40 protein-coding genes (2 of these 40 cut by a window edge) are annotated in these 57671 nt (G+C 41.9%); 10 read left to right on the plus strand and 30 right to left on the minus strand.

Annotated features, from left to right (window positions below):
- Together ALKIM_RS0116635 and gyrA are read right to left on the minus strand one after the other, a co-directional pair.
- Positions 1-697: the 5' portion of a tetratricopeptide repeat protein gene (locus ALKIM_RS0116635; RefSeq protein WP_026475635.1), read on the minus strand. Its footprint begins 467 nt before the window's first position; only the first 697 of its 1164 coding nucleotides appear in the window; its start codon is at positions 695-697; its stop codon lies off the left edge, out of view.
- 64 nt (positions 698-761) lie between these two features.
- Positions 762-3290, minus strand: a complete 2529-nt coding sequence (gene gyrA, locus ALKIM_RS0116640; RefSeq protein WP_026475636.1) for a DNA gyrase subunit A — start codon at positions 3288-3290, stop codon at positions 762-764.
- 267 nt (positions 3291-3557) lie between these two features.
- Between gyrA and ALKIM_RS18965 the strand changes: the two genes are divergently transcribed.
- Entirely contained in the window at positions 3558-6104 is a 2547-nt protein-coding gene (locus ALKIM_RS18965; RefSeq protein ID WP_044118039.1) for an ATP-dependent Clp protease ATP-binding subunit, read from the plus strand.
- 144 nt (positions 6105-6248) lie between these two features.
- Here the strand turns inward: ALKIM_RS18965 and ALKIM_RS0116650 are convergent, their stop codons facing one another.
- The 3 genes from ALKIM_RS0116650 to ALKIM_RS0116660 all read right to left on the minus strand — a co-directional run bounded on the left by ALKIM_RS0116650 (position 6249) and on the right by ALKIM_RS0116660 (position 9635).
- Positions 6249-6899: a tetratricopeptide repeat protein gene (locus ALKIM_RS0116650; RefSeq protein ID WP_026475637.1), complete on the minus strand. Its 651-nt coding sequence runs from the start codon at positions 6897-6899 to the stop codon at positions 6249-6251.
- Between the two features lie 185 nt (positions 6900-7084).
- Positions 7085-8389, minus strand: coding sequence for a threonine synthase (thrC, locus tag ALKIM_RS0116655; RefSeq protein WP_026475638.1), 1305 nt, complete (start codon positions 8387-8389; stop codon positions 7085-7087).
- Positions 8390-8417: 28 nt separating this feature from the next.
- Positions 8418-9635 (minus strand): cofactor-independent phosphoglycerate mutase, encoded by a 1218-nt coding sequence (locus ALKIM_RS0116660; RefSeq protein WP_026475639.1) that lies wholly within the window; start codon positions 9633-9635, stop codon positions 8418-8420.
- A gap of 466 nt (positions 9636-10101) precedes the next feature.
- Here ALKIM_RS0116660 and ALKIM_RS0116665 point away from each other — a divergent pair, with 466 nt between their 5' ends.
- On the plus strand, positions 10102-13383 hold the full coding sequence (locus ALKIM_RS0116665; protein ID WP_026475640.1) for a UvrD-helicase domain-containing protein: 3282 nt from the start codon (positions 10102-10104) through the stop codon (positions 13381-13383).
- A gap of 155 nt (positions 13384-13538) precedes the next feature.
- On the opposite strand, the gene ALKIM_RS0116670 is transcribed toward ALKIM_RS0116665, so the two are convergent.
- The 3 genes from ALKIM_RS0116670 to pyrB are packed head-to-tail and all read right to left on the minus strand — an operon-like array spanning position 13539 to position 15548.
- Positions 13539-14147: a flavin reductase family protein gene (locus ALKIM_RS0116670; RefSeq protein WP_026475641.1), complete on the minus strand. Its 609-nt coding sequence runs from the start codon at positions 14145-14147 to the stop codon at positions 13539-13541.
- A gap of 13 nt (positions 14148-14160) precedes the next feature.
- Entirely contained in the window at positions 14161-14619 is a 459-nt protein-coding gene (gene pyrI, locus ALKIM_RS0116675; RefSeq protein WP_026475642.1) for an aspartate carbamoyltransferase regulatory subunit, read from the minus strand.
- 23 nt (positions 14620-14642) lie between these two features.
- Complete coding sequence (gene pyrB, locus ALKIM_RS0116680) at positions 14643-15548, minus strand: aspartate carbamoyltransferase (protein ID WP_026475643.1); 906 nt, start codon at positions 15546-15548, stop codon at positions 14643-14645.
- 482 nt (positions 15549-16030) lie between these two features.
- Here pyrB and ALKIM_RS0116685 point away from each other — a divergent pair, with 482 nt between their 5' ends.
- The gene (locus tag ALKIM_RS0116685) at positions 16031-17332 is read left to right on the plus strand and encodes a M18 family aminopeptidase (RefSeq protein ID WP_026475644.1); all 1302 of its coding nucleotides are present in this window, start codon (positions 16031-16033) and stop codon (positions 17330-17332) included.
- A gap of 65 nt (positions 17333-17397) precedes the next feature.
- Here the strand turns inward: ALKIM_RS0116685 and ALKIM_RS0116690 are convergent, their stop codons facing one another.
- The 5 genes from ALKIM_RS0116690 to ALKIM_RS0116710 all read right to left on the minus strand — a co-directional run bounded on the left by ALKIM_RS0116690 (position 17398) and on the right by ALKIM_RS0116710 (position 25694).
- Positions 17398-18528, minus strand: coding sequence for a polysaccharide deacetylase family protein (locus ALKIM_RS0116690; RefSeq protein WP_026475645.1), 1131 nt, complete (start codon positions 18526-18528; stop codon positions 17398-17400).
- 78 nt (positions 18529-18606) lie between these two features.
- On the minus strand, positions 18607-19680 hold the full coding sequence (locus ALKIM_RS18970; protein ID WP_052345618.1) for a glycoside hydrolase family 88 protein: 1074 nt from the start codon (positions 19678-19680) through the stop codon (positions 18607-18609).
- A 118-nt stretch (positions 19681-19798) separates the two neighbouring features.
- Positions 19799-20599 carry a hypothetical protein gene (locus ALKIM_RS0116700; RefSeq protein WP_026475646.1) on the minus strand — a complete coding sequence of 267 codons (801 nt, stop codon included), beginning with the start codon at positions 20597-20599 and terminating at the stop codon, positions 19799-19801.
- 32 nt (positions 20600-20631) lie between these two features.
- Positions 20632-22359: a RagB/SusD family nutrient uptake outer membrane protein gene (locus tag ALKIM_RS0116705; RefSeq protein ID WP_026475647.1), complete on the minus strand. Its 1728-nt coding sequence runs from the start codon at positions 22357-22359 to the stop codon at positions 20632-20634.
- Positions 22360-22469: 110 nt separating this feature from the next.
- Positions 22470-25694, minus strand: coding sequence for a SusC/RagA family TonB-linked outer membrane protein (locus ALKIM_RS0116710; protein WP_026475648.1), 3225 nt, complete (start codon positions 25692-25694; stop codon positions 22470-22472).
- A 665-nt stretch (positions 25695-26359) separates the two neighbouring features.
- Between ALKIM_RS0116710 and ALKIM_RS0116715 the strand changes: the two genes are divergently transcribed.
- On the plus strand, positions 26360-28072 hold the full coding sequence (locus tag ALKIM_RS0116715; protein WP_026475649.1) for a glycoside hydrolase family 9 protein: 1713 nt from the start codon (positions 26360-26362) through the stop codon (positions 28070-28072).
- A gap of 99 nt (positions 28073-28171) precedes the next feature.
- The gene (locus tag ALKIM_RS0116720; protein ID WP_026475650.1) at positions 28172-29008 is read left to right on the plus strand and encodes a hypothetical protein; all 837 of its coding nucleotides are present in this window, start codon (positions 28172-28174) and stop codon (positions 29006-29008) included.
- Between the two features lie 276 nt (positions 29009-29284).
- On the opposite strand, the gene nagB is transcribed toward ALKIM_RS0116720, so the two are convergent.
- The 3 genes from nagB to ALKIM_RS19460 all read right to left on the minus strand — a co-directional run bounded on the left by nagB (position 29285) and on the right by ALKIM_RS19460 (position 35273).
- Positions 29285-30070 carry a glucosamine-6-phosphate deaminase gene (nagB, locus tag ALKIM_RS0116725; protein ID WP_026475651.1) on the minus strand — a complete coding sequence of 262 codons (786 nt, stop codon included), beginning with the start codon at positions 30068-30070 and terminating at the stop codon, positions 29285-29287.
- Between the two features lie 254 nt (positions 30071-30324).
- Positions 30325-32313, minus strand: a complete 1989-nt coding sequence (locus tag ALKIM_RS0116730; protein WP_084555930.1) for a glucosamine-6-phosphate deaminase — start codon at positions 32311-32313, stop codon at positions 30325-30327.
- A gap of 245 nt (positions 32314-32558) precedes the next feature.
- A complete protein-coding gene (locus tag ALKIM_RS19460) occupies positions 32559-35273 on the minus strand; it encodes a serine hydrolase domain-containing protein (RefSeq protein ID WP_052345619.1) in 2715 nt (904 codons plus the stop codon).
- A 279-nt stretch (positions 35274-35552) separates the two neighbouring features.
- Between ALKIM_RS19460 and ALKIM_RS0116740 the strand changes: the two genes are divergently transcribed.
- Positions 35553-35954: a response regulator gene (locus tag ALKIM_RS0116740; RefSeq protein WP_026475653.1), complete on the plus strand. Its 402-nt coding sequence runs from the start codon at positions 35553-35555 to the stop codon at positions 35952-35954.
- A gap of 104 nt (positions 35955-36058) precedes the next feature.
- On the opposite strand, the gene ALKIM_RS0116745 is transcribed toward ALKIM_RS0116740, so the two are convergent.
- From ALKIM_RS0116745 to ALKIM_RS0116775, 7 genes are all read right to left on the minus strand, one after another.
- Entirely contained in the window at positions 36059-36871 is an 813-nt protein-coding gene (locus ALKIM_RS0116745) for a glycoside hydrolase family 16 protein (protein ID WP_026475654.1), read from the minus strand.
- A 185-nt stretch (positions 36872-37056) separates the two neighbouring features.
- On the minus strand, positions 37057-38811 hold the full coding sequence (locus tag ALKIM_RS0116750) for a PKD domain-containing protein (RefSeq protein ID WP_026475655.1): 1755 nt from the start codon (positions 38809-38811) through the stop codon (positions 37057-37059).
- Positions 38812-38845: 34 nt separating this feature from the next.
- Positions 38846-40357: a RagB/SusD family nutrient uptake outer membrane protein gene (locus ALKIM_RS0116755; protein WP_026475656.1), complete on the minus strand. Its 1512-nt coding sequence runs from the start codon at positions 40355-40357 to the stop codon at positions 38846-38848.
- 19 nt (positions 40358-40376) lie between these two features.
- Positions 40377-43511 carry a SusC/RagA family TonB-linked outer membrane protein gene (locus ALKIM_RS0116760; RefSeq protein WP_026475657.1) on the minus strand — a complete coding sequence of 1045 codons (3135 nt, stop codon included), beginning with the start codon at positions 43509-43511 and terminating at the stop codon, positions 40377-40379.
- 485 nt (positions 43512-43996) lie between these two features.
- Positions 43997-46909 carry a triple tyrosine motif-containing protein gene (locus tag ALKIM_RS0116765; RefSeq protein ID WP_026475658.1) on the minus strand — a complete coding sequence of 971 codons (2913 nt, stop codon included), beginning with the start codon at positions 46907-46909 and terminating at the stop codon, positions 43997-43999.
- Between the two features lie 66 nt (positions 46910-46975).
- Positions 46976-48943, minus strand: a complete 1968-nt coding sequence (locus tag ALKIM_RS0116770; protein WP_026475659.1) for an OmpA family protein — start codon at positions 48941-48943, stop codon at positions 46976-46978.
- Positions 48944-49002: 59 nt separating this feature from the next.
- Positions 49003-49584, minus strand: a complete 582-nt coding sequence (locus ALKIM_RS0116775) for a lysophospholipid acyltransferase family protein (protein ID WP_235714459.1) — start codon at positions 49582-49584, stop codon at positions 49003-49005.
- On the opposite strand from ALKIM_RS0116775, the gene ALKIM_RS20285 reads away from it, so the two are divergent.
- The gene (locus ALKIM_RS20285) at positions 49490-49696 is read left to right on the plus strand and encodes a hypothetical protein (RefSeq protein WP_235714460.1); all 207 of its coding nucleotides are present in this window, start codon (positions 49490-49492) and stop codon (positions 49694-49696) included. The genes ALKIM_RS0116775 and ALKIM_RS20285 overlap by 95 nt on opposite strands.
- 223 nt (positions 49697-49919) lie before the next feature.
- Here the strand turns inward: ALKIM_RS20285 and ALKIM_RS0116780 are convergent, their stop codons facing one another.
- From ALKIM_RS0116780 to ALKIM_RS0116790, 3 genes are all read right to left on the minus strand, one after another.
- Positions 49920-50819: a DUF3078 domain-containing protein gene (locus ALKIM_RS0116780; RefSeq protein ID WP_026475661.1), complete on the minus strand. Its 900-nt coding sequence runs from the start codon at positions 50817-50819 to the stop codon at positions 49920-49922.
- Positions 50820-50839: 20 nt separating this feature from the next.
- Positions 50840-51664, minus strand: a complete 825-nt coding sequence (locus tag ALKIM_RS0116785; protein ID WP_026475662.1) for a mechanosensitive ion channel family protein — start codon at positions 51662-51664, stop codon at positions 50840-50842.
- 128 nt (positions 51665-51792) lie between these two features.
- Positions 51793-52464, minus strand: a complete 672-nt coding sequence (locus tag ALKIM_RS0116790; protein ID WP_026475663.1) for a NigD1/NigD2 family lipoprotein — start codon at positions 52462-52464, stop codon at positions 51793-51795.
- A 420-nt stretch (positions 52465-52884) separates the two neighbouring features.
- Here ALKIM_RS0116790 and ALKIM_RS0116800 point away from each other — a divergent pair, with 420 nt between their 5' ends.
- From ALKIM_RS0116800 to ALKIM_RS0116810, 3 genes are all read left to right on the plus strand, one after another.
- On the plus strand, positions 52885-53547 hold the full coding sequence (locus tag ALKIM_RS0116800; protein ID WP_026475664.1) for a TorF family putative porin: 663 nt from the start codon (positions 52885-52887) through the stop codon (positions 53545-53547).
- A gap of 83 nt (positions 53548-53630) precedes the next feature.
- Complete coding sequence (locus ALKIM_RS0116805) at positions 53631-53978, plus strand: P-II family nitrogen regulator (protein WP_026475665.1); 348 nt, start codon at positions 53631-53633, stop codon at positions 53976-53978.
- A 33-nt stretch (positions 53979-54011) separates the two neighbouring features.
- Positions 54012-55238 (plus strand): ammonium transporter, encoded by a 1227-nt coding sequence (locus ALKIM_RS0116810; RefSeq protein ID WP_026475666.1) that lies wholly within the window; start codon positions 54012-54014, stop codon positions 55236-55238.
- A gap of 662 nt (positions 55239-55900) precedes the next feature.
- On the opposite strand, the gene ALKIM_RS0116815 is transcribed toward ALKIM_RS0116810, so the two are convergent.
- From ALKIM_RS0116815 to ALKIM_RS0116830, 4 genes are all read right to left on the minus strand, one after another.
- Complete coding sequence (locus tag ALKIM_RS0116815; RefSeq protein WP_026475667.1) at positions 55901-56443, minus strand: FKBP-type peptidyl-prolyl cis-trans isomerase; 543 nt, start codon at positions 56441-56443, stop codon at positions 55901-55903.
- A 20-nt stretch (positions 56444-56463) separates the two neighbouring features.
- The gene (locus ALKIM_RS18980; RefSeq protein WP_052345620.1) at positions 56464-56964 is read right to left on the minus strand and encodes an FKBP-type peptidyl-prolyl cis-trans isomerase; all 501 of its coding nucleotides are present in this window, start codon (positions 56962-56964) and stop codon (positions 56464-56466) included.
- Positions 56965-56979: 15 nt separating this feature from the next.
- Positions 56980-57381: an FKBP-type peptidyl-prolyl cis-trans isomerase gene (locus ALKIM_RS0116825; RefSeq protein ID WP_235714444.1), complete on the minus strand. Its 402-nt coding sequence runs from the start codon at positions 57379-57381 to the stop codon at positions 56980-56982.
- A gap of 178 nt (positions 57382-57559) precedes the next feature.
- Positions 57560-57671: the 3' portion of a DHH family phosphoesterase gene (locus ALKIM_RS0116830; RefSeq protein WP_044118041.1), read on the minus strand. 902 nt of this gene lie beyond the right edge of the window; 112 of the gene's 1014 nt are visible here — the last part of the coding sequence; its start codon lies off the right edge, out of view; the stop codon is at positions 57560-57562.

The raw sequence follows: 57671 nt of genomic DNA on the forward strand, positions 1-57671 counted from the left end.
AAATGCGGTCGTCCTGTGGGAAAAGCTCGTAACCCCTCTTCAGGTTTGGCGTAATCTTAGCGGAATCACCTGACTCGGTGTACACTTCGTGAAGCAATAAGATGGCATCACCCTCGCCATAACGCAAATCGATGGCCTTAAGGAAATAGTTCTCAGCTTTTTTCCAGTTTTGACTTCTGCTGGCAGCCAATCCGGTGTAATAGATAAAAACAGAGTCTGCAGGTAAGTTATCTTTAGCATACAAAGGCAACTTATTCAGATTGATCACACTTTCGAAAGCATTCATAGCAAAGGTGTAATCCTCGTTATTAAACGCCTCGATACCTGCATTTTGCAATTCAGGCATAAAGAACGTAAGTGCAACTTTAATCTCCTTCTCTGAGCGTCCTACATTGCGGCCACGTGCGTCACCCTGCTGATCAAGCTCAGCTGCACGCTTGTAATGACCAGCGGCTTCGAGAACTTTATCCTGACCGCCACCCTTCTTATACTCTTCGGTAGCTAGGCGAGCAGCCACAACATAAGTCCTGGGCCAATCTTTACTTTTATCGTGCTGAAAAGCATCTTCCAGCCGTTGCCTTGCAGCTTTTAAATCGCCGTTATCAATAAAAGCGGATGCTGCAGTCACACGTCCTCTTTGAGCATGAACAGCAGAAATTGCAATCATTGCGATTAATAGAAATAATACTCTTTTCATTGTTGTCTGTTTTTGTGTATTCTGATTTAGCTAATCAAATTTAAAACAATATGTGAATAAAACATTAAGCGTTTTCTTCCTCACTATCATTAACATCCGGAACATCGACATCGGTTGCATCCGGCACAAGCAACTCTTCCTCGAGACGTTCGGCAAGCACTTTGGTAACAGAGGCAATGGCATCCTGCTTTTTGTCCAAATTGATTAACCTCACCCCTTGCGTTGCTCTACCAGTGGTTCGAAGGTCGGCTACCGCCACTCTTAAGGTGATACCTGACTTATTAATAATCATAAGGTCATTGTCGTCGGTCACACTCTTAATGCTGATTAAATCCCCGGTTTTATCTGTGATTTTCATGGTTTTAACACCCTTTCCACCACGGTTTGTCACCCGGTAATCCTCTATCTTTGAGCGTTTTCCATAACCTTTTTCGGATACCACCAGGATGTCCTCTGTCATATTCTTGACACAAACCATGCCAACCACTTCATCATTATCAGATTCAAGAGTTATCCCTTTGACACCCTGACCAGTACGTCCAATACATCTCACAGTGGATTCATTGAAACGGATGGCTCTACCTGAGCGGGTAGCCATCAGAATTTCGTTTCTGCCATTGGTCAAACGAGCCTGAATCAACTCATCATCGTCTTTTATTGTAATGGCATTCACACCATTTTGGCGAGGACGAGAGTAATCAGCAAGAAGAGATTTCTTAATAACCCCTTTCTTTGTGCCCATCACAATGTAATGCGAATTTGTAAACTCCACATCGTCGGCCAGTCTCTTCACGCGCATCACTGCCTTAACGGCATCATCCGGATCTATGTTGAGTAGATTTTGGATGGCTCTACCCTTTGAGTTTTTAGCACCTTCAGGTATCTCATATACTTTGAGCCAGAAACAGCGACCTTTCTTAGTAAAGAACATCAGCGTGTTGTGCATTGAAGCGGGGTAAATATGCTCAATGAAATCCTCATCACGCGTAGAACTTCCCTTCGCTCCTACTCCCCCTCTGTTTTGGGTTTTAAACTCGCTTAAAGGCGTACGTTTGATATATCCAAGATGAGAAATGGTAATAATCATCTCATCGTTGGCATAGAAATCTTCGGGATTAAACTCTTCAGATGCATATACAATTTCGGTACGTCGTCCATCCTTGTATTTAGTCTTAATCTCGAAGAGTTCATTTTTTATGATCTCCATTCTTAAATGCACATGTTCAAGAACATCCTTCAAACGGGCTATCTCTTTTAGTAGCGCCTCATACTCTTCGCGAAGTTTACCTTGCTCGAGACCTGTAAGCTGGCGTAAACGCATCTCAACGATGGCGCGCGCCTGTATGTCGCTCAACTCGAACCGTTTAATCAAGTTTTCCCGAGCCTCATCAGGCGTTTGAGCTGCCCTGATAATTCGGATAACTTCATCGATATTGTCACTGGCAATTATCAGTCCTTCAAGAATGTGTGCCCGCTTTTCAGCCTGATCAAGTTCGAAACGGGTGCGTCTCGTAACCACATCGTGGCGGTGCTCCACAAAGCATGAAATCAGCTCCTTAAGGTTGAGTAACTGAGGACGCCCTTTCACCAAGGCAATGTTGTTTACTCCAAAGGAAGATTGAAGCGCAGTATATTTATAGAGATGATTGAGTACCACATTGGCAATGGCGTCCCTCTTAAGGTCGACCACAATTCGCATACCATCCCTATCTGATTCATCGTTTACATTTGAAATGCCCTCAATTTTCTTCTCATTAACCAAGTCGGCAATCTTCATGATAAGCTCAGCCTTGTTAACGAGATATGGTATTTCGGTAATAACGATTTTCTCGCGACCGTTTTTATCGGTCTCCACATCCGTTTTGGCACGAATAACAACACGTCCGCGTCCGGTGGCATAAGCCTCCTTCACACCCTGGTATCCATAGATTATTCCGCCTGTTGGAAAATCAGGCGCTTTTACGATGGTTACCAGCTCGTCTATTGAGACATCGTTATTATCAATGTAAGTGATGATTGCATCAACAACGTCGGAGAGGTTATGTGGAGCCATGTTAGTTGCCATCCCAACCGCGATACCGGAAGCACCATTTACCAGCAACAGAGGCACACGTGTAGGCAGTACAGTTGGCTCCTTGAGCGAATCGTCAAAGTTAAGCTGAAAATCTACCGTGTCCTTATCAATATCGAGCAGTGTTTCTTCCGATAGTTTATTCAGACGGGCTTCGGTATAACGCATAGCAGCAGGGCTATCACCGTCAACAGAGCCAAAGTTACCTTGACCGTCGACCAGTGGATATCTCATACTCCACACCTGTGCCATACGCACCATCGCGAAATATACTGACGAGTCACCATGCGGGTGATACTTACCAAGTACTTCTCCCACAATACGAGCAGACTTTTTATAAGGCTTACCCGAACTTAAACCAAGGTCGTTCATGCCGTATAACACGCGGCGGTGAACAGGTTTTAAGCCATCGCGCACATCGGGCAATGCTCTGGAAACGATTACCGACATCGAATAATCGATGTAGGCAGATTTCATTTCCTCTTCGATGTTAATCTTTATTATTCTATCTCCTTCAATCATTTAAAACAATCTTTAGATGAGCTGGAACACAAAAAGAGGCCTGCTTTAAGACCCCTTTTTTGATCGCACTAAATTAATCATTATTCCCGTAAGAATAAAATATGCAGCGATTGATTTTATTAACATCTCGAGGAGGTGTGATAATTGTTTAAAATGTACTATTTTTGGGAAAGCTTTCGACGCATTGCACTTCATTTGCGAACAAAGAAAACCCTTAATCCGTTTAACTGAATCTAGACTTATTCCTGAACCGAAGTACAATAGTATATGGATTTAAACTACTCATCCAGGGTAAGAGATGTACTTACCTTTAGCAAAGAAGAAGCACAACGATTGGGCAATCAGTTTGTTGCACCTGAGCATTTAATGCTTGGCCTGTTGCGGCAACCGGAAGGCAAGGCGCTTCGATTACTTGAACGCCTGAAAGTGGATTTTGAACAGCTGCGTGAAACCATTGAGGACAGGATTAAAGGGCCAAAGCCATTAAATCATACTGAAAATCTGCCCCTGCTAAAATCCACTGAACAAGTGCTCAAACTGGTGCACCTGGAAGCGCGTTCGCTTAAAAGTGAAAAGGTTACAACCTTACATTTGTTGCTTGCCCTACTCAGGGATTCACACGGAACAATTGCAAATATCATGGAAGAATTCAACGTAAAATATGATCCGCTTAAACATCAGCTGACCAAACAAAATCCCATCGCCCGGTCGCAGATGCCTGATGATGATGATCAGGATAGTCCGTTTGGTAGCGGAGGAGCCGACAATCCAAAACAAAGTGGGAAAACCACGAGCGAAACGCCAGTGCTCGATAACTTTGGCATTGATATTACCAAGGCAGCCGAAGAGGGTCGTCTGGATCCGATAGTTGGGCGCGAGAGGGAAATTGAACGTCTGGCGCAGATACTTAGCCGCCGAAAAAAGAACAATCCAATTTTGATCGGAGAACCGGGTGTTGGAAAATCAGCAATAGCCGAAGGATTGGCACTGCGCATTGTGGAGCGCAAAGTGTCGCGGGTATTGTTTGGCAAACGCGTTGTTACACTTGATCTTGCCTCGATTGTAGCAGGCACCAAATACCGCGGACAATTTGAAGAGCGGGTGAAAGCCATACTTAATGAACTATCGAAAAATCCTGGCATCATTCTATTTATCGATGAGATACACACCATTGTGGGTGCCGGCGGGGCTACCGGTTCATTGGATGCTGCGAATATGTTAAAACCTGCACTGGCAAGAGGTGAAATTCAGTGTATTGGTGCGACCACACTCGATGAGTACCGGCAACATATCGAAAAAGATGGGGCATTGGAACGTCGTTTCCAGAAAGTGATGGTTGAACCTACCTCTGCCGCTGAGACGTTTGAAATTCTCAACAACATCAAGAGCAAGTATGAAGATCACCACAATGTGTTTTACACACCTGAGGCCATTGATGCGTGCGTTAAACTGACTGAACGATATATTTCGGACAGACACCTGCCGGATAAAGCAATTGATGCCCTTGACGAAGCCGGATCGCGTGTGCACATTTCGAATATTGTTGTACCTGAAACCATATTGGAACTGGAACAGCAAATAGAAGAGATTAAGGAGAATAAAATTAAAGCTGTAAAAGCTCAGAATTTTGAGTTGGCTGCTAGTTTCAGAGACCGTGAGAAGAACCTTATTGAAGATCTGGAACGCAACAAGAGCAAATGGGAAGAGGAACTACAGAAACACCGTGAAACTGTTGATGCCGAGAAGGTAGCAGAAGTGGTGGCAATGATGACCGGCATACCTGTGCAGCGAGTGGCTCAGGCAGAAGGGTCGCGCCTGCTTCAAATGGGCGTACAACTAAAGGGTAAGGTTATTGGTCAGGAAGAAGCCATTCAGAAAATAGTTAAAGCCATTCAACGAAACCGTGCCGGATTAAAAGATCCAAACCGCCCAATAGGCTCATTTGTATTTTTAGGTCCTACAGGTGTTGGAAAAACACATCTCGCTAAAGTCCTCGCACAATATCTTTTTGACACCACAGATGCGCTTATTCGCATTGATATGAGCGAGTATATGGAGAAATTCAGCGTTTCCCGTCTAGTTGGAGCGCCTCCCGGATATATTGGATATGAAGAGGGTGGCCAGTTGACAGAAAAAGTACGTCGACGTCCATATTCAGTTGTATTGTTAGATGAAATTGAAAAAGCGCACCCTGATGTATTCAATCTGATGCTTCAGGTGCTTGACGAAGGACGCCTAACAGACAGCCTTGGCCGACGTGTGGATTTTAAAAATACCATCATCATAATGACATCCAACATTGGCACCCGCGAATTGAAGGACTTTGGACGAGGCGTAGGATTTTCGACACCCACAGCCAAGAGCGACACCGAGTTTGCCAAGGGCGTGATTGAGAAGGCACTCAAAAAAGCATTTGCACCTGAATTCCTAAACCGTATTGATGATGTAATTATCTTCAACAATCTTACAGAAGAAGATATTTACAAGATAATAGAGATAGAGCTTAAAGGTCTGTTTTCACGTGTAGAATCGCTTGGTTACAAGTTGCTTCTTACCGATGAGGCCAAAAACTTTATCGCTACCAAGGGATATGATGTGCAGTATGGCGCACGTCCGCTCAAACGGGCCATTCAAAAGTATCTGGAAGATGAAATGGCTGAAATCATCATCCAGGCATCTATAAGTGAGGGCGATGCGATAGAAGTAGGTTATAATACCGAAACTGAAAAGATTACCACGCGTATTGTTTATAATGCACAAGAGGAAGAGAAAGAGAAACAATCGCAGAAACATGATGACACCTCAAACAACTAGTAAGTTTTTGAAAAACATACAATAACAAAAAATCCCCGAACATCTGTTTTCGGGGATTTTTGTTATGAGATAGTTTGTAAGAATCCAAAAAAAATCCCTGCCATGAACTAATCAGACAGGGATTCTCTATATCTTGACGATTGATTAGTTACCTGACAAGCGACTGTTTACCTCGCGTAAGGAAGCCTGCGCATTCTCATTGTTTGGATCAACAGCCAAAACCTTCTCAAACCAAGGCTTAGCTTCGGCAAATGCAACATTGGCACGGCCAATGATTTCATCATACTGTGACGGATCGGCATTTTGTGCTGAAGCCAAAATTTGTGATGCGCGGTTATAAGGCTCTGCACCCTGACGCATGTAGTATGTAGTGAGCATACGTCTCATGTGTCCAACAACTGAGCTTGACTTGAAATCTTCGAGCGCTTTAAGCAGCACCTCTTCCATCTCAGCTTCGCGTCCAAGGCTATTTAAAGCCTGAGCAACATAAAAAGTAGAAAAGTCGGCACGGTAACCTAAATCCACAGATTTCTGATAATACTCAAGCGCCTTTTCATGATTAGGAGCTTCGGCACGACGAGCACATGTAGCCATGTTAAACACCATCATAGCATCCATATCTTCATCTTCGGGCCATATGGCAAGTGCCTGTTCGTATAATTTAAGTGCCTGGTCAAAATTGTTACTTCTGAGGGCATCATTTCCCTGATTCTTCAATTCGATAAAGCTTGTTTCTTCCTGAGCAAAAAGCCCCAGTGATAAAAACAATAATCCTACAACTGCTAAATACTTCATAATTTCTCTGCTTTTATTAAACTGATTATTCAAATTTATATGTTCCAATTTGATTTGGTCTCTATTCCATTAGAAAAAACCAATGCATATACCTGACATGAATTCTAAAATCCGCGTAAAAATAACAAATTTTAAGAAAGAGGAAAACTTTGCCTCTCTTAAAATTAATTAACATTTATCAAGCATCATGCCATCTTTTCAATTCTGGATTTAAAATCTGAATAATCGGGATTCATAATATCTATACCAGCAGCACCAGACAACTCAAATTCAATACTATAACCACTTTTTTCCAACACACCAGGTAAAAGATCCTCGAGGATTTCACCAAATTTAAAGGGATGCGCAGTTGATACAAAGATTCCAGCTTCATCCTCATCCTTAAGTTGATTGAGTGCAAAATAGGCCGAAGCAGTATGAGGATCCATCAAATAATCCAAGCCATTATACACCTTTTTGATGGTTTCTTGTATCTGGGCATCCGACACAGAAATGGAGATAAGGCTGTTCTTTAAAGTATCGAGATGATTGTTGTACAAATCGTACATACGGCTAAAATTGCTTGGATCACCTACATCCATCGCATTAGCCAAAGTCACAATTGTAGCTTGGGGATCATACTCACCCGATTGGAGAAATCTCGGAACCACATCATTGGCATTGGTTGCAGCAATAAAGCGCTTTACGGGCAATCCCATTTTTGTTGCAAGCATTGCAGCAGTAATATTTCCAAAATTACCACTTGGCACAGCGAATACAGGTAAATCCTGAATGCCAGCCTTACGAAGCTGAGCTGCAGCATAAAAATAGTAAACCATTTGCGGCAATAATCTACCCATGTTAATGGAGTTTGCCGAGGTCATATATATCTTTTGGCGCAGAGCCTCATCGTTAAAGGCATCTTTAACCAATCTCTGGCAATCGTCAAAGCTACCATTCACAGCTATGGCATGTACATTGTCACCAGGTCCGGTAATTTGATACTCCTGGTACGGACTCACCTTTCCGTGCGGGTAAAGCACCACCACTTCGATGCCTTTGACACGATGAAAACCGTGAGCCACTGCCCCACCCGTATCACCGGAAGTAGCTGTGAGCACCATGAGTTTTCTGCTTTCGCCTTGATTAAAGAAACCGAGCAAACGTGAAAGAAAACGCGCACCAACATCTTTGAAAGCCTGTGTGGGGCCATGATACAACTCAAGTGCATACACCCCATCCTCTACCCTTTTAAGAGGAATTTCAAATGAAAAAGTATCTTTCACGATGCGGTTTAGCACATCATCGCTCACATCTTCAGCAACAAAAGGCTTTAGCACATGAAAAGCAATCTCGGAAAGCTCCATGGTATGAAAGTCACGAATAAAGCCCTCGTCCAATGTTGGAATAAATTCTGGCATAAAAAGACTTCCATCAGGGGCCAGTCCTTTAAATAAAACCTCCTTAAGAGAAAAACGCTGGCCTTTGGAGCCCAAACTTATATATTTCATTGTAAGTCAATTAATCAATTAAAAAAAACTATCGAGACACATCATCAAAAAACATATCCAGAATTGAATCCCCTTCGACCTCGCCAAAGGATCCATTTTTCACCGAATCCTCATTAAGTTGCTGCACATCATCGGGCTTAAGATTGGGCTTAATCATCATAAACGGCACCGGCGCATGTGTATGCGTTCGAAGGTTACAAGGAGTTGGATGGTCAGGTAATAGCAAAAATGAGAATGGTGAATCGAGCTTGGAAAGGCCCTCCCAGAGCGGCTTTAACAAACGTCGATCAAAATCTTCGATGACACGCTTTTTCAGCCGAAAATCGCCTTCATGGCCGGCTTCATCCATTGCCTCAACGTGAAGAAAAACAAACGGATGACGGTTAAGTGCATCGAGAGCTGCCGCCGCTTTACCTTCATAATTTGTGTCATGAAGACCTGTAGCCCCTTCCACAAATATGGATTCCAATCCGGCCAGTTTTCCGATGCCATGAATCAAATCCACAGCTGAAATCACACCTCCCGATTCAATTGCGAAACGGTCACGAAACGATGGGAATGCCGGTCTGTAACCTGGAGACCAAGGCCAGATACAATCGGCACACTTCTTTCCAGCAGCTTTGCGTTTTAGGTTTACCGGATGGTTGGCGAGAACAGCAACAGATTGCTCCATCAAGTCGCAAAGTAAAGCCGCCGTTTCATTGCCCTCGGCAGATTCAGCCACAGGGAATAGCGGTTTGGCAGGCTTTCCGGGATGGTCATGTGGCGGAATACATTTTACACCCACATTAGCACCTTTTAAAACAAGGATGTGGCGATAGCTCGTACCGGGATAGAATTTTACTGTGCTGCTACCCAGCACATTGTTAAGCGCAGAGATTAACTCTGCTGCCTCGGCCGAGGTAATGTGGCCGGCAGAGTGATTTATGAGCACATCTTGTTCGAGAGAAACCAAATTGCACCTGAATACCAAATCATCAGGTTCAGACTCTATTCCTAAAGCAGCAGCCTCAAGCACCCCTCTACCCTGAAAATATTTGCCAGGATGGTAACCCAGAATGTTCATGTTTGCAATCTCGCTGCCCGGATGAAAACCCTGAGGCACAGTGTGAACCAATCCGGTGGCGGATTTCCGGCATATTTCGTCCATAACAGGCGTATCCGCAGCCATTACCGGGGTTAGTCCACCAAATTCATCGATGGGCTCATCAGCCATTCCATCAGCCAGAACAACAATATATTTCATCCGTATAGAATTTTATTAATTAGCGGTTGAATGTGACACAAAACCATATAGATTCATGACCGTACCTATCACAATCATGGGTGCTACATCAAATAACTCTTTTAAATTTGAGATGAACGAAACTTACCATAAAAACATCTACTTGTGCAGGTAAAACCTAATCACAGCACGATTCAAGTACTCAAATTTTGATATTTCTCAACAATTCAAATAACACATTATAAAGTATTGTGACTGCATGCTTATAAAACTGCAATTAAACAACCCTACAAAACTAACATTTTATCAGCATATTTAAAACACAATGGTAACCCAATAGCCATCCACAGAAGCCCATCCGGAAAAAGAATACCAAGTAGAATTAGCAAAGCATAAACGAATATTGCCTATTTTTACCAAAAGCACGTATAATTAATCACCATAGTGCATATCCAGATTAAAAAAAGTATCCTCACAAAAGAATACCATGTCAGAATTAAAAGTGTTTCGTGCATCAGCCGGTTCAGGAAAAACCTATACTCTAACGCAAGAGTACATCAGACTACTTTTCAATAACCCAATGGACTATGCACATACACTGGCAGTTACATTTACCAATAAAGCTACGGCTGAAATGCGTTCCCGCATTTTGTCGACGCTGCATGATTTAAGTTGCGATGCGCCAGGAGCTTACAACTTAAAAAAAGAGCTAAAAAATGAGTTTAATAAAAGTGACAAAGAGATAAGCAGTACTGCTTCTGAACTGTTAAGCATGTTGCTTCACGATTTCTCGCGCTTTTCGATAAGCACCATTGATAGTTTTTTTCAGAAGGTGACACGATCATTTGCCAGAGAAATGGGTCTGCCGGCCAGTTTCCGCTTGGAACTGGAAACAAATCACATTATGCTTCAGGCTATAGACCGCTTAATATTGGAAATGGACGAGCCACAACACAAAGAGGTAAAAGAGTGGCTCATACAGTTTGCGCGTGAGCGGATGGAGAACGACAAAGGATGGAATATTGCAACTGAAATCAGCAGATTAAGTAGTGAAATATTTAAAGAGACATATCAGGCCAATGCATTTAGGCTTTCGTCGCGCATTGGCGATAAAAATTTTTTAGTCGCCTATAAAAGAGCTCTGGAGGAGATAATCCGAAACATTGATGATAAAATCAAAACGATTGGTGCCAAAGGGTTGGAGATTATTGCACAATACAACCTCGACCTGAACAATGATTTTAATGGCAGGAGCCGAACGAAAGTTAAAGTATTTGAGCGGTTTGTGAATCTACAAGACCACTTGAATGCCGAAAAGTTTATTAAGTTGCTTGATGGTGCAGATCAATGGACAAGAAAGGACAATCCAACAGAGAAGAACATTGCCATTGAGGCAGCCTATAATAGCGGACTTCATGCGTTGCTGACAGAAGCCCTTGAGACAATAGAAAATGAAAGTCGTGATTACCATACCGCCAGGTTTATATTGCCGGAATTAAATGCATTGGGAGTGGTTAACGATGTGAATAAAAAGATGATGGAAATATGTCGTGAACAGAATGTATTTCTCATATCAGGCACCAACTTTCTACTCACGCAAATCATCAATCAAAACGAGAGTCCGTTTATTTATGAAAAAACCGGAACCCGATATGCCCACTATATGATGGATGAGTTTCAGGACACCTCGTCACTTCAGTACCTTAATTTTTTGCCACTTATAAATGATACACTCGCCTCGGGAAAATACGCCCTAATGGTTGGCGATGTGAAACAAGCCATCTACCGATGGCGAAATTCAGATTGGAATCTCCTGGCCGAAGCGGTAGAAGAAGATTTCAAACGCTTTGGTCTTGAAGCCAAGACCCTTGACACAAACTGGCGAAGCAACGAAGAAGTAATCAGATTTAACAACAGCTTCTTTAAGATGGCAGCCAAGCTACTACAGCAACAGTTTAACAACCTCATTCCTGAAGAGGAGTCGCAAAACCCGATCCTCCAGAAACTACAAAGCAAAATAGAAAATGCCTATCACGACATTGAGCAGCAGGTTCCAGAATCAGGCATTGACAGCGGTGGCGAGGTTTTCATAAAATTCATAGAAGAGAAGAAGAAAGGTGATTTTGTGGATGCCACGCTTTACCAAACCATACTCCGGGTTGATAAACTTGTTGAATCAGGTAACAAACTATCAGATATTTGTATTCTGGTAAGAAAAAACGAAGAAGCAGTGGCTATTACCAACGCACTGCTTTCTGGCCACTACCAATCCAACGGCGTTACCTATCCTGTAATAAGTAACGAATCACTGATTATTGCCAATTCAGAAGCCATACGACTCATTCTGGCTCAACTACGCTATATACGTAACCCTGAGGACAGTGTTACCGAATCGTTTATACGGATGCATTGGTTAAAAAACCAGCAGGAAATAAAACCAGCTGACAATCTGAACCTAACACCCTACTTTCACGATGCGCAAACAGAGGCACTGTGGGTTAAGCACAAATCAACGATTCTTGATTATCGTGAAAAGCCCATTTACCAGCTTGCTGAAGAGTTGATTCGTTTGTTGCCCGATGATTTGTGTAAAGTACATGGCGTTTACATACAATCGTTCATGAGCCTGCTTTTGAAGTTCATCATCCAGGAATCTGCCGACCTCAACAAGTTTCTGGATTATTGGGATAAGAGCGGCCAACGTGTCTCCTTGTCGGTGCCCGATAACCAGAATGCAATAAGGGTGATGACCATCCATAAAAGTAAAGGTCTGGAGTTTAAAACTGTTATAATTCCATTCGCCAACTGGAATATCAATAGCATGAAACACTACAACCTTTTATGGCTTGAACCACCTAGCGAGCCATTTAATGCCCTCCCACTGGTACCAGTAAAAGCGCAAAAAGACTTGGCAAAATCACATTTTGCTCAAGCCTATCTGGATGAAATCATGCATCAGTATGTTGATAACTTAAACTTAGCCTACGTTGCGCTTACCCGTGCACGTGAGAGTCTCAATATTTTATGTCAGATTCAGCCAAGGGATAATGATAGACCTATGAGCGAATATTCTAATATTTCACAAATAATGCACGCATTCGCACAAGGAAATAATGCACTTGAGCAGTTTCCCAAATGTTATGATGATGACGAATTGGTTTTTCACTTTAAGAAAATGGACTTAAGTATAAGGAAAGCAGAGAAATCTCAGGAATCAAATGAAAAGAAGTCCACTAACCGTGAAATAAATAGTATCACTGCCCCTCCATTTTCGTTCACATCAGGGCAGAAAAGTATTGTGAACCATCTTGAAAGTGAAGAATACTTTCAGCACTCAGACGAGACGGGAAAAATCAATTATGGTAAGATAATGCACCGGATTTTTGAACAGATTGTAAGTGCCAAAGATGTAGACAAGGTGCTATCAGAAATGAAGTTCAAAGGACAAATATCTCAGGAAGAGTCTATAAAACTAAAAAAAGAGATTGAAGTATGGCTAAGCCATCCAAAAGTGGCATCATGGTTTGACGGCAGTTACCAAGTAAAAACAGAGGCTGGCATTCTTGCTGGAGAAATACGGCGTCCGGACCGCGTCATGATTAATAACCATGAAGTATTGGTAGTTGACTACAAATTTGGTGAAACACGCAGTTTTTCGCACCATCAACAGGTAGAGCAATACATGAAACTAATCAGGCAAATGGGTTACGGCAATGTGCGAGGCTGTATCTGGTATGTATCTCAAAATGAAATAGAAGAGGTAAAGTAGAGATATCAATAATAGACTACCAAGATGTGCCGAGCCTACGGCTCTCTTAGAAAATAGACTTCAGCAGTTGAATGGACTAAAGTGCATCCTTACAAAACAGGTACGAGACGACGGCTCTGGCATAAAATGAACTATTTTAAAAAGTTGCGGAGGAATCAGGCATCATCTTTAGGTTTTCCCAGCCGCTTTTTGCGTGTTTTCTTCTTTTCCACAGCAAAACCAAATTTCCCTATCTTTTTCCCAACTTCATAATAATATCCATGCGAATAGGTTATTGGTTTAGCCTTGTCGAGCGAAAAAATTCCGGTTTCAGAATCGAGATATCTATCATCGGCCTTAACATTTACCACTTCGGCAAGGAACATGTGATGCGTGCCAAGGGGAACAATTTCTTTTACTCGGCACTCAATGTTTACAGGCGCCTCCTCTATTGTTGGAGCATTAACTACTGAAGCCTTGCCGGGCGTAAGATTCATGGCCTCAAACTTATTATGTTGACGACCAGAACGCACACCGCACCAATCGGTTGCGTAAGCTAAATCACTGGTTGTAAGATTAATGACAAACTCACCGGTTTTCTTCAATATCTCATAGGAGTGCCTTCCCGGCCGGACAGAGATGTAACACATTGGTGGATCAGAACAGATGGTGCCTGTCCAGGCAATGGTAATGATATTATACTCCTCCGGAACTGCCCCTGTAGAAACCATTACAGCAGGCAGCGGATAGAGCATATTTCCGGGTTTCCAATCTACTTTTGCCATAAACCAACTTCCATTAAACCATCTTCAACTCACTTCGCGAGGTAATCTTCTCACAATAATGACATTTTAGCATCAAATCATTTTTATCCTCTACCCTAAAACGTGTTTTAATAAACTCATTGTTAGTGATACACTTAGGATTAAAACATTTGACAATGCCGATAATTTCATCGGGTATTTCCACATCGCGCTTTTCCACCACTTCATAATCTCTTATTATGTTGAGCTTTGCGTGGGGTGCTACCAGTGAAATTTTGTTGATTTCGCTGTCTTCGAAAAACTTATCAGACACTTTAATAATGGCCTTTTTACCCAGTTTTCTGCTATCAAGGTTTGCCCCAAAAGTTATTTGGTTGGGTATGGTATCCAAACCCAATATGTTAATTACAACAAATAACGATTCGGCAGGAATGTGGTCTATTACCGTACCATTTTCGATGGCACTCACCTGCAATTGTTTATGCTGAGTCATAATCTTCAATTAATAGATAAAACTTATTTCAATCCCATTATTGCTGCAATGATAGCCATCCGCGTGTAAACACCATTTTCGGCCTGCTTAAAATAATAAGCCTTAGGACTGGCATCCACATCGGTATGAATTTCATTTACGCGAGGTAGCGGGTGTAAAACCCGAAGATTCTCCTTGGTATTTGCCAACATCGCATTTTTCAGCACATATGCATTCTTTACCCTTTCGTACTCCATAGGATCTGAAAACCGCTCCTTTTGAACCCTTGTCATATACAAAATATCTGCTTTATCAAGGTTATTCATTTCTGTTTGCTCTACAAAAGCGATATTTTTCTTTTCGAGAAAGATTTTATACTCCTTAGGAATGGCAAGTTCTGCCGGAGCCACAAAATGGAAACGGGGATTGAAATGTGACAGAGCCATAAGCAGCGAATGCACAGTTCTTCCATATTTTAAGTCGCCAACCATAAAAACAGTGAGATTCTCGAGTGTTCCCTGCGTTTTTTGAATTGAATAGAGATCCAGCAGGGTTTGAGTGGGATGTTGATTGGCTCCATCGCCAGCATTTATAACCGGTACATCAGCTTGTTCAGAAGCATAACGGGCACTACCTTCAAGAGGATGGCGCATCACAATTAAATCGGCATAGTTGCTCACCATTTTAATTGTATCTTTTACAGTTTCCCCTTTTGAAGTAGATGAAGAAGCTGAATCGGAGAAACCAATCACCCTTGCACCCAACCGGTTTATAGCCGTTTCAAAACTCAACCGGGTGCGTGTTGAAGGCTCAAAGAACAGACTTGCAACAACCTTATCGCGCATAACAGGTTGATTTGGATTTGCTTCAAAATGCGCTGCCAATTCCAGAATGTGTAGGATTTCATCTCTGGAATAGTCACTAATAGATACCAGGCTCTTGTTCTTCATAGGAATACAATTTGGGTAATAGAAGAAAATATACAGACAAAAAAAGACCCAATCGGAATGATCGGGCGAATGCGGCAAAAACGACATCGAAAGAGACAAAAAAATGAGAAAACCAAACGTGGAGAAATGAGTTCTTTCTCTCAAAAATCACCCTGTATGAATCGGGTAACCTCATTGTTCTGATTTGCCTGAAGTTTTGCATTTCAGAAAACAAATGTAACTAAAATCCCAATCACATGTAAAGATAAAAATCAGATTTTACTCAACCAATCATCAGAAAATAGCAACAAACTATTAACCAAACAAAACCATTTGTGCTAAACGGATAATTTTGTCATTCCTCCTCTCTGAATTGCCCAATCGCCCTTTAATTGGTAACTTTGAAATTCACAAAACCAAGACCCAACGTTTCTTATGAGATGTAATCAAGAGTCTTTAAAACAAATTAAATTCTATTATCCAACTTATAATATAAAACTTAAATGGATACTGCACAGAAATTATCACAAGAACTTATCGACTATATACATGATGGTGCATCACCTTTTCATGTGGTAGATAAAACAGCTTTGATGCTTGATCAGGCCGGGTTTCAACCACTGAATTTGAGAGAGAAGTGGCAACTAAAACAGGGCGGAAAATATTATACCACCCGCAATGACTCATCAATATTTGCATTTATTGTAGGCACAGGCGAACCTGAGGAGGAAGGATTCAGGATTATTGCAGCACATAGTGATTCTCCTTCGTTCAAGTTAAAGCCGTCACCGGAGATTGGTGTTGATGGCCATTACATTAAACTCAACACCGAAGTTTATGGCGGCCCTATATTAATGACCTGGCTCGACCGGCCACTCTCTTTGGCCGGACGCGTAAGTCTTAAAGGGGGGCATCCCCTTTGGCCCGACAACAGACTTGTAAACTTTAACCGTCCACTCCTTACCATTCCCAGCCTTGCCATCCACCTGAACCGTTCAGTGAACGAAGGTGTAGAGCTAAAGAGACAAACCCACATGTTACCGCTGTTGGGAATTATGCCTGATGAAACACACAAAAATGGACTTATAAAACATCTGTTGTCAGAAGAGTTGGGCGTGGATAGCGATGAAATTCTGGATTTTGACCTTACTTTAAATGAGTATAACCGTGGATGTCTGATGGGGCTTCACAACGAACTCATTTCCAGCCCAAAGCTTGACAATTTGGCCATGACACACGCCGGGCTGCTAAGTCTTTTGACCAGCAAGCCGGGCAAAGCTACGCAAATGCTATGCATATTTGATAATGAGGAAGTTGGCAGTTTAACCAAACAGGGTGCTGACTCACCTGTATTTAGACACATTTTTGAGCGGATATTGGGTCAGTTTGGTAAATCGGGCGAGCAGTTTTACCGAACTGTGTACAACTCATTCATGATATCGGCGGATATGGCACACAGTGTTCATCCAAACTTTACTGAAAAACATGATCCTGTATTACATCCCCTCATCAACAAAGGTCCGGTCATAAAAATCACTGCCAATCAAAAATACACCAGCGACAGCGACAGTATCGCCGTATTTGAATCCATTTGCCAACGCGCAGATGTTCCATACCAAAAATTTGTGAACCATTCAGATATTGTTGGCGGTTCAACACTCGGTAACGTATCTACCGGTCAGCTGGACATCCGAAGTGTAGATGTTGGCAATCCCATGCTTGCGATGCACTCTGTAAGAGAACTTGCAGGCGTGAAAGATCATGAGTATATCATACGAGCGTTTAGTGAGTTTTATTCTTTATAAATGATTTAGCCGCCAGTCGTTTTTTTTCGGTTGGCGGCTTATACCATTATATGGCTTATTCCTGATTAGAGATCACGTATAAGTAAATCAGGATGAAACTCGCCGCACATTACTGGATTCATCATATACCTAATAACCTGAGCACCTGCAACAAACCATACATTGTCCAATTCCAGTGCAAAATCAATAAACTCTTCGATTACAGCCCTTCTTTCTGCAGCATCAACTATATTTAAAAAACTGCTTTCATTAAATCCATCCACGTAAAACTGGCTGTGCATTCCAATGGTCATTGGCGCCCTGTTTCCATTGTAATTCAGCAAGAGAGTGTGCTTTAGCACCTCCAAAGATTGGCTTCTGTTAAACAGCCATCCTGCGGGAGGCTTTGCCCACATATTATAATCCAGACCCGTTACCAAACCGTTGTTTGCAGACATAATGGAATCCATGTGACCCCTTACAGTATGGGGTGCTTTAAAAGAGTAACAAGGCAATTGCCAAAGGCCTGGATGTGATGTTATATTGGTATTGTGATTGAGAGTCCACCAGCTATTTACTATCCCTGATGCCCCGTTATCCATAGTGAAAGGCCAGATATACTCACCCGGACCAGTTCGAGATTCAGTAATTGAACAATCATATAAAAACCCCATAGAGTTGATTACCGTAAACACTGTATCACTCCAAGCCAAATAAGGTGTTCTAAAACCAACCACATCATCAGCACTCAAACCAATATGTTTGACCAAATCATTGTTCAGCTCTTTAACAACCAGCGAAACAGAATCCAAACCAATCCTTACTTGCCCCTCACCTACCATTCCGCGAACCATGTATGCATGGTTTGATGTATGATTGCCCAACTCATGCCCCAGTTTAAGAGCTTTGATATGGGCATTTACGAGATCTACAGATGAAGAGTCGGACCAATTGACAGAGGCTCGTGAGTTTGAATAAAATGACATCCGTAAAGAGCTCCCGTCCTTATGCTTTCTCGAAGCCAAATAATCCAGAATCCAGTTAAGACCTTCGGCAGAAGTATTGTCGTCAGAACCTAACACAATAAACTGGGGTACCTGACTGTTTGGAAAGTTGCCAGGATTTACAACTGATTCCGGGTGATTGTGTCTGTTTTGAGCAACTAACATAATTGAAAAAACAGATATCAGCACAAGAAAGGAAATTCGTTTATACATTGGCTTCTTATTTTAGTTGATAATAGAACAAAGAATTGAAGTGATAGGGTTTATTAGTTTAGAGTTTAGAGTTGAGGGTTAGGGTTTAGGGTTGAGGGCATCATGTGCAGTTTCCATCATTAAAAAGAATGCTTGCCCTTCGGTGGAATGCGTTGGAACGGAATAGGATGGTGGCCCGGGAACACCATTGACAAAGCCAAAATCATCAATCTGGGTGTTTACTGCTTCGCGCATTCGCAGTGCGGTATTCAAATAACTATTGCTCAGCCATCCCTGTTTAACACCTTTAAAAATGGTGTACGCCACGCGCATCGCCAAACTGGATTCTACACAAGTTGAGTCATCGTCCAAAGTATCGTGAAACAAGTAATCGACTCTCATAACTTTAAAACACCCTTCCAGATGCTCTTTTACGCAATTCACAAGTATTGATTTTTCATTCGCCATAGTCTCAGGCAGATATTCGATTAATTTTGCCATCCCGTGTAATGCATGACCATTGGCCAAACCCCATAATCTGCTACTTGTGATAGATTGAAGCTCCTCATTCCATCTATACGCAAAAAGAGATTTTTCTTTTATCCATAAGCGATTGCGAATGCCTATAATTTGTTTCAGTGCATCGTGCGCGTGACCAGCAAAAGCAAAAAATGGCGGAGCCATATACATTGAGTCTGCCCATAGTTCCGGTCCATGATGCGAATGATAAATCAATCCATCTTTTGATTGCGGTGCATGGTTAATTAAATAGTTAAGCATCTTGTCAGTAGCATTCACCATCTCCTTATTATTCAGCAAAGCAGCCGTTCGCAAAACCGCTTCGCCTGAAGCAGCAGAGTCGGTAATACCATTCGCAACCCCCAATACGGCCAGTCGCCCATCCGAATCCTGCCTCACCACAGCCTCTTTAGCCAGTAACACCATCATCGACACATCGCCAATCTCAACAAATGCCTGCGCGGCAATGCCGTGTTCCCAGTTTTGTTTTTGCATTGAGAGCATGGCAAGCATTACTTTTCGCCTGATGGGGGTGTAAAACGCATCTATACAAGCGCTATCACCAGCTTTGATTTTGGCGGCATTAACAAATGATGGCAGCAGGAAGAGTCCACCAAACCATCCAGATTTAACTATAAAATCCCGTCTAATCATAACAACAATAAATTTAATCAGTTACTTTAAAATTGAATGAAGCATCCGGTTTCATTTACGGAAACCAGATGCTTTTCCCCGATTAATCAGATGTGTTAACCAGCTTTTTTCGGGATTTTTAGTTTTCCAGAGGTTTAAATACCCAAACCCATCCCGGGCTCCATACAACGCCAGGCATAAATAGCACCAAACGGTCGGCCGTAAACTCTTTAATATGGTACTCTTTGCTACCTGTTGAGCTAACTCCGCCACCCTCGACACCTAAGATATTTGCAGGCCCCATAATTCTTAACGTCGAAAAATCGGCATTAAATACCCAAGTACTGCCTGTAACGGGATCAGCGTCGGGCGATGCGTAGTAGGTGAAATTAGGTTTACCTTCCAAATCAAAGACAATCCTTCCATTACCATCGGTAGGATCGCCCGGCGCCCACCAAAAGGCATTCCAGTCGGCATCAGTCATATACCAATATCTGTCAGCAACTGACTTATCAAACACCCAAGTCTTGCTTCCTTCACCAACGAGATAGCCATACTGCGCAGGAACATCCTTATCCAAAACAGCTATGTCCACGTCGATGGTTTTGGTGATGTACTCAACAAGATTCAGATCACCATCTGGGATATATCCGGAAGAAACAACATAAGTAAACGTTTGAGTTCCAGTGATAGGATACAATACTTCAACCTCATTGCTAAACCCTTTACCAATTGTATAATCCCAATATCCTGTCACTCCGGGTGTATTGAGCTTAAGTGTAAACAAGTTGCTTCCAGGCGACGCGTGAACCACACTCAACTCAATCTTATCCGCTTCAAAGGAGTTGCTAAGAAGCTCTCTCTCTTCAATTGGGTCGCAGGAGGTGGATATAACTATAATTGCTGCTATAGCCCAGTTAATTAATTTCAATGATTTCATTTTTCAGTAGTTTAGAATTTGACATAGAAATACTACCAGCCCGGATTTGGCTCATAAACACCATTTGACAAACGAATTTCCGACTCCGGGATTGGAACCAGTCCCTTGATTTCGGGTCTGTAACTCACCGAGTGCGTGGCTTGCACACCCACATTGGTAACAGGTGCTACACGTGAATAATAGTTATTGGCATTGTTCTCCACATCGCCCCACCTAACAAGATCGAACCAGCGAATACCTTCAAAGGCAAACTCGTACATTCTTTCTTTCTTTAAAGCATCGAGTGAATACGCAACAGGCTCAAGTCCGGCTCTGGCGCGAACGGCATTCAAGCCCGAAGCAGTTTCGGTGAGTTCTGAATGCATCAGCAGCACATCCGCATAACGCAGGTAATAGAAATCCTGCGCTGCCCATAACATATAGCTATCACTATTTGAACCAGGTCCATACATATAAAAGAACATACCTTTTACCCCGTCAGGCCCGTTGTGCTGCAACTGAATGTACTTTTTATTTACTAAACCAGTTTGAAGCACACCATTGTTAGCTACCGGATCATAATTTCCAACACCTTCATCGGAAGCAGAAAAATCAAGTACAGAACCTTTTTTGCGTGGATCATTATTTGGCCACTCCCCATAGAAAACAGGGTTAACAGAACCCCATCCCCAACCCTGACCATAAGGTATCAGCCCCTGACCACGAACAGAAAAAAACAATACAGCCCAGTTTCTGTATTTGGTATCGGTTCCCCACTCACCAAAAGAGTATCTTTTGGCAAACATAACCTCTGAGTTACCAGTGCCGATAACAGAGTTGGGTCCATCCTGTCCAACCCACTCCAATCCTTCGCTTGCTGCCCACGGCAACACAGATGCTCCAGCGCTTTTATTCACATGTGCGTACGGCCATAAGTTTCTGAAATCAGATACCAACGCATATCCACTGGAATTGATGACATCTTCAAGGTGCTGGATAACATCGGCTTTGGAAATCACAGTTCCATCAGGCAAAGGAAGTTCACTTGAGGTAACTTTAGAGATGTTTGACATGTATCCGGTATAGTGCAAAAATGTTCGAGCCAAATAAGCTTTTGCAACCCAACGGTTTGCATGACCATAATCGTTTGAAGCGATTGATCCTGCAGTAATTTCGGGCATGAGGGTAGCCGCCTTTAAAAAATCCTCGGCAATTTGACCAAATGTTTCAGTTAATGACGACCTTGGAACATCGCGTGGAGCTTCAGTTGAATTGATTAATGGCATACCACCGAAAAATCTTGCAGCACGAAACATCAAAAATCCCCTCATAAAATAGGCTTCACCCAGAGCATTATTGCGAAAACTCTCTGCCTGTGAAGGGGCAGAAAAATAATCTGCAAACGAAACATTTTCAAGGGCTTCAATTATGCTATTGGCACGATAAACGCCATTATAAGTTTCCTGCCACAGCGGACGAAAAGTATCTTCTGACGGGTCGATGAAATTGGCAAGGTTGGCCGCAAAAAGGTCATCGGCACCACCTCCTGAGAACATCAGATCCCCAAGCAAGCTGGCGGCAATATGCTCATCTGCCAATCCGGTATTTGTGTACACATAAAGTGCATTGTAAACACCTGCCATGGCCTCAGAAATATCAGTAGGCGTGCGGTAAAAATTGCCGGTGCTTTTGTTAAAAAGGTTCGTTGTATCAAGATGATCATCGCAACTGATAAAAAGCAAGCCTATGCAAACAGTTGCCAGATATATTATTTTTTTCATTTTATTGTAATTTAATGGTTTACATGCGCCAATCATTGTAATTTAACTGTGTTCTCTTAATGATTTGGCCATCAGAAAAATCCCAAGTTGGAACCTTGTTCAATCAAGACTTAAAAAGTGACTGTTAGCCCACCCATTACAGTACGAGGTAGAGGATACAGTCCCAAATCGATGCCAGAAGCCCATGAATCAGGCGCATACCCGACTTCAGGATCCATTCCATCGTATTTTGTGAAAGTGTACAAGTTGTTAACCGAGAGATAAATTGCAGCTGATTGTATCCAGTTGACTTTGCCAAGCAACTTATCAAAACGGTAGCCAAAAGTCAGGTTAGTAACTCTTAAATAATCGGCATCGTGCATATAAACATCAGAGATGTATGTACTATTTGCATTGGCAACGGCACTAAGTCTTGGAAGTCTGTTTGATGTGCCCTCCCCGTGCCAGCGATTGAGTACCGATGAGGGATAGTTCTCCATGGGTGATCCGGCGAAATCTCTGTACGACTGCATCACCTGCATACCAGACTTACCCACAAGCGTTGTATTTACATAAAACCCCTTGAATTCAGCATTTAGTTGAAGCCCCATCTCAAAATCGGGATGCGGACTGCCAAGTTTCACCTTGTCATTGTCATCAATAATACCATCGTTGTTCTGATCCACAAATCTTAAATCTCCGGGTCTTCGCGGCACGTCAGCTTCAGAGCCTATAACAATTGGCGATCCATTTGCCGTGACGTAATTATCCACATCCTGCTGATTTTGCAGCACACCATTGGTTTTGAATCCGTAGAAATAGCCTATTGGCTGACCTACCGATACGCGCGACACATAAGCAGTTCCCTGCGACAACGCATTTGGTTCGCCAATGATAATACCTTCAGCATTATCCAGACGGGTAACTTTATTCACGTTTTTGGCGCCACTTATTGAAAACCCATACTTTAAGTCGCCAATGTTATCATTCCATGATATGGCTAACTCAAAGCCTTTATTCTGCACATCGCCACCATTTATATAGGGAGCACCTGCACCACTGGTACCAAGAATAGGTGCCTTTACAAGCCAATCTTTTGTTGTTTTCTTATACCAATCGAGGTTTAATCCCATTCGGGAGTTGAACATTCTGGCATCTAATCCAAAATTTAACTGTTCCGAAGTTTCCCACTTCACATTAGAATTTGGTATATTTTCAGGGATTGCTGTTCCCGATGACACAAGCTTATCAGACCCAAAATAGTAACCTTTGGACAGGTAGCTAATGTTTGAGGCATAGATAAAATTGGGGATTGACTGGTTACCATTCTGTCCCCAGCTGGCACGTATCTTACCAAACGTTAACCAATCGATTCCGGACAAGAACTCCTCTTCGGTAAAATTCCATCCGGTTGACACAGATGGAAAATAACCCCATCGGTTTTCTTTTGTGAAATTTGAAGAACCATCGGCACGAAAAGTCACATCGAGCATGTACTTTTCAGAGTAGTTGTATGACAATCGACTCATATAAGACATTAAACCACCACCCTGAGCAGCCCAATCTCTTCCGGAAGCACTGATATCACCAACACTTTCAACCACCTGCACATTATCCAGATAAGCATACTGCGGTAAACCAAATGCAGTTTTTGCCTTTGAGGCACTTACATTTGTACTCAAAACGTTTTTAAGCATCTCAGTACCTGCCAACACATTAAATTTATGATTCTCGATTCTCCAATCGTAAGTTAACGTAATTGTCCAGGTATAATTCACGCCCTGATACATTGATTGTGTAACCCCATCGTTTGGCCGGCGCGACAAATCGCCGAGTTCATACACCGGATTATATGAGCGGTTATGGCCAAACCATGAATTAACGCCAAACGAAGAGCGATATCTTAAATCCTTCACCGGTTCAAGAACAGCATAAGCATTTCCATTAATGGAGTTTCCTTTTCCCCAGTTATAGTTGCTGTTAAAATACATTCGCGCAACCGGATTATGTTGATTTCTGGAGATGCCTTCGAGTGTCGGACCATATCCATTTGTAAGTCTATTAATTTCGTGCCGGTCGTAATGCAATGGCATAAACGGGTTGGCTACAATGGCATTGTGAAGGTCGTTCCAATATATATCGCCAGTTGCAACGGTTCTGTTTTGCGTGTTAGTATAGGTAAAATTCTCTCCTATGGTAAGCACGTTGTGCCTCTCGTTTTTAAAGAGAATCATTTCAGTATTCAAACGGGCAGTTATACGTCGATATCCAGCATTGGTGATATCACCACCGATGATGCCATCCTGATCAAAATAAGAAAACCCCAGTGCATAGGTTACATCCTCGCTTGCTCCAGTAATATTTACCGAATGACTCTGCATAGGCGCATTTGATTTTGTCATCTCTTTTACCCAATCGGTTCCGGTCCAGCCATTTTGCAGTTTATCCCAAACATGCTGGCCATACTCTGTGCCAATATTCCCAGGAAACGTGCTATTTAAATAAGCATTTCCATTAACAATCATATGCTCCCAATCGAAAGGCGTTGCACCATCGTTGATACGGGCTTCATTAAAAATATACATATACTCCTGAGCGTTAAGCACCGAAGGCTTTTTATAGAGATTTTGAACGCCATAGTATGCATCATAGGTAACTCTTGGTTTAGCACCGGCTCGTCCTTTTCGGGTAGTTACCAATATTACGCCATTTGCGGCCCGTGAGCCATAAATGGCCGCTGAAGCAGCATCTTTGAGCACATCAATTGATTCAATATCTGAAGAGCTTAAGTGATTAATGTTTGAAACCGCTACACCATCAACAATGTATAGAGGTGCAGCATCGCCAATGGTTCCCATTCCACGGATGGTAACTTTAGTTCCAGCACCGGGCGCTCCATGATTTCGGGTGACTTGCACACCGGGCGCAACACCCTGCAAGGCCTCCATTGCAGTGGAAGTATTTAGCTCTGCAATCTGCTCACCTCTAATGTTTACATTTGCACCTGTTACAAGAGCTCTGCGCTGTACCCCGTAGCCAATGACTACTACCTCGTCTAAATCTGACAAAAAATCGCGCATAACGATATTAAGTTGAGAAGCAGTACCAACCAAGACCTCCTGTGTCTCCATTCCAACGAATGAAAACACCAAAACAGAGTGGCCACCATTCACATCAATTGAGTAGCGACCGTCAAAATCAGTAACGACTCCATTTGTCGTACCCTTTTCCATAACGGTTAGTCCGGGCACAGGCTCATTTTTGGTATCCGTTACGATACCACTGACGCGTTGCTGAGCATACGTTGTAAGGCCAAACAAAAGGCTGAGAATCAACAACAGGTTTTTTCTTTTCATAGCATTGCTGTTAGTTAAAATTGTTTGAATCGGTTTGAGAAGACTCATCGTTGAATGAATATTCCATTTAAATCATTGTCATTCAGATGTAAACCCTAGGGTTATTCCAACTTATCCTCGTTAGGAATACTGGTATTGCGCAAACTTCTGTACAAAACTGTTAATTTTTACAATCAAATGCAAGCGATTGCACAATTTATTTTATACATTTGCATTTCCAACATCAGAATCAAACAATTTTAATCGTTCATTAAACCTATTAAGAGGCATCATTTAAACAGCTTTAGAGAAGATTTCAAAAAAATAAACAGTCATAAGTACGCTTTATCTGTGGTTTAAGCAAAACTTATTTAATTGTGAAGCCACATAAATCACACAGCTTATGCAAAACAAAACCAGTGCAATTGCTTGCATTCTTTCAGACAAAATAGAAAATATTACATATTACAACCAGGAATAATGGATAAAATCTGAATGTTGATAAGGAAACTAAGCGCTTGTATTGTTAAAATTCTTTAACAAAAAAACTGGAGTTTTTAAGTCAGTCATTAAAATTGAAAATTGTATAACTTTAATAACAGCGAGGTATGAAAACGAAGATCTATGTTTTAATCATGTTTACATTGATTCTATTTTATCAATGCGTAGAACACAAAACAAATAACATGAATGGCATTTTACTGGTAAACCATATTGGTTATGACACGCATGGTGCAAAAAGACTAATATTTCAAACCAATGAAACAACAAAGCCTGACATATTCAAACTCATCAATCGAAATGGAGATGTTGTTTATTCAGGCGTATTCTCAGAAGGTGGTGTAACAGCCAATTGGTACACCGGGTCGGCCTTTGCCGGCGACTTTTCTGAATTCAACACACCGGGTGACTACAAAGCACAGGTAAAGTACTTGGGGAACACCATCGAGAGTGAGTATTTTTCCATCAACAAAAACATTCTGCCATCTTCTACTTTAGACCTATTGGTTTCAGGGATTAATTCGCAGAGAAATGCAGGCGTATATGAGGAGACAGATAAACAAATGAGCTTTTTTGGAGACAGAACAGACATCGTTGATGTGAGTGGCGGATGGTACGATGCTTCGGGTGACAGAAGCAAGTATTTAAGTCATCTCAGCTATGCCAACTTCATGAATCCCCAACAAGCTCCCATGATTGTTTGGAACTTTCTGGAAGCTGCCCAACAACTTGAAAGAGCTAATTTTAACACATCGGGTAGTGCACGGGCAAAAATGGTAAAGGAAGCGATTCATGGCGCTGACTGGCTTGTAAGAATGCAAGATGCGAGCGGATATTTCTATATTAATGTATTCGACAACTGGTCGTGGGATCCTTTAAAAAGAGAGATTTCTGCCTACATTGGTCAGGAAGGCTACAAAAACGACAATTACCAGGCAGGTTACCGCGAAGGCGGAGCTATGGCCATTGCAGCACTGGCAAGGGCGGCAGCTAATGAATTAAACGGGGAGTTTTCTGCTGAGACTTATCTTTTGGCAGCTAAGAAGGGTTTTCACCACCTCGAAAAAAGCAATTTGCAATACATTGCCAACGGTAAAGAGAATATCATAGATGATTATTGCGCACTTTTGGCAGCAACAGAGCTTTACTATGCCACTTCAGATGAGATTTATTTAAATGCTGCACGCAAACGAATGAACCAGTTGACAAACAGAATTACCGATGATAATAACGTAAAAGGGTATTGGCGAGCGGATGATGACAATATGCGTCCATATTTTCATGCAGCTGAAGCAGGATTGCCAATAATATCTCTGGTAAGGTATCTTGAAATTGAAAAAGACATTCTCAACCGGGACAAAGCAATACAGGCAATTTCAGATGCGGTAAACTTTGAGCTCAGTGTTACCGGGGAGGTTAACAACCCTTTTGGATACGCTCGGCAATATGTGAAAGCCACGAATGAAGCAGAGAAACGTACCGCATTTTTTATCCCTCAAAACAACGAAACAGGCTATTGGTGGCAAGGCGAAAATGCCAGATTGGCCTCATTGGCAGCTGCTCTTTACATGGCACAGCCATACATCAATCAATCAAAAAGAAGTGATGCATCACTCTATGCCTCAAATCAGATAAACTGGATTTTGGGACTAAACCCTTATGATATGTGTATGGTCGATGGCATTGGCCGGAACAATCCGAAGTACACCGAAGGCGATGGCGAATTAAATGTAAAAGGCTGCGTATGTAATGGCATAACAGCTGGTATTGGTGACGAAACAAACATCGCCTTCAGACCCGAACCTTACGGAAACGACCCTTCGCATAAATGGAGATGGGCTGAACAATGGTTACAACATGGCTCATGGCTGATGCTGGCAATTGCCTCATCATTGTGATGGGAAATCAGTACCATGAACTACATCTGTCAAACAACAGGAATTGCATCAATAGTAACAGTTCGTATTATATGAGATTTAACACCTAACAATATTTTCATGAAAAAGCAGAACACTCTAATAATCATCACAATACTTGTCTGGTCAAGTTTCGCAACCATTTCACCAATTAACGGACAAACCAGTAGCTCCAAACTTATATCATTGTGGAACCACGAAACCCATCTTGACATCTCAAGTCTGGTGTCTGAATTGGGATTTAATCTGGTTTGGACACATGACGCGGCATACAACGGACAGCAGTGGGAGGACACGCACATGTACAAATGTCTGCAAGTCCCAGGAGTTGATTATGTTCTTGCTAAAATTGAACGTGCAGCCTGGGGATGGACGCAGGAAGAATCGGTAAGACATGCTAAATGGATTGCCCAGCTATCATTGGAACATAGTGGCATTTTTGGGCTTTACCTAAACGATTTTTACGATGAAATAGAAGATGGAATCAGAACAGAAGAGCAATGGAGGGAGATTATTGAGGCGGCAAAAAGCGTAAACCCAAAACTGAAATTAATTGCACCCCATTATCCGCATCGCAATCAAGGAAGACATGCCTTTGACTTTCCAATTGACGGGATTATTCTAAACATCTGGGGCAACACCCCGGAAATCATGGCAAATGCAGAAGAACATCTTGCGGCAGGATTGGCGCATCACCCAAATCGTTTTGTGATAGCAGGATTATATCTTAAGTCGGGGATGGATGGTGGCAGATGGCTAACTGAAGATGAGTTCAAAAGCGTGCTGAAACACTATGTGACAATGCTCAATAATAATAAAATAGCTGGCGTGCGTATATTTAGTGCAGGCCAGCTTTATGAGCGCCCCGAATATATACACTGGGCAAAAGAGGTGTTTAAGGATATTGATAAGAAATAAAATCTCCCAGAAGTTCTTTAAAATGTATAATAAATGAGCGTTGAAGATTTTTAGACTATTAGATATTTAGACAGATAGACAAGATTATGCAGATTACGAGATCAATCTAATCATTTATTCAACTACCCAATCTGGTAAAAATCTAATAATCATCACATCAATAACGTGTTATTGAAACAAAACACAATTTACTACTTAAACATTTTAGAAAAACTGCGCGGCTGAAATAATCAACCGCGCAGTCTTTTTTTGCGAATTAAAACGGGCCAATGTGCATTAATTCACAACCCTCTCAATGTCCTTGAAATATTTGTATGTTCCAACTCTTAGTTCCGAAACAGCTTCTTCGTCGCACACAATTATGCCTTTGGGGTGCATTTGAAGAACTGTAATTGGCCACATGTGGCTCACAGCGCCTTCCACGGCTTGTTGCAGGGCTCTGGCTTTTCTGTGACCATTCACCATAATAACGACCTCACTGGCCTGCATAATGGTAGCAACCCCAACAGTAATAGCCTTTTTCGGTACCAAACCCGGTTTATCATCAAAAAAACGGGCATTGGCATTGACTGTAGGCTGAGTTAACGTTTTCACACGCGTAACCGACTGAAATGAGGAGCCTGGTTCATTAAAGGCAATGTGCCCATCCTCTCCTACTCCTCCTAAAAACAAGTCGATGCCACCATATTTAGCAATCTGCTCTTCATATCTTAAGCACTCCTCTGAGACATCTTCAGCCAATCCGTTAGGTATGTTTATATTCTCTGGTCGGATGTCAATTGAACTAAAAAAATTATCGTGCATAAAAGTATGATAACTTTGTGGGTGCGAGGAGTGCAAACCAATATACTCGTCCATATTAAAGGTCACTACATTATTAAATGAGACTTTTCCTTCTCTGTACAAGCAAATAAGCTCCTTATAAATACCCAGAGGAGACGATCCGGTGGGCAGACCCAAAACAAAGGGTTTTTCTTTTGTGTGAACATTAATCCGATGTGCAACATATTGTGCAATCCAACTTGCTGCCTGAGCATAAGTATCCTGAATAATCAATCGCATAAGCATACATTTTTTTAGGTTGGGGAATTAAACTCCCCAAACACAATTAGTAATAAAGTGTGATGTTATGCGCGTACCAGTAAAAGAAGTCAGAAAACTTACCTGCCTGTGATGAAGTTCGAGTGCAAATATAGCACATTTTCTTCAACTATAGTCACGCTTTGCGGCATCAATAAAACACTCATGTGAAATATTGATAACCAACTCAATTTTCAACACAAAACCAAGAAACAAACAACTGTATAATTGGCAAATCAGAGAAACTCATATCTGACAAATGCTTCAACGGCCTCGTATTCAGCCATTCCAAGTTCATCATAGAGTTTAGCCGTTCCCCTATTACGCTCTTCTGCTCGTTGCCAAAACTCCCGGTTATCACCGCCCATAAACATGGCTCCATCTTTCTGTGATTGATGCTTAAAAATGGCGTTGCGCTTGCGCATCAACTCATCGGGACTAATTGGAACTGCCATTTCTACCTGATGAATATCCCACTCGTGCCATGCACCGCGGTAAAGCCATACCCAGCACTCCTGCATCCACGCTTCATTTTTAAGCAAGTCGATGGCAGCAAAAATTGCATCAAGACAAACACGGTGCGTGCCATGTGGATCGGACAAATCGCCAGCTGCATATATCTGATGTGGTTTTACCTGACGAATTAAATCCGCAATAATCTTTATGTCTGCATCTCCAATTGGTTGTTTTTCAACTCCGCCGGTTTCATAAAACGGCATATTGAGAAAGTGCACATTATCTGATTTTACATTGGCATACCTACATGCAGCCTTGGCTTCTCCAACTCTAATCAATCCTTTAATTTGCCGTATCTCTTTTAGGTCTACTGCATCATGCCGCTTCTCCGAAAAAAAGGTGCGGATTTTTTTATCCATCGCATCAAAATCATCGGTAATATCAGAGGTCTCAACCCGTTCCTTGAAATCTCTTAAAAAGTCAAGATAACGAAGCACATCGGCATCGCTCACAGCAATGTTTCCCGACACCTGATATGCCACATGCACATCATGCCCTTGATCCACCAATCTAAGCATCGTTCCACCCATAGATATGACATCATCATCGGGATGCGGACTAAAAATAATAACGCGCTTTGGGAAAGGCTCTTTACGTTCGGGACGATTGGTATCATCGGCATTGGGCTTTCCGCCCGGCCAACCGGTGATGGTATGCTGCAAATCATTAAACACTTTGATATTAATACTGTATGATCCGCCTTTCTCCGTAATTAAATCACCCATTCCATTGTCGCTGTAATCTCTGTCCGTAAGCTTCAGAATGGGCTTATTCACCTTAATAGAGAGCCATAAAACAGCCTTTCTGATGAGCCTGTCGGTCCACACCACTGAGTCGAGTAACCAGGGCGTTTGAATACGTGTGAGATCCGCAGCTGCAGCCATGTCGATAACACACTGAACATCGGTGTGGTTCTGGAGAATCGAAGCCGGTACTTCATCCGAGATGTCACCCTCAATAGCTCTGGCCAGAATGGAAGCTTTTCCCTCGCCCCAGGCCAGCAACCTGATTTTGGATGCTTTCATAATTGTTTGAATACCAAGAGTGATAGCCTTTTGCGGTACATTATCCTTGCCAAAGAAGTGTGAGGCAGCCTCGGTGCGTGTCACATCGTCCAACGAAACAAGACGTGTGAGCGAGTTGGCCGACGAACCCGGCTCATTTAATCCTATATGCCCGGTAGTGCCAATTCCCAGCACCTGAATATCAATACCTCCCAACTCTTCAATTTTGCGCTCGATCCACTGACAATGACTGTATATTTGACTCTGCTCCAAGGTGCTATCCAAATAATATATATTTTCATCGCGTAAGTCGACATGCTGAATAAACCGTTCACGAATATTCCGGTTGAAGCTCTGCAAAGCATCGGGACGGATGGGATAATACTCCATCACGCCAAATACAACCACATTGCTAAAACTAAGTCCTTCATTGTGATGCATACGTATCAATTCCGAATACACATCTACCGGAGCTGAACCAACAGCAAGCCCTAGCACACAGATTTCACCTTTCTCTTGCTTCATCCGGATGGTATCAGATATTTCACGTGCCACGGCACAACTTCCCTCTGAGGATGAGTCGTAAATCCAGGTAGGAATACGCTCGTTGCGCGTAATTAAAGCCCTAAGATATGGATCGTTGTGATAGGCATCATTCTTAAACTTGCCAGGATTAGCAAGTTTTTCATCAAAGTTTCTAATCATAAGGCATATTTTTAAAGAATTGATACACTAAAATTAAAAATAAAAACAGAACTATCCTCAGAATATAGTGAATTTATTCGTTGCTATTTCGAATAAAGCTGTCATATGCAGACCCCAGGTACAATTTCAACTTCAACGTTATCAATAAACCATCTATCTGATAATGTTGATTTTAGAATGTTACGATGTGCACAAAACGAAGGTAATTTCTGCAATATCTGATTTGGGAGTCAATTTTCAGATAATTACTTCACAGAAAGCGGATCAATGGCTCGATAAATAACCTCGTGAATTCGGGTTCTTACTTTAAGTTCAGTGAGTTTACGATTAAAAGATTCGGGATGAATCCGGTTTGACAGAAAAACATAAACCAGATCATACTCAGGATCAACCCAAACAAGTGTTCCGGAAAAACCAGTATGACCAAAGGAACGAGGTGTGGCACGTCTGGTAACAGGACTATCTTTAGACGGGTCGGGCTCCGGTTTGTCAAACCCCAAAGCCCTGCGACTCATAGCATGTTGCTGGCGCGTAAAGAATGACACCGTTTCATGATTCAGATACCGCTGTCCACCATAAAGCCCATTATTCAGAAACATCTGCATTAATTTTGCCAAATCATTTGCATTACCAAACAAACCGGCATGGCCGGCGACTCCTCCCATCATGGCAGCAGTTTGATCGTGCACATATCCATGAATCAATTGTCGTCTGAAAGCCCGATCATCTTCGGTAGGCACAATTCGCTCTTTAGGCACTGTGCGCCAAGGATTAAACATCAATGAACCAGCTCCCAAACTGTTATAAAACTGATTGGCACATAAAACATCAAACGATTCATCGGTGAGACTTTCAGCAATTCGTTGCAGTAAGATAAAGTTCAAATCGCTATATCTATAGGTTTGCGATAACAATTTGGCATTGAGCATTGTCAGATGCATAGAGTCACGATAGGCAATATCCAGATAGATGTTTTGCGCTACCGGTACCGAGAAACGTAAATCAGGTATACTCCTGTAAAGATCGTCTCTATACGTCACCGAACGGTTCATAAAAAGGGTATTGTCAACACGTGTGGGATGAGATGCTGTGCGTCGGCGACTAAAGAGTGAGCCATTAAGTTTTTCCTGATCGATGGTTTCAAGATAAAAAGGAATAAAGGCTGGCAGGCCAGACTCATGCAGTAGCAATTGGCGCATGGTAATGGTGCGCTTGTCGGTTTGTCCGGCTTCGGGTACAAAACTGCTCATGAGGTCTGAAAGTCGCCATCGTCCCATGTCATATAACTTCATCATCACAGGCATTGTGGCAGCAACTTTTGTTACCGAGGCTAAATCGTAAATATCATCGAGCAAAACCGGCTGTGCGCGATCATACGTGTGATGGCCAAAAGCTTTATCATAAATAACAACACCTTTTCGGGCCACCAGCACGCGTGCACCTGGAGTGGCTTTCATTTTGATGGCATCCTCCACAATCCTATCAATCAACTGAATGGTGTCCGGATCCACACCTACTTCCAACGGGATGCCATATTTCAAGCGGGTCGCCGCCAATTTGCGGGACAGCCTGGTCATCGAATCTGAGAACAAAGTGGTATTGGATAGAGCGCTAACCTCAATTCCATTAAAAGCAGCCTGTGCGAGCAACTCCCATGAAAAAGCGGTATTTGCAGGGGTAATTAGCAAAGCATCCAATAGCAATGGCAACTCGCGAAACGGCAATAAATCAGGGTCCCCTCCCCACACCATAACAATTTTGGCTTTTGGAAACCGTCCTTTTATTTCTTGCGCCTGTTCTGTAAAATCGGGTTGAAAATTTGTTGCTTCATCGGCAAGCCAAAAAATGAGATCATAATCCCACTGCGCCAAATCATTGTAATCGATTGAGAGATATTTGGAAGCAAACTGCTTAAAAGTTTCCGAATATCGAGCCTGGTGGTAAAAGCCAACCTTAACATCCAAATTAGTAAGCGGTAACGGCTTTGCTACTTCATGCTGAAACAGTTTAATACTGCTTTCGTAAGCATACCGCAAATCAAGTTCTTTTTGAGCATGGGCATAGCGGGGCACTTCCTGCCTTGCGCGTGAATATAGTTCATACTTAAACGCCAGAACAAACTTGCAACTCTTTTCCAGACTCTCGGCCATTAACCAGCGATCCTGAAACGCACCGACCAGACGCCGCAAATCATTCTCATAGTCATTTGAAATAAAAACGGAGCCAGCACCCAATAACTGTTCTACAGACACATCCCGAATGGCAAACTCACGTGTATCGGCAATGGAGATTACTTTTTTACCAAATTGCTGATTGAGAATCAACATCGGCTGCGGGAGACGCACTGGCATCAAGTTAATCATCTGGTTTGGCATTTGATAAACGTTCAGCCCCAATGGTTTGGTAGCATGAGTTGATGCAGCAGTATTATTCGAGGCCCAAAGAAGCGCAGCAGGGGGCTGCCGTTTGTTGTCAGGCAAAACGCCGTTTACCCAATCCGAGTAATTGCTAGAAGAGATAAACGCACCCATGTGCCTACTGACGAGCCACTGCGATAATATACCATATAATTTCACCTGATAGGCTTCATCCATCACCGTGAGCGTTTTTCCTTCAGGAAATGGTAGATATCCCATTCCGACATCAAAACTTTTTCGTACATCGGGCACAAACGCAGCATTTAAAGGCGACGATGGCAATACGGCTGCCGAAGCCAAAATTGATGGGTCCCCTGAAAAGAATCCCGGTTGTGGCAACTGTCTGGACTGACGTTTCAGAAAATTCACATCGTGCGCCTCAACCATCAAAATTTGTGCAACCCGCTGTTCAAGCGTCAATGTATGATAAACCGAGTCGGCCCAACGATAAGCATCATTGGAAAACAGATGCCTGTTAAGTGCGCTGGCGTCATAGCAAATGAGAAATAAAAAAGGAATGATAAAAAATCCAAAAGCCTTCATAACCGCAGTTTCCTGTCCATGTGATATCCAAAGGCAATAATCACAAAACAGAATGAAATGCGCAAGTAAAATAGAATAATTCTGTGTTTAAATAACAAATTAATATTTTCTGTTGATTTTGCTGCAACCTGCTATGCTTTGGGGTACCCGTCAACTGCTGAACCGAATAAAATATTTTCAACTCTTCAATCTTTTAACCGGCAGCACATCTTTTTTAAAATAAAAGTTATATTTTTGATGACAGCCAAAAGTCAATCAATAACATTGAATCTATTTGCAATGACTGACAACCTAAGTAACGCACTTAACCAAAATTGGGAAGATAAAAACATCCTCGTTGTTGAAGATGTTGACACAAATAAGATATTTTTTGATGCAGCTCTGCGCCGCACAAAAGCCAAAATATATTGGGCAAAAGATGGCCAGGAAGCAATAAATATGTTCAAAGAGAACCACATTGATTTGGTTTTAATGGACTTACAACTACCTGTGATGGATGGTTATACGGCCACGCGTGAAATCAAGAAGATTAATGCGGATGTGCCCATTATAGCACAAACCGCCCATGTTATGTCGGGAGAGCGCGAAAAATGTCTGGAGGCAGGTTGTAACGATTATCTTGCCAAACCAATACGTTTGCAGATTTTAATCGATACACTTTCGAAATATCTGAACGATTAGTTACGTTTATCGTTTTAAAGCAAAAAGCAGCCGGGATAATTAATATTCGCGGCTGCTTTGTTTTTTATTGAAATCTGACAAAGATTGTTTTAACATAGATTACATCATCTTTTTTGATACACTCTGACATAATCCACCAGCATAGATGCCGGAAAAATGGAATCATCAACACCATGAAGCCCTCCCCAATTGCCCCCAACCGCTACATTTAGCAGCAAATGGAAGCGTTTGTCGAATGGCCACTCTTCAGAGCCATTACCACTGTTGTTGAAAGTAAATACATGCTCATTGTCCAGAAAAAAGTCAATTCGATCCTCATGCCACTCAATGGCATAAACATGAAACTCACTTTCACTGGAAGGCAAATAGATTGATTCACCCACCTGCGTACCAATGGCATGATTAAAAGCACCGGTGTGGACGGTTACAAAAACCGAATCAGGGTTATAACCCACATGTTCCATGATGTCGATTTCGCCGCTATTGGGCCAACCGCCATACTCCCAATCGGTAGGCAGCATCCATACCGCAGGCCAGATACCCCTTCCACCGGGCACTTTTGCGCGCACTTCCACCCTTCCATAGAGCCAATCACCTTTACCTTTGGTGGTTAGCCGCACCGACGTGTAGTCAAATCCTTGAAATCTTTCCTTTAGTGCAATGATATGCAGGTAATTGCCGTCTGCAAACACATTCTGTTTGCGACCGGTAGTATAAAACTGTAATTCCCTATTACCCCAGCCAAATGCATTACCAACAGTGTCATAATTCCATTTTGCTGGGTCAGGCAATCCTTCGTAACTGAATTCGTCACTCCAAACAAGTCGCCATTCAGTGTCATTTCTTCCACATCCACTGCTCAATGACAAGATGATGACCATGACAAAACAGCACATTGTCTTTATTAATAGATACATAATGTCACGTATTAATAGTTCTCTTCGCTTCAAAAATCAACACCAAAAAATATCCATAGACATCAAATCCACCCCTGAAAAATGAGCTTCCCTGCCAACAGGCAAGTGAAAATACCTGACGACAGGGAAGCAGTTGTCTTTCAATACAAATCAATATTAATCAAACAGATATCTTAAGACTTAAATTACCTTGCAGACTTGATACCTTCCACGTGAGGACCGGCAAGTTCATCAAAGTAAAATGCATGAGAACCACTACCAACTCCGGGATTACACATGATTCTGATTATGTTATAGTAGTTGTTACTATATCTCGGATCGGTAGACACATCAGTAGCATGCAGAGCGGCGTGTAATCCTGGATCCCATGAAAGGTCAGCACTTGGAGCACCTGCAAAGTTATACTCTACAATTTCCCAGGTATCATCCTTTTTAATGGTATATTTTAACTCAACACCAGTTTGCCAGGCATTTCCGCCCATGTCAGTATTTTCAAGTTTCAGAAGAATTTCCTGACCGGCTTTTCCATAAACCATCATTTTGAAAGTTGATATATTCCGCAAATCGAATCTGTAACCAACCGGTAACTGAAGGTATGCGTTTGCCCATTCACTATTGTTTTTGGCATAATGCATTACTTTCATGGTGCGGTTAGGAAATACTCTGGAAGGATTATCAACAATATTCAATACGGCACCATCACCAGAACCCATTGGGGCTAGCACAACATCGCTAAAATTGTTATACATTATAATGTCATTAATAAGGAACTCCTCATAATCAGGATGATTATTAATTACATCAATCACAGTAGTATGCTCAAATTGTCCGATAGAAGTAACAATTGTTACCTTAACAGTATAAGGAGATTTTCTCATGTAGGTGTTAGAAAGTTTCGCATTTCTGTCAGTGGATTCTTTCACTACACCATTGCCAAAATCAACCATAAACTTATTAAAAGTAGCACCTGCGGGAACAACCAAATTGTCTAAACCAACCAGGTAAGTATTTGCACCTGTACCAGATTCGAGCGCTATATCAAAAGTAGCCACCGGAAGAACATATCCTTGAGGGATAAACTTGTAGTGCCATGCATTTCCGTCGCTACCCGTAGCAACAAGTTCCAGTTTATTTTCTTCGAGGGTTATCACGCGGTATCTGTTATTCACAGCACCCACATCAAAAATTGGGAAGATAGGACCTTCACTAGGCACCAGATACAGGTACCAGGTATCTCCTTCTTTATCCAAATTCCATTGTGCTGGTTTGGGTGAGAAGTCAACTTTGTAGTCTGAATCACGCTGCTCCGCATTGCTGAAAGCAGCATCTCCGGCACGGAAATCCTTCACATAACTCGATCCATTATTCACATAGTTGAATGTAAATCCGATAAGTTTGAAAGTCATCACGTCATCATAAAGCACATTTACAGCAGCTTTATTAAGCGGGCCAGCACCCCACCATTCCAGACCATTACCACCGGCAGGACCTACACCAAGGTGTCCCCATGCAAGACTGTCAAGCACCCACGATTTACCATTTGCAGCATCTGCACCTCCCGAAAGAAGTGTCATTTCAGGGCTGGCAAGGAAATCCCAATCGGTTTTATCAGTGGTAACATCTCCTTGAATAGTAGATGCACCACCTCTATTTGAAAGCGTCAAGGTAAAAGTGTATTCGCCTGGCAGAGGGAAACGATGCGTAACCCTGTTGCCTGATTTGCGACTGCCTGCAATCTCCCATGTGGCAATGCCTACAGCAGTAGATTTATTCTCGAAAATATACAGAAACTCGTCATTTTGATCAACAGAAACAGTATATGACATTTGGCTTTCAGCGGGCGCATTACCCATCGAAGGCTTATCGTCCTCCTGAGGCTCACACGCGGTGAACGAGAGGGCGAACAACAGCGCTAAACCTATTAATATTTTATTTTTCATAATCATAAAATTAAATCTGAATGTTTAACAAAGCTTACAAAGGATTTTGCACCAATTTAAACTCGCCTTCGGTACGATCTATTTCGGACTGAGGAATTGGCAAATACTTTTTATTGGCAGTCCATGTTCTCACAGATGAATATTCGGGTAAATTTTCAGTAAGCAGATCTGCATCACCCCAGCGAACCAAATCCCAGAAACGCATACCTTCACCCAAAAACTCGCGACGGCGCTCTAGTTTTATGTTTGCAGCATTCGCGGTAATTGAGCCAACACCTGCTCTTGAACGTATGGCATCCAATGCTGCTTGAGCACTCATACCACTTCCAGCAGGTACGCCGTGGATGGCAATTAGTTCAGCTATATTTAAATAAGCTTCGGCCAAACGGAATATGCGCAGATTGTTTTCATAGTTCAAATCAACATCACCGGGAGGCTCATTGTAGCCAATGCGTGCTGCATATTTTGCCATAAACAGTCCGGTATTTTGAAATCGGGCAACATAATCGCCATCTTCAAACTTATTGATGGATGCATCACGACGTACATCACCCTCTTCATAAATCTCATAAGCCGAAGTACGCACTGGTCCAAAACCCCAGCCACCTTTAAACACCTCATTGGGATCATTCAAATCGTTAGGCGAAATAAATGCAGGAAGGTTTGTTCCGAAACCAGCCCATCCGTTACCCCATGTTTTTCCGCCATACTCACCTGGCAAATGGTTTACTTCAAAAATTGACTCGTTGTTAAACTCACCTTCACGTGGCCAGATACTTGCAAAGTCAACCAAAGCATAACGTCCACTTGAAACAATTGAATTCATATCCTCCAACACTTCGGCATAACGGCTCTGATCTTTCTGATACATTACCACACGTGCTTTAAGCATCTTAGCAGCGGCCTGAGTTGCACGTCCGTCATTCCCAACAGTTGTGCGCATTGGCAGTGCATTGCTTTCAATAGCAGCATCAATGTCGGCCATAATGAAACCGTAGATTTGGTCTGCCGTGTATTGCGGTGCCATATATGGCGCTGGAATATCGTTGGTGAAATAAGGTATATTCCCCCAGAACTTCCATAACCAATGCGTGTAGTATGCTCTTAAAAACAGCGCTTCGGCTCTTAGTTCAGCAACTCGCGCTTCGGTAACACCTATTGCATTTTCACATGCTAGAAGCGCATTGTTGCAACGACTAATACCGCTATAGTAGATCTGCCAAAGACCGATAGGCAATTCTGTTGGTGTGGCATCAAGCAATGAAAGACGATATAACATTGCCTGGTCACCGGCATCACCACCTCCTTTAAATACATCATCAGAGCGGAGATCCGACATAAAAACCACACTGTTGTAGTTTTGAGCAGCATAGCTGTCAAAAAGAAGTATTTGATAGGCTGATGCCAGGTTAGCCATGATAGCGCCTTCGGTGGCATCACCACCTGCCTCTTGAGACTCAGTTGGGCTTATGGTAAGGAAATCTTCGCCACACGCAGTAAAGCCAAGAAGCAAAACGAATGACAATATTCTAATATATTTTTTCATAATGTTGTCCTTTTAAGAATTAAAAAGTAATGTTGGCACCCAGAGAAATGGTTCTGGCTTGCGGATAAATACCGCGGTCGATACCAATTGTGGTATAACCTCCTGAGGCAATTTCAGGATCAAAACCGTCATAGCTGGTAAATGTCAGCAAGTTTTCGGCTGCCACATACACTCTGAACTTTTGAATAGACACTGAACGGCTAATGGCGTTTGGCAGCGTGTATCCCAACTGGATATTTTTCAGGCGCAGGTATGAACCATCTTTAATATATAGGTCTGAAGACGCCCAGTTACCATTGGGGTTTGCGTTAGTCATTCGAGGTAAGCGATTGCTTGTTCCTTCGCCAGTCCAACGATCAAGTATCCATGCCGGACGATTCATGGCAGGAATATCACCACGCATCGAATAATCAAAAATATCATTGCCAATAGCTCCCTGGAAGAACATACTTAAGTCGAAATTCTTCCATTCAGCACCCAGATTTATACCATAAGTCCAATCGGGCATACCTTTACCAATTTTGGTACGGTCATCATCGTCAATTTTTCCATCGTTGTTGTAATCCACAAAACGAACGTCGCCGGGACGGGCATTTTTGCTATAAGTCGCATTGTAGGCATCGGCTTCGGCCTGATTCTGAAGAATTCCATCTGTTTTAAAGCCATAGAAGAATGGGAAAACTTCACCATTTTTACCCTTAACATAGGGGCCAAGACCTGTAGCTCCGGCATTTTCATAGATTGCTTCACCTGATTCATTACCAAGCTTAATCAATTTATTGGTAAGGTATGACGCATTACCATTGATGAAATAGGTGAATTCACCTGCACGACCTCTGTAACCCAATTCAAATTCCAAACCAGAGTTTTCCATATCTCCTGCGTTTGCAATTGGAGCACCTTTTCCAACGTACATCGGAATGGGTTGATCCATCAACATACCTGTTGTGGTTTTCTTGAAATAATCGAAGCCAAATGTCAGTGCACTTCTGAACAAACGAGCTTCAAAACCAAAGTTGATCTGCTCAGTTTCTTCCCATTTTACATCCGGATTGGATAGTTGTGAAGGACTGGCACCATATTGCATGGCCATGTAATCTCCAGAACCATAGTAGTAGTTTTGGCCACCACTCATCAAGCTGGTGTAGCGGAATTGACCAATGCGCTCGTTACCGTTGATACCCCAACTTGCACGTACTCTTAAATTATCAATAAACTCTGGGCGTGCATCCATGAATGATTCATTGGTAATATTCCAACCCAATGAGAAAGATGGGAATACGGCCCATTTGTTATTGGCACCAAAGTTAGAGGAACCATCACGACGCACAGTAGCCTGGAAGATATACTTCTCATCATAGTTATAATCCAAACGACCAAAGTAAGATGCAAGTGTTAAGGAAGAGAAACCTCCTGTACCGCCCGCAGTGCGCTCTAATGATCTGTCTGCAATAGCTGAATTGATGTTGGCTTTACGTGGGTCGTTTTCAAGCAGATCATAATCATCGCCATAAAGATTGCGATAAGTATATTCCATGGCCGACTGACCTGCAAGCAACGTGAAGTTATGCTTTTCACTAAATGATTTTTGATAAGTAAGGGTGTTTTCTGCCTGCCATCTAAATCCGCGGTGCATATTTGAATACACATGGCTTTGGGTGAAGTTTTTTCCCTGAGTAGCAAGAAAATGCTCAAAAGTATAGCCATCGGTACCCCAAAAAGCTAGATCCACACCGTAACTGCTACGGAACTTTAAGCCATCAACCACATCCAGTTCACCCCAAAAAGTAGAAACAAATTTATCTTCATTGCCTTGTCCGTGTTGGGGAGCATTCAACATTGCCACTGGGTTTGCAATTTCCTGAAAACCAGAAGGTGGTAATGAGAAAACTCTTCCATTTCTATCGGTTACGGCTGTTGGACGCGCTGCAAGCACAGCTGCAGGGTCTTCGGCATAAACAGGAATCAATGGATTAAACACAACCGCACTACCAAGAATAGAACCATACTCAGAGTTGGCATCAATTGATGAAGAGAGTACTCTTGAATAACCAGCATTTACACCAACTCTAACCTTATTAAGAAAGCTCCGATCATTGGCTTCGAAAATGGTGTAGTTGTTATTGCTACGAAGACTCCAACGCTCGTAGTTTGATTTTCCATAGTTTCCGCCTACAATACCTTCCTGATTGAAATAACCAAAAGAAAGGAAGTAGCTACCTTGGTCTGTTCCACCTTGAATGCTTACCTGATGATTTTGTATGGGCGCATCATAATTGAAGGTCTCATCCTGCCAGTCGGTTCCTTTACCGGCTGCTGCAATTTGATCATTTGTGTAACGAGGTGCATTACCATCGTTTCTCAAACCTTCGTTCATAATAATCATGTACTCAGTAGCATCAAGAACTGACTTCTTTTTCCATGGATTTTGCCATCCGTAAGAAAAATCGTAGTTTACTGTAGCTTTACCGCTAGCACCCGATTTGGTGGTCACAAGAATAACGCCGTTGGCAGCACGCGCTCCGTAAACTGCGGCAGAGGCGGCATCTTTCAAAATCTCAACAGATTGAATATCGGTAGGGTTCAGATACCGGATACCACCGTCTACTGCCATACCATCAACAATATAAAGAGGCTCACTGTTGTTAACCGTACCAATACCTCTAATCCTAACCTTTGAATCAGAACCAGGCTGACCAGAACTCTGAGTAATTTGAACTCCGGAAACTTTTCCTTTTAACACATCCTCAATACGTGATGGTTTAGAGTTACTCAAATCTTCAGCACTTACCCGGCTTATAGCAGCAGTTACAACGCTCCTTTTTTGTACGCCGTAACCTACCACAATCACCTCGTCCAAATCAGTAAAGGCATCTGTCAATTCTACATTGATAACTGTAGATGTTACCAAAACTTCGCGGGTAGTCATACCAATAAACGAATATAATAAGGTACTTCCCTGTTCGGTTACCAAACTATAATTACCATTAATGTCGGTAATTGTACCTCTGGCAGTTCCTTTCTGCATCACACTGACTCCCGGTATTGGGAGACCATCTGCTTTACCTGTCACACGCCCTGTAACGGTGACTTCCTGAGCGACCAGCATGGTGGTCAGCATCATCAGAAATAATAGTCCTAGCGTTTTTTTCATAAATTAGAGATTTGATTTTAGTTGTTTGTGAATGTTCATGTTTATTACCATTCGACATGTAATGCTTTTCGAAATCATAATTGTTTAAAAAACTTAAATCACGAAGCAAATCTACAATCAACTGTTAATAAGAACTAATTAATAAGTTCACAAAAACATCACAACATCCCTCTAAACACATCACAAAAAACTCACCACAAAAAACGCATACTCTTAAATTACAACAACTTAATGATACACGTTTTTTATAACGGCAACTCATCTTGCACCTCTCACGAACCATTTTATCCCCATACCAATATTCATTATTTTTTAACACTCATCCTTTCTAAAACATTCTGCCATTTTTCATTTTGTGCATTATACCCTAACAACAAGATGACAACAGAGATGCAGATATCTTAAAGAAAAAAAGCCCACTGCAAATACTTGCAATGAGCTCTTCCATTCTTAATACAGCTATTAAGGTCTGTATACTTCTTTGTTTATATACTCATAATAAAATCTGAAAGATTATCTCCCCCATCCAAACCAAGCTTTTTACGCAGTTTATAACGATTGTTTTCAACCGCGCGAACACTTATATTCATAAGTGATGAAATCTCTTTAGATGGCATATCCATTCTCAAATAGGCGCATAATTTCTGTTCTTTGGATGTCAGATCCGGAAACATCTCCCTGAGTCGTTTCAGAAAGTCTTCGTGCACCTGCTCCAAATGAAGTTCAAACACCTCCCAATGTGATTCATTATCGATATCACGATCAATTTTCCTCACAATGTCATTTATCTTCTTCTCTACACCCGAATAGTCACGATATCGTAAAATCTTGAGAAGTTCCTCTTTAATTTTAACCAAAAACTCATTCTTTTGAATGATGTTCATGGTTGAGTTGGCCAACTCTTTCTCCTTAAAGAGCATTTCATTGCGCAATTTCTCGTTTCTGAGTCGAATCATCTCCTTTTCATTTTCGAGGGCTTCATTCCTGAGTTTCTCCTCAGTAATCCGGAATTTTTCTTCTTGTTTTTGCAGTTCAAGCGTCTTGCTTCGCTCAAGCAGCCACATCAACAGATACCAGGAGCCGATGAGTAGGATAAAAACAAACACACCATAAATAATATGCGCAGCAGCGGTTCGATACCAGGGTGGTAATACAGTGAACTTAAATCCAACGGGCTCTGTTTCTACGCCAAAAATATTACTGGCTTTAACCCAGAACACATAGTCGCCCTCCCGAATATTTGTAAACTGTCTTTGATTTGAAAGAGAAAAATCACTCCAATCTTCATCCAGTCCCTCCAGATAGGTTGCATACCTAACCAAATCAGTTTCAAAATGAGTAGCGGAATAATGTACTTCAAAAGCGTTGTTTTTAAACGGCCATTGCGGAACAAAAGATTGTTCGGGTTCCATGGTGGAAAGGAAGTAAGCCATTTGCTCTCCCTGGTGCTTGAATCCGCGTATGTGTGCACGGAAAGGCTTTAAAAAGTTTTTTGTCTCATTTACTGAGTAATGGGCAAACCCATCCTCCACCCCAATTAACACATTCTTCTCGTCAATCTCTTTTAAGAACTCAAATCCATTCACCAGTCTGCCCTGAATCGGCAGAAATGGTATTGTAACACGTGAGTAGCTGCCATCTTCTAACCGGCGCATTACGCCAACACTTGTTTGGGTAAAGTACCAGATATTCATATAGCGATCGCTTTGCATCTTAACAGGATATCCATCCTGAAAAAAATAGCTGTTTAACCCATGACGGTAGAAACTTTCAGAAGCATTGTCGTAACCAAAAATTCCCTCTGTAGAACTAAATACAACTTCCTGGTTCACTAAGGTTACAGTTAATTCGGCACCCTCTTTTAACCCTCTGGCTTCTTTGAAGCGATCTACTTTAGTGATTTCACCATAATTCTTGTCAAAGAAGATACGAAATACGCCCAGCGCACCATGCGTAACCCAAAGTGAGCCATTCGTATCCCACTCCATAAATCTGGCCGACTCTTTAAATCCTTCCAGCATCTTTCTATATACCCATCGGTTATTTACTTTCTCGAGCAGAAGTATGCCATTATATGAACCTACAAGTAATATATCATCTCGTCCCGGAGGATAACGAAATATCCAGGCTCCAACTATATTTGTTGGCGTTATCTGGCGAACGTCATCGCCATTGATTTGAAACACGCCGGAATTATGACCACAAAGGAGAATTCCATCCTTATCGGTAAATAATGACCAAACCTGTCCGCTGGTGCCAGTTATCCGTCTGAAGTTATTCTTATCCTTTATAGGCTTCTTAAACAACTCATAATCTATGCTATACAACGCCTGATTTGTACCCAGATAAATTCTATTGTTATGTAATTCAAATGTATAACCTGTTCCTATGTCGTAATAGCCTTGTATAAAACTGACGGTTGAATTATAGGCAATTCGCGCAATTCCATTATCCAGGCCAGCCCAGATATTTCCTTCTTTATCATACGAAATTCCAAGAACGGTATTGTTTTGCAATCCCCTCTCTTTATTCACCATCATATTAATTTGACCATTTTTATCGGTCACAACTACACCCGATTGAATGGTTCCAAAAGCCAATTCATTCTCACCATACTCTATTCCACAAAAAACATTTGCTGTACGTAGGAATTCGGCAGCCGGAACATTCCATTTGGTAAAAGTTCGGTAATCCCAAACATAGAGGCCGTGCGTAATGGTTGCGATGAGCACCTCCCTGCTGTTTAGCGGAAGAATGGCTCCAATGCTCTTACCAGCGAAATAGTCGCCACCAGGCACCTCAAAAAGGTTGTTTTGGCGAAGCTCCAATAAACCGGCAACTTCATCATACATTAAAAGCAACCCATTTGCAACAAAAGCACTGGAAATGCGGCTTCGTGCCTTAACCAAGGTTTTTTCGCGATTTGGATGATAAAGAACCAACCCCCTGTCGGCCTGAAAAACCATAATATCTCCATAAGGAATGACATTCCAGATATCCCCCAAACCAGAAAGCTCCTCCGTATCAGCCAGTGATTTGTATTCAAGGTCATTCTCACCATTATACTCAAAATATCCAAAATCATTATATGCACCTACATACACCTTATCTTTATAGGCTAATACTGCACGGACAATATTGTTATTGATTCGGGGGAGCAAACGCCATCTAGTGCCGTCAAATTCAAGAATTCCATCGTTGTTTGCAGAATAAATAAGGCCATTATCTGCCTGTGAAATGCTCCAATTCTGGGTGCCTGCATGATAATTTCTACGATTAAAGTACTGTATCTCGGGAATACCAAAAATTGGCACATCGGCCAACATCTGCACACTGGATGAAACCAATGCCAATAGTACAATCCAAAAACTGATGATGAGTCTTCTGTATTTATTCATACAATTTTAAATTCCGTAACAATTTAAACGCTATAACAAGAAATATCGGAACTAACACTTCTTGTTTTACAATATGGTAATTTCGGTTCTTCGGTTTTTAGCACGTCCTGCCTCAGTAGCATTATCTGCAACCGGTTGATTCATGCCAAAGCCTTGAAATTGCAGTCTATCCTTGCTTATACCGCTCAACACAAGATAATTTAAAACAGACTCTGCCCTGTTCTCCGAGAGCCTTTGATTATAAGCAGCCTGCCCAACATTATCTGTATGTCCGCCAATCAATATGCGTACACCTTTGTTGTCCTTCAAAAATTTCACAAGTCCGTCCAGTTCAATTTTTGACTGAGCCTGTAGTTCGAACGAATTGGTTTCGAAGAAGATATTCTCCAATGTCATTTTAACACCCTGGCGTATGGGTTGTAGTCCAATATCCAACTGGTATGGCTTATCCAATGAGTGATCTTTGTGAAGGTCGAAGTGTCCGGAATAAAACATGTATCCTGGGTGGTCTGCTTTAAACGCATAACGTCCTCCTAAGGGCAAACAAACGAGAAACTCTCCAGAGAACTTATTGCTCTGGGTGGTAACAACTACCCTGCCCGAAGCAAGATCTTTCAGTTCAAAATCAGCAGGTAAGGTTTCGCCGGTTTCGGCATCAAACACACGTCCCTTCACATATAGAACCGGAGCCGGTTGCAATGGTGCGGGAAGGTTAAAACTGTAGATATTCTTGCTCTTATTATCTGCCTCCCGGCCATCGCTCGAGAAGTAGGCTCTGTTTCCACGAGCGTTTATCACCAGCCCGATTTCATCTCCGGGTGTATTAATTGGATACCCTAGATTAACCGGAGTGCGCCACTCACCATTAAGGCTGCGGCGGCTAAAAAAGAGATCCATCCCACCCATACCGGGCCATCCTTCGGAGGCAAAATAGAGTGTGTTGTTATCGTGATGCAGAAATGGAGAGTTCTCATCTTTTGGCGTGTTAATATTTTGCCCAAGGTTTACCACATCGCCAAAAACAGGTGTTCCATCGCTCTTAAAACTTTGCAGCGTAGCCTGCCAAATATCTTTTCCGCCTCTACCTCCTGGACGGTTGCTTACAAAGAGGAGAGTTCGTCCATCGGATGAAAAGGAAGGTTGACTTTCCCAGTAAGGTGTATTTACCGGAGAGCCTAAATTAACCGCCTCGCTCCAGCCGCGATCGGTTTTATAGGAGAAGTAGATATCGCAACTCCCTCGACCATCCGGACGACCACAAGCAGTGAAGAACATCCAATTACCATCGGCCGAAAGTGTTTGCGCTCCCTCATTTCCAGATGTGTTTATCTCCCCGGGCAACGGATTACGCGGAAGCCACTGTCCATTCAAATCACGGTTCGATACGAAAAAATCCTCATGAAAATACAACGCAGATTTTGGAAGCTCTCGCTCAAGAAACAATTGCGGGTTACGAGGTACCAGAACTGTGAATACCATCGTTTGTTCATCAGCAGTTAGGCTAGGCCAATACTCATCATATATACTGTTGACGCCATCGCCTGCTGATACCAGTTGAATGTCGTATGCATTTCCAACAGCTTCAAGAGAAAAACGGGTGCGGTCGATCCAATCCTTAACCCTTGCAGCAGAGCGGTCGTCACTAAAACGCCATCGGTATCGCTCAAACCATTCAAGCGCATCACTATAATGGCCGGCATTAAATGCAGCTACACCAATATTCAGGATGGTAGCCGGAAAAAACATTGAATCAATGGCAACCGCCTTTTTTAATATCTCCATCTCCTTAAGGTATTCCTTTTGGGTATTGTAGATATCGCCAAGAACAAGGTATGCCTCAATAAATTTGGGATCCCTGTCGATGGCTTGATAAAGCGCTTCAGCCGCTTCATTGGCACGCCCCATGCCATAATGCTTGCGGGCATCTTCATACAATCGCACTGCCACTTTGTTTTTACTCGTTAAACGCTCCTGTGCCACGGATAGAACAGCAGAAAAGAGTAAAAACACCAATAGAATAATTCCTCTTTGCATGAAATAAAAATTTTAAAACCTGAAAACTGGCAAATGGCCTAAACAACGGAACTGATATTTTAAAGAGCAGAACCCAACACGTCTCTGGTTTTAGCCATCAATCCATCAATATCTCCATTGTATGAAGCCGTATCTATCATAGGATGTATGACAAGTCCTGCCCTACCAGGTACAATATTCATAAACCCCTCTCTCTTAATATTGTAACTCTCCTTTATGGTTACAGGTAATATGTCGAGTCCAAGCTCAAATGCCAATTTGAATGCGCCTTTCTTAAATGGACGCATCTCTTTGTTCCTACTTCGGGTGCCTTCCGGAAATATAAGTACAGAATTGCCGTTTACCAGCTTCTTTTTCGCCTCCGATAGTGACTGCATAGCGGCTCTGGGCGACGACCGGTCGATAAATATATGTCCAACCTTTTCACTCGCAAACCCAATAAATGGCAGTTTGCGCAACTCCTTTTTCATTATCCATCTGAAATCTATTGGAAAATATCCATAGAGTAAAAAAATATCAAAACCTGTTTGGTGATTTGAAACAATAATGTACGATTTATTTTTTTTAATATTCTCATTTCCTGTAACAAAAACACGTATTGGCGTAATCCAGCAAGTTACTCGTGCCCAGCATTTACCCATAAAGCTGCCGGATGCAGGGGAAACAACAAGTGAAAACAAGGCTGCTAAAGTTGCAAAAAAAATGGAATTTACAAGCATTAACGGTATAAATATCAACCATTTGTATGGTTGATACAACCAATATAAGAAGGGAGATAAGGGCTTATTCAGCATATAATTCCAGGTTTAATTAGAGTATAAGCACTCTTTGGTCTCAAAAATAGCAATTATAGCTATTGTCGCTCCATATTAAGCAACGATTTGTGTATAAAAGTAATTGTTCAGTAGTAATATAAAAAAGGGACATGCGTTTGTGTGCATATCCCCCTCTCTATAAAATATACGGCAAAGAACTTTTAGAACTTGAAATTCAGAGCAAGACCCAATAGTTGCTTGGTCTGAACACGAGCGCCCCGCACAATTCGATTGTTATCCTGATCATATTCGATATGTTTCATATCATGATCATATAGCAGATTCACTGCAAATACCGCTGATAGGTAGCTGTTGAATTTAAAATTCAGACGACCTTCCCAGTCCACATCAATATGCTCCGGATTTTCAGTTAAATTAGAGAAAAGATCCAATCGGGTAAAGAAGTCAACATTTTTCACAAGATTACTTTTTCTGTAAACCGACTTTATGGATGCACCAAATTCACCTCTGGATTTATCGCCTGGATCTACGCCATAAGCACCTTCGTTTGAAAGGGCATCGTCCAAAACCAAGGTCAGCTTTCCGGTAACGGGTGAAATATACATCGAGAACTCATCGTTAGGTTTGTAATCCATCCCCAATGAAAACAACACATAGGCAGGAGCGAAAAACTCAGAGATGGTTTTTGTATTTTCCGGTGGATCTTGATATCCGGTAGTAAGTTGGGTGCGTAAATCAAGTAAGCCTGAATAAAACCAAGCTCCCCCGGCGGAATACCCATATTTGGATGTAACAAGAATACGGTCTTCCGTTTTAATTGCATTCTCTGAGCCTTGTCGCGTGAGACCATACCCCGTAAGCAGAGAATTGTCCCAGGCGCTCTTGTTCTTCTTATAGTTGGCAAATGCATTAAGGAGAAATGTCCCTGACATGCTGTTTTTTCCTCCGGCAGACCAGTTCTTGAGTGATACTTGTGAAAAGGTGAGCGACATATCTCCTCCCTTTTTCCAGTTTGAGGTAGTATCGGCCGGTTCCTCAGCAAACACCATAATGGATAAACAGAGTAGACTCAAGGTTAGAATTGCGGTTAACTTTTTCATAATAATTGTGTTGTTTTTTACTATTTCTGAATAATGTGCACGTCGCGTTGAGGAAAAGGAATAGATATACCACCTGCATCAAATGCTTTTTTAACTCTTTCGTTCACAGAGAAAAACACATCCCAGAAATCGGGAGAGTTAACCCATACCCTTGTAACAAGATCAACTGAACTATCGTTGAGTTTAATCAATCCAACAAATGGCGCAGGGTCAGGCAATATCCTAACGTCTGAATTCAGCACTTCCATAATTATTGCACGCGCCGTATCTATGTCATCCGAGTAACTAATACCAAAAGTCCATTCTACCCGTCGAACCGGCTCAGCCGAAAAATTGGTAAGTGCGCCAGTGCTTAAGCCGCCATTTGGTATAACTACAGTTTTTTTGTCTGGTGTATTTAGTATGGTATGAAAAATCTGTATCTCTTTAACAGTTCCCATATATCCTTGCGCATCAATGAAATCACCAACCTTAAAAGGCTTAAAAATCAACAACATTACCCCTCCTGCAAAATTCTGTAGCGTACCCGACAATGCCAGGCCAAAGGCCAAACCGGCAGCTCCCAACAACGCTATAAATGAGGTCATCTGAACACCTACCATTGACACAACGGTAATCAACAGCAACACTTTAAGCGTGATGGACACCAGGCTTAACAAAAATGTTTGTAAGGTGGGTTCAAAAGAACGTTTCGAAAATACGCGGCGTAGAACTTTTACCAATCGGCCAATAAGCCATAAACCAACAACCAGAGTAATCAACGACAATAAAAGCTGGGTGCCGTAGGTTATCACCAGTTCCCAAGCCAGATTTGGGTCGGGTAAATAAGATGTAATATCTTCCATTTTTTTTAGAATATTAAATGATTAATAATCATAAATATCCGGAAATCATTTATTAACCGCCAATTTCAAGATAAAAAAAAACGCCCTGAGATGGGGCGTTTTTAAATTCACAAAGACTTTATGAATATTTAATTCGTCTCTTCATCCACATACTTATATGTCAACTCCTTGGATTTGAAGGAGTCGTCCTTAGCACGGAACAACACTTTGATACTGGTCAGCTGCTCGTCTTGCAGTTCCTCAATCGAGAAACTTATTAAGCCACGAAACTGAGAGTACGACAGATCATTTTTCATGTTATGATGAAAATCCAGTGCTATAAAACCAGGTTTATCTTGCTTTTCAGAATCAAAAACCAGATCGAAATAGTGAGGTTTATTGTATCCCCAAAAAATGAACTCCACATTCAAATAATCTTTCGATATCCAGGCGTCAACAATTCTTACCGGATCATTTCCAATTGTGTCTCTGACAGTTTCGTTGGCATGAATCAGATTTTTGGTTAGTACATTTTGAATAGATTCTATTCTTACAGTATGATCATAAACCTGATCCTCTACGGTACTAACCAAGGCATACCTTACCAAAACCCGCTTACCAGCAGAGATTTCATAGTTCATGGGGTACTGAACCGGCCGAAGAATCTTCCCTCCGTCAGTTTCAATCATGAAGGTAGAGGCGCTATTACCTTTAACCACGCCCAGTTGGAGATAATAAACTTCTGCATCATTGTCGATTGAGCAAGAGGCAAGCAAAGCTGAAAAAAGAATCAGTAAGGAGAACAAATATCTTCTACACATAATATAAAAAGTTTAATGGTTTTTACTGATGACGCTACTAAAGTAAAATGGTTGCTTGCTATTTGCAAATTTTATTGACACTGCTTTATCACATCAAAACAAGCCACTTCTATATAAAAGCAATTTTAAACCCAATTTATTACTTATCGAATTCCAAATAGCACAATAAACATCAACACCCCCTATTTTTCACCATAACTATCATAAATAGCGCAGAATTTTAAATCATACCCCCCTTGTTTTCGATGCTTTGATTAAAAAATTTATCATTTTTAGATTTTTTCACATTGTTTTTTAGGGGGTAAATTAAAAAATAACATACATTTGCAGCATAACACCTATAAAACATAGGGGGTGTCACAAAAAACAACCTATTATTACAACCAACATACCTAATTATTAACTAAACACTACCGTACCATGAAAAAGCTTTTAATTCTTACAGTAGGGGTATTGTTCCTAACAGGAGCTAAAGCCCAAGAGCTAAACGTTGGATTGGATTTTTTCAACCGCTACGTTTTTAGAGGTGTTGATTTTGGAGCATCACCCAGCTTACAGCCAACCATTGAATTTAACGCCGGTAATTTCACCATTGGCGCTTGGGGAGCTTATTCCACCGGCAATGGCGCCTTCGGAGAGTTTGCAGAAGCAGACCTTTATGCTTCTTACAGTTTCGACTTCGGATTAAGCATTGGGGCTACTTCATACTATTACCCCGGCACATCCTGGTTTGAGTTAGACAAAGGTGTTTCTAGCCATGCAATTGAGCTAAACCTGGGTTATGAAGTATCAGGCTTCTCGTTTAGCGGCAATTACATAGTGAACGACTCCAGGGATGGTGCCGGGGCCGAAGGCGGAGATGTCTACTTTGAAGTAGGATACAGTACTGGACTATTAAGTCTCTTTCTTGGAGCGGGTGACGGATGGCATACCACCAATGGCAACTTCCAGGTGGTAAATATGGGAATAGGCACATCAAAAGACATAAAAATTACCGACAGTTTCTCAATCCCTATGAGCGGATCGGTAATTCTAAACCCAAACACAGAACAACTTCACCTTGTTGTGGGTGTCTCATTCTAATCCACAAACTAAACCATGCCCGATATTCACACCATTCAGCATCTGAATATCGGGCTCCCATTAACCTTTCAAAAACAAACACCATGAAAAAGATTGATGCTATTATCAGACTCACAAAATATGAAGATGTAAGAAAGGCTCTTGCCGACCAAGACATCACTTTCTTTTCATACTGGGATGTACGCGGCGTTGGCACTGCGCTGGAACCCCACCTTTATCGTGGCACAGTGTACGACACAAGCATCATTGAACGACGATTGCTTTCGATAATCGTTCGCGATGAGAATGTGGACAAAACTGTACAAGCCATTATTATGGCTGCCAGAACAGGAGATGTGGGCGATGGCCGCATTTTTATCACCGATGTGGAAAACACATACCGAATTCGTACCGGTGAAGCTGGCCCTGAGACCCTCTATATCAAAAAGTAAAGAGTAACCTAAACCTATTTAAAACAAAAAGTCATGGATACTATACATTTAGAAGCAATAAACGTCTCCATAGATACCGTATGGGTATTACTAGCAGCAGTTCTGGTATTTTTTATGCAAGCAGGTTTTGCAATGGTAGAAGCCGGTTTCACCAGAGCCAAAAACGTTGGAAACATCATCATGAAAAACTTCATGGATTTTTCAATTGGTTCTCTTGTTTTCTGGTTTGTTGGATTCAGCATCATGTTTGGACCTTCAATTGGTGGATTTATAGGAGGCATCAACTTCTTATTCACTGCTGAGTACGGCAACGATGTGCCAGATATGGCAATCCTCATCTTCCAAACGGTATTTGCTGCAACTGCAGCCACAATCGCCTCAGGAGCTATGGCTGAACGTACAAAATTCAGCACCTACCTTATTTTCTCACTGGTAATCACAATGGTTATTTATCCCATTTCAGGCCACTGGGTATGGGGCGACGGATGGTTGGGAGAACTTGGATTTATGGACTTCGCAGGCTCAACCGTTGTGCACTCTGTTGGTGGATGGGCAGCATTAACCGGAGCAGCAATTCTTGGCCCCCGTATTGGCAAATACAATGGAAAAACCAATGCAATACCTGGTCATAACATGGTAATTGGTGCGCTCGGGGTATTTATTCTCTGGCTAGGCTGGTTCGGATTTAACCCCGGTTCAACACTTGGCGCTTCAGGCGACAATGTTAAAGACATCGCACACATTTTTGTAACAACCAACTTGTCAGCAGCTGCAGGTGCCATTGTCACCATGTTTATAACCTGGAAGCGTTACGGAAAACCCGACCTCTCTCTGACACTCAACGGTGCACTTGGCGGTTTAGTTGCCATTACTGCCGGTTGTGATGTGGTTTCTCCTGGTGGTGCTGTTATTATTGGTATTCTTTCTGGCTTTGTTCTGGTATTTGGAATCGAGCTTATCGACAAAGTACTTAGAATTGACGACCCTGTAGGTGCAATTACAGTTCACGGACTAAACGGTGCTTTTGGAACCATTGCAGTGGGCTTGTTTGCTGTGGAAGAAGGTCTGTTTTATGGTGGCGGATGGTCGCAACTAGGAATACAAACCATTGGCGTATTAGCAGTTGCCGCATGGGCTCTTGGAACAACCTATATTCTCTTTACCATTCTCAAGAAAACCATTGGCCTCAGAGTATCTGAAAAAGAAGAACGTGAAGGTCTTGACATTCACGAACACGGTCAAAGTTCATACAACTACTAAGCATTTATTCGTTCTTTAACTTTTTACCTGGTTTTTAATTCAAAAAGGGATTGTCTCAACGGAGACAATCCTTTTTTGTTTTTATATGTTACCGCTACATTGTATCACATGTAACAAGAAATCAACTCCCCAAACACAACCTGGAATCACCAATTGATTCACCTGCACACTAACATCAACAAATCCATCACAACGCCCATTATTTCTAAGCCTTGAATTTAGATTCCAACAGATTAATAAAAACAGTTTACAAATACTCACAATAGGTAATAATACACACATAACCAACTGATAAACTACACAAAATTGATCATCGAAAAACTGTTTACGTAAGCTACAAATGTATTGACTTAAAATAGATACAGATGTGAAGTATGGATAAAGGTGCCTTTTAGTCCATCGCACCCAATGCACATCATAATACCTGACGTACACAACACACTACACTTTAGATACAGGCTGGCACATTATTGCCAATTTGAAATAAACATCAATTAACTACATATTGGGCACAATTAAACAGACACAAACCCGCATAACACATTAACTATCAAACAAATTCACACAAGAAGACACACGCATCGGACCCATAATGTCCTACAAAAAAAAGAAGGTTGTCCGAAATAGCAGACAACCTTCATCATATAATTTATATTATCTATTTAATCGAGCTCTATTGCGGTTACTTCCACATCAGCCACAAGGGTGATATACTGCCCTGTACCTATAGATGATGGAATTATCAGGCGACTTTTACCAAAATGACGCATGTAACGGATGCCTTGATCGAGACCGGCAAAAACAGCTGAAGTATTTCCGGCAATATAGGTTAACGGTGCCATGCTGGTAATATTTGATGACGAAAAGAAAAGCTTAGGTTTATCCTCATCATCTCTTCCAATCTCATAAAAAGTATATCTGATGCTTACCTGTTTTCCGGTACGCACTGAATCGCCAGTACCTTTAAGCATCTCAAAATAAATTAAGCCACTTTCGTTACGCTTATCAATGGTATCGGTTGCAAGGGCAGTCCACTCAGCCAGATTAATATCCAGAAACTCTTGTAACAACTCTTTTTCGAGTCGCTCGAGCTCACGGTAGTCGATGAAATTTCGATTGTCGTTACACCCCACAGTAACAAAAAACAGTGCCGCAGCAGATACAAACAACAATCTGGAAATGGTATTTTTAAGAGAAAGCATCATATATCAATTATGGGTTTAAACTATTTTATATCAAGAAGTTCAACATCAAACCTCAATACCGAATTCTTTGGTATTCTTCCGGTTTGTACGCTTCCATATCCCAAATCAGGCGGTATCAAAAACACTGCTTTACTTCCTATATTTAAATGACCGAAACCTTCGTGCCATCCAGCAATTACACTACCTGTTTCAAACTTAAATTTGAATATTCGGTTGCTGGCCGGCAATTGACTATCGTCGGGGCGTACTTTTGTGGAATCAAATATTACGCCATTCAGCAATGAGCCCATATAATATACGTGTAGGAGCTGGTCTCTTGTGGGTCTTTCGCCAGAACCTTCTTTTTGAATGATAACATACATACCACTTTCGGTAGGTGTAGCATCAGGGAAATGCTGGTGGGCATAATCATGAATATCAATATCCACGGTGGGTAATTCCGTTTCCTTATCTTTATCCTTTTTACAACCAACACTAAACAGAGAGAGGATTACTAATCCGACAACAAAAACTCTTATCATATTATATTTGTTAAATTATTGTTTGTTCTTCACATCAATCACTTTCACTTCGTATTTAATGATGGCCCGGTATGGAATTTTATCATCATCGCCAATGTGTCCATGAGCAAGATGCGGGGGCATGATAAAGGTTGCTTTGCTTCCTTTGCGTAGTAACAAAACGCCCTCCTCAAGACCGGACTCCACGCCGCCATGACCAACTAAAAACACTTTGTGCCCAAGTTCATCGGAGCTGTAGCAAAGTGTCCCATCGAGCAACCATACTTTGTAGTCGAGGGTTACAACCTTTCCGGAAGTAACCAGAGCACCCTCACCCTGCTCCTCGATCTTATACCATAAACCTGTCTCAGTGCGTTCCAAATCGAGCGCCTCTTCTTCAACATATCTGGCAATAAAACGTTGTTCATCGTCAACCATCTGCCGATTCATTTCTATGTACCTGTCAGATGAGATTCGTCGTCGCTCTGAACTACTGCTCTGTCTGGTTTGCGAGCCGGTACAACTGCAAATCGAACAGAAAAGTATCAGGCAACAACTTTTTGTAACAAAATTCATACCCAGCATATACGGTTATTAAAACAATTCAAAAAAACAGCTACTTCCAGCCAAAATATGACTCTACAGTTTGTTTAAATATTTCCACAGCTTTGGAAATATCTCCTTTATACTCACCTCCGGCCGCATTTCTGTGTCCACCACCTGAAAAA

Source organism: Alkaliflexus imshenetskii DSM 15055, from assembly GCF_000517065.1.
GTDB classification, from domain to species: Bacteria; Bacteroidota; Bacteroidia; order Bacteroidales; family Marinilabiliaceae; genus Alkaliflexus; species Alkaliflexus imshenetskii.

Bases quoted from the DNA above. Each gene is read 5' to 3' on its own strand.
- gyrA (WP_026475636.1), bottom strand. From the start codon at position 3,290: ATGATTGAAGGAGATAGAATAATAAAGATTAACATCGAAGAGGAAATG.
- ALKIM_RS18965 (WP_044118039.1), top strand. From the start codon at position 3,558: ATGGATTTAAACTACTCATCCAGGGTAAGAGATGTACTTACCTTTAGC.
- ALKIM_RS0116650 (WP_026475637.1), bottom strand. From the start codon at position 6,899: ATGAAGTATTTAGCAGTTGTAGGATTATTGTTTTTATCACTGGGGCTT.
- thrC (WP_026475638.1), bottom strand. From the start codon at position 8,389: ATGAAATATATAAGTTTGGGCTCCAAAGGCCAGCGTTTTTCTCTTAAG.
- ALKIM_RS0116660 (WP_026475639.1), bottom strand. From the start codon at position 9,635: ATGAAATATATTGTTGTTCTGGCTGATGGAATGGCTGATGAGCCCATC.
- ALKIM_RS0116665 (WP_026475640.1), top strand. From the start codon at position 10,102: ATGTCAGAATTAAAAGTGTTTCGTGCATCAGCCGGTTCAGGAAAAACC.
- ALKIM_RS0116670 (WP_026475641.1), bottom strand. From the start codon at position 14,147: ATGGCAAAAGTAGATTGGAAACCCGGAAATATGCTCTATCCGCTGCCT.
- pyrI (WP_026475642.1), bottom strand. From the start codon at position 14,619: ATGACTCAGCATAAACAATTGCAGGTGAGTGCCATCGAAAATGGTACG.
- pyrB (WP_026475643.1), bottom strand. From the start codon at position 15,548: ATGAAGAACAAGAGCCTGGTATCTATTAGTGACTATTCCAGAGATGAA.
- ALKIM_RS0116685 (WP_026475644.1), top strand. From the start codon at position 16,031: ATGGATACTGCACAGAAATTATCACAAGAACTTATCGACTATATACAT.
- ALKIM_RS0116690 (WP_026475645.1), bottom strand. From the start codon at position 18,528: ATGTATAAACGAATTTCCTTTCTTGTGCTGATATCTGTTTTTTCAATT.
- ALKIM_RS18970 (WP_052345618.1), bottom strand. From the start codon at position 19,680: ATGATTAGACGGGATTTTATAGTTAAATCTGGATGGTTTGGTGGACTC.
- ALKIM_RS0116700 (WP_026475646.1), bottom strand. From the start codon at position 20,599: ATGAAATCATTGAAATTAATTAACTGGGCTATAGCAGCAATTATAGTT.
- ALKIM_RS0116705 (WP_026475647.1), bottom strand. From the start codon at position 22,359: ATGAAAAAAATAATATATCTGGCAACTGTTTGCATAGGCTTGCTTTTT.
- ALKIM_RS0116710 (WP_026475648.1), bottom strand. From the start codon at position 25,694: ATGAAAAGAAAAAACCTGTTGTTGATTCTCAGCCTTTTGTTTGGCCTT.
- ALKIM_RS0116715 (WP_026475649.1), top strand. From the start codon at position 26,360: ATGAATGGCATTTTACTGGTAAACCATATTGGTTATGACACGCATGGT.
- ALKIM_RS0116720 (WP_026475650.1), top strand. From the start codon at position 28,172: ATGAAAAAGCAGAACACTCTAATAATCATCACAATACTTGTCTGGTCA.
- nagB (WP_026475651.1), bottom strand. From the start codon at position 30,070: ATGCGATTGATTATTCAGGATACTTATGCTCAGGCAGCAAGTTGGATT.
- ALKIM_RS0116730 (WP_084555930.1), bottom strand. From the start codon at position 32,313: ATGATTAGAAACTTTGATGAAAAACTTGCTAATCCTGGCAAGTTTAAG.
- ALKIM_RS19460 (WP_052345619.1), bottom strand. From the start codon at position 35,273: ATGAAGGCTTTTGGATTTTTTATCATTCCTTTTTTATTTCTCATTTGC.
- ALKIM_RS0116740 (WP_026475653.1), top strand. From the start codon at position 35,553: ATGACTGACAACCTAAGTAACGCACTTAACCAAAATTGGGAAGATAAA.
- ALKIM_RS0116745 (WP_026475654.1), bottom strand. From the start codon at position 36,871: ATGTATCTATTAATAAAGACAATGTGCTGTTTTGTCATGGTCATCATC.
- ALKIM_RS0116750 (WP_026475655.1), bottom strand. From the start codon at position 38,811: ATGAAAAATAAAATATTAATAGGTTTAGCGCTGTTGTTCGCCCTCTCG.
- ALKIM_RS0116755 (WP_026475656.1), bottom strand. From the start codon at position 40,357: ATGAAAAAATATATTAGAATATTGTCATTCGTTTTGCTTCTTGGCTTT.
- ALKIM_RS0116760 (WP_026475657.1), bottom strand. From the start codon at position 43,511: ATGAAAAAAACGCTAGGACTATTATTTCTGATGATGCTGACCACCATG.
- ALKIM_RS0116765 (WP_026475658.1), bottom strand. From the start codon at position 46,909: ATGAATAAATACAGAAGACTCATCATCAGTTTTTGGATTGTACTATTG.
- ALKIM_RS0116770 (WP_026475659.1), bottom strand. From the start codon at position 48,943: ATGCAAAGAGGAATTATTCTATTGGTGTTTTTACTCTTTTCTGCTGTT.
- ALKIM_RS20285 (WP_235714460.1), top strand. From the start codon at position 49,490: ATGTACGATTTATTTTTTTTAATATTCTCATTTCCTGTAACAAAAACA.
- ALKIM_RS0116775 (WP_235714459.1), bottom strand. From the start codon at position 49,584: ATGGGTAAATGCTGGGCACGAGTAACTTGCTGGATTACGCCAATACGT.
- ALKIM_RS0116780 (WP_026475661.1), bottom strand. From the start codon at position 50,819: ATGAAAAAGTTAACCGCAATTCTAACCTTGAGTCTACTCTGTTTATCC.
- ALKIM_RS0116785 (WP_026475662.1), bottom strand. From the start codon at position 51,664: ATGGAAGATATTACATCTTATTTACCCGACCCAAATCTGGCTTGGGAA.
- ALKIM_RS0116790 (WP_026475663.1), bottom strand. From the start codon at position 52,464: ATGTGTAGAAGATATTTGTTCTCCTTACTGATTCTTTTTTCAGCTTTG.
- ALKIM_RS0116800 (WP_026475664.1), top strand. From the start codon at position 52,885: ATGAAAAAGCTTTTAATTCTTACAGTAGGGGTATTGTTCCTAACAGGA.
- ALKIM_RS0116805 (WP_026475665.1), top strand. From the start codon at position 53,631: ATGAAAAAGATTGATGCTATTATCAGACTCACAAAATATGAAGATGTA.
- ALKIM_RS0116810 (WP_026475666.1), top strand. From the start codon at position 54,012: ATGGATACTATACATTTAGAAGCAATAAACGTCTCCATAGATACCGTA.
- ALKIM_RS0116815 (WP_026475667.1), bottom strand. From the start codon at position 56,443: ATGATGCTTTCTCTTAAAAATACCATTTCCAGATTGTTGTTTGTATCT.
- ALKIM_RS18980 (WP_052345620.1), bottom strand. From the start codon at position 56,964: ATGATAAGAGTTTTTGTTGTCGGATTAGTAATCCTCTCTCTGTTTAGT.
- ALKIM_RS0116825 (WP_235714444.1), bottom strand. From the start codon at position 57,381: ATGGTTGACGATGAACAACGTTTTATTGCCAGATATGTTGAAGAAGAG.